The sequence below is a fragment of the Streptococcus sp. 1004_SSPC genome, assembly GCF_001069025.1.
Taxonomy (GTDB): domain Bacteria; phylum Bacillota; class Bacilli; order Lactobacillales; family Streptococcaceae; genus Streptococcus; species Streptococcus vestibularis.
This window is the reverse complement of sequence record NZ_JWGQ01000102.1, coordinates 1-57671: the sequence shown is the minus strand read 5'-3', so window position 1 is coordinate 57671 and position 57671 is coordinate 1. Positions and strand designations below refer to the sequence as shown.

At 38.9% G+C, this 57671-nt stretch carries 59 protein-coding genes and 5 pseudogenes (1 of these 64 running past the window's edge); 51 read left to right on the top strand and 13 right to left on the bottom strand.

Annotated elements, in window-relative coordinates:
- Positions 1-238 carry the 3' portion of a YtxH domain-containing protein gene (locus tag ADF62_RS07875; RefSeq protein WP_003094247.1) on the top strand. It extends 203 nt beyond the left edge of the window, so the window shows 238 of its 441 coding nt (coding positions 204-441); the start codon falls outside the window, past its left edge; it ends in the stop codon at positions 236-238.
- Between the two features lie 57 nt (positions 239-295).
- Here the strand turns inward: ADF62_RS07875 and ADF62_RS07870 are convergent, their stop codons facing one another.
- The gene (locus tag ADF62_RS07870; protein ID WP_003093665.1) at positions 296-592 is read right to left on the bottom strand and encodes a DUF3270 domain-containing protein; all 297 of its coding nucleotides are present in this window, start codon (positions 590-592) and stop codon (positions 296-298) included.
- Between the two features lie 238 nt (positions 593-830).
- Between ADF62_RS07870 and ADF62_RS07865 the strand changes: the two genes are divergently transcribed.
- From ADF62_RS07865 to ADF62_RS10460, 3 genes are all read left to right on the top strand, one after another.
- Positions 831-1760, top strand: a complete 930-nt coding sequence (locus ADF62_RS07865; protein WP_048788546.1) for a peptidase U32 family protein — start codon at positions 831-833, stop codon at positions 1758-1760.
- Between the two features lie 95 nt (positions 1761-1855).
- Complete coding sequence (locus tag ADF62_RS07860) at positions 1856-3142, top strand: peptidase U32 family protein (RefSeq protein ID WP_003094356.1); 1287 nt, start codon at positions 1856-1858, stop codon at positions 3140-3142.
- Positions 3142-3459, top strand: coding sequence for a CHY zinc finger protein (locus ADF62_RS10460; RefSeq protein ID WP_081448737.1), 318 nt, complete (start codon positions 3142-3144; stop codon positions 3457-3459). Before ADF62_RS07860 ends, ADF62_RS10460 begins: the two co-directional genes overlap by 1 nt.
- Positions 3460-3504: 45 nt before the next feature.
- Here the strand turns inward: ADF62_RS10460 and ADF62_RS07855 are convergent, their stop codons facing one another.
- Entirely contained in the window at positions 3505-4044 is a 540-nt protein-coding gene (locus ADF62_RS07855) for a biotin transporter BioY (RefSeq protein WP_048788545.1), read from the bottom strand.
- Between the two features lie 95 nt (positions 4045-4139).
- A complete protein-coding gene (locus ADF62_RS07850; protein ID WP_003094807.1) occupies positions 4140-4424 on the bottom strand; it encodes a hypothetical protein in 285 nt (94 codons plus the stop codon).
- Positions 4425-4548: 124 nt separating this feature from the next.
- On the opposite strand from ADF62_RS07850, the gene ADF62_RS07845 reads away from it, so the two are divergent.
- Positions 4549-4761: a YdbC family protein gene (locus ADF62_RS07845; RefSeq protein ID WP_002886106.1), complete on the top strand. Its 213-nt coding sequence runs from the start codon at positions 4549-4551 to the stop codon at positions 4759-4761.
- A 33-nt stretch (positions 4762-4794) separates the two neighbouring features.
- Here ADF62_RS07845 and ADF62_RS07840 read toward each other — a convergent pair whose 3' ends face one another.
- Entirely contained in the window at positions 4795-6129 is a 1335-nt protein-coding gene (locus ADF62_RS07840; RefSeq protein WP_048788544.1) for an Nramp family divalent metal transporter, read from the bottom strand.
- A gap of 194 nt (positions 6130-6323) precedes the next feature.
- Here ADF62_RS07840 and ADF62_RS07835 point away from each other — a divergent pair, with 194 nt between their 5' ends.
- Positions 6324-6632, top strand: a complete 309-nt coding sequence (locus ADF62_RS07835) for a hypothetical protein (RefSeq protein WP_048788543.1) — start codon at positions 6324-6326, stop codon at positions 6630-6632.
- 36 nt (positions 6633-6668) lie between these two features.
- Here the strand turns inward: ADF62_RS07835 and ADF62_RS11695 are convergent, their stop codons facing one another.
- The 3 genes from ADF62_RS11695 to lysS all read right to left on the bottom strand — a co-directional run bounded on the left by ADF62_RS11695 (position 6669) and on the right by lysS (position 8759).
- Entirely contained in the window at positions 6669-6797 is a 129-nt protein-coding gene (locus tag ADF62_RS11695; protein WP_275043075.1) for a hypothetical protein, read from the bottom strand.
- 123 nt (positions 6798-6920) lie between these two features.
- Positions 6921-7175 (bottom strand): hypothetical protein, encoded by a 255-nt coding sequence (locus tag ADF62_RS11565; protein WP_048788542.1) that lies wholly within the window; start codon positions 7173-7175, stop codon positions 6921-6923.
- A gap of 93 nt (positions 7176-7268) precedes the next feature.
- Entirely contained in the window at positions 7269-8759 is a 1491-nt protein-coding gene (lysS, locus tag ADF62_RS07825; RefSeq protein ID WP_003094420.1) for a lysine--tRNA ligase, read from the bottom strand.
- Positions 8760-8986: 227 nt separating this feature from the next.
- Here lysS and ADF62_RS07820 point away from each other — a divergent pair, with 227 nt between their 5' ends.
- The 5 genes from ADF62_RS07820 (at position 8987) to ADF62_RS11000 (ending at position 12481) form a co-directional block, all read left to right on the top strand.
- Entirely contained in the window at positions 8987-10285 is a 1299-nt protein-coding gene (locus ADF62_RS07820; protein WP_048788541.1) for a LysM peptidoglycan-binding domain-containing protein, read from the top strand.
- Between the two features lie 13 nt (positions 10286-10298).
- The gene (locus ADF62_RS07815; protein WP_048788540.1) at positions 10299-10778 is read left to right on the top strand and encodes a hypothetical protein; all 480 of its coding nucleotides are present in this window, start codon (positions 10299-10301) and stop codon (positions 10776-10778) included.
- Between the two features lie 322 nt (positions 10779-11100).
- Positions 11101-12003, top strand: a complete 903-nt coding sequence (locus tag ADF62_RS07810) for an HAD family hydrolase (RefSeq protein ID WP_048788539.1) — start codon at positions 11101-11103, stop codon at positions 12001-12003.
- 58 nt (positions 12004-12061) lie between these two features.
- On the top strand, positions 12062-12211 hold the full coding sequence (locus ADF62_RS11215) for a hypothetical protein (protein WP_179944340.1): 150 nt from the start codon (positions 12062-12064) through the stop codon (positions 12209-12211).
- Positions 12212-12313: 102 nt separating this feature from the next.
- Positions 12314-12481, top strand: a complete 168-nt coding sequence (locus ADF62_RS11000; protein WP_003097474.1) for a hypothetical protein — start codon at positions 12314-12316, stop codon at positions 12479-12481.
- A 98-nt stretch (positions 12482-12579) separates the two neighbouring features.
- Here ADF62_RS11000 and ADF62_RS07805 read toward each other — a convergent pair whose 3' ends face one another.
- The 4 genes from ADF62_RS07805 to ADF62_RS07790 form a co-directional block, all read right to left on the bottom strand.
- The gene (locus ADF62_RS07805) at positions 12580-13218 is read right to left on the bottom strand and encodes a histidine phosphatase family protein (RefSeq protein ID WP_003093702.1); all 639 of its coding nucleotides are present in this window, start codon (positions 13216-13218) and stop codon (positions 12580-12582) included.
- Between the two features lie 2 nt (positions 13219-13220).
- On the bottom strand, positions 13221-13694 hold the full coding sequence (locus ADF62_RS07800; RefSeq protein ID WP_048788538.1) for an aminoacyl-tRNA deacylase: 474 nt from the start codon (positions 13692-13694) through the stop codon (positions 13221-13223).
- A gap of 114 nt (positions 13695-13808) precedes the next feature.
- A complete protein-coding gene (locus ADF62_RS07795; RefSeq protein WP_003094122.1) occupies positions 13809-14711 on the bottom strand; it encodes a glycoside hydrolase family 25 protein in 903 nt (300 codons plus the stop codon).
- Positions 14712-14902: 191 nt separating this feature from the next.
- Positions 14903-15292: a hypothetical protein gene (locus ADF62_RS07790; RefSeq protein ID WP_003094281.1), complete on the bottom strand. Its 390-nt coding sequence runs from the start codon at positions 15290-15292 to the stop codon at positions 14903-14905.
- A 146-nt stretch (positions 15293-15438) separates the two neighbouring features.
- Here ADF62_RS07790 and ADF62_RS07785 point away from each other — a divergent pair.
- Positions 15439-16288 (top strand): annotated as a pseudogene (locus ADF62_RS07785) (HAD family hydrolase).
- Positions 16289-16325: 37 nt separating this feature from the next.
- Here ADF62_RS07785 and ADF62_RS07780 read toward each other — a convergent pair.
- A complete protein-coding gene (locus ADF62_RS07780) occupies positions 16326-16952 on the bottom strand; it encodes a Pr6Pr family membrane protein (protein ID WP_048788537.1) in 627 nt (208 codons plus the stop codon).
- 110 nt (positions 16953-17062) lie between these two features.
- Between ADF62_RS07780 and ADF62_RS07775 the strand changes: the two genes are divergently transcribed.
- The 20 genes and pseudogenes from ADF62_RS07775 to ADF62_RS07685 all read left to right on the top strand — a co-directional run bounded on the left by ADF62_RS07775 (position 17063) and on the right by ADF62_RS07685 (position 39208).
- Positions 17063-18220, top strand: coding sequence for an Mbeg1-like protein (locus ADF62_RS07775; protein WP_048788536.1), 1158 nt, complete (start codon positions 17063-17065; stop codon positions 18218-18220).
- A 31-nt stretch (positions 18221-18251) separates the two neighbouring features.
- Positions 18252-19016: an SDR family NAD(P)-dependent oxidoreductase gene (locus ADF62_RS07770; protein WP_048788535.1), complete on the top strand. Its 765-nt coding sequence runs from the start codon at positions 18252-18254 to the stop codon at positions 19014-19016.
- A 120-nt stretch (positions 19017-19136) separates the two neighbouring features.
- On the top strand, positions 19137-22127 hold the full coding sequence (locus tag ADF62_RS07765) for a type I restriction endonuclease subunit R (RefSeq protein WP_048788534.1): 2991 nt from the start codon (positions 19137-19139) through the stop codon (positions 22125-22127).
- A gap of 12 nt (positions 22128-22139) precedes the next feature.
- On the top strand, positions 22140-22931 hold the full coding sequence (locus ADF62_RS07760; protein ID WP_048788533.1) for a hypothetical protein: 792 nt from the start codon (positions 22140-22142) through the stop codon (positions 22929-22931).
- A gap of 20 nt (positions 22932-22951) precedes the next feature.
- Positions 22952-24166, top strand: a complete 1215-nt coding sequence (locus tag ADF62_RS07755) for a helix-turn-helix domain-containing protein (protein WP_048788532.1) — start codon at positions 22952-22954, stop codon at positions 24164-24166.
- Entirely contained in the window at positions 24150-25394 is a 1245-nt protein-coding gene (locus tag ADF62_RS07750; protein WP_048788531.1) for a restriction endonuclease subunit S, read from the top strand. Before ADF62_RS07755 ends, ADF62_RS07750 begins: the two co-directional genes overlap by 17 nt.
- 11 nt (positions 25395-25405) lie before the next feature.
- Positions 25406-25993, top strand: a complete 588-nt coding sequence (locus ADF62_RS07745) for a hypothetical protein (protein WP_048788530.1) — start codon at positions 25406-25408, stop codon at positions 25991-25993.
- A gap of 27 nt (positions 25994-26020) precedes the next feature.
- Positions 26021-26773 (top strand): annotated as a pseudogene (locus tag ADF62_RS07740) (hypothetical protein).
- 42 nt (positions 26774-26815) lie between these two features.
- Positions 26816-28420 carry a type I restriction-modification system subunit M gene (locus ADF62_RS07735; RefSeq protein ID WP_048788529.1) on the top strand — a complete coding sequence of 535 codons (1605 nt, stop codon included), beginning with the start codon at positions 26816-26818 and terminating at the stop codon, positions 28418-28420.
- Positions 28421-28497: 77 nt separating this feature from the next.
- Positions 28498-29379, top strand: a complete 882-nt coding sequence (locus tag ADF62_RS07730) for an Rpn family recombination-promoting nuclease/putative transposase (protein ID WP_048788528.1) — start codon at positions 28498-28500, stop codon at positions 29377-29379.
- Between the two features lie 490 nt (positions 29380-29869).
- Entirely contained in the window at positions 29870-30211 is a 342-nt protein-coding gene (locus tag ADF62_RS07725) for a hypothetical protein (protein WP_048788527.1), read from the top strand.
- 37 nt (positions 30212-30248) lie between these two features.
- Positions 30249-30338 (top strand): annotated as a pseudogene (locus ADF62_RS11560) (deoxyribonuclease); the annotation flags it as partial.
- 149 nt (positions 30339-30487) lie between these two features.
- Positions 30488-31048: a LemA family protein gene (locus ADF62_RS07720; RefSeq protein WP_003097456.1), complete on the top strand. Its 561-nt coding sequence runs from the start codon at positions 30488-30490 to the stop codon at positions 31046-31048.
- Position 31049: 1 nt separating this feature from the next.
- Positions 31050-31949 (top strand): zinc metalloprotease HtpX, encoded by a 900-nt coding sequence (htpX, locus tag ADF62_RS07715; RefSeq protein ID WP_002890638.1) that lies wholly within the window; start codon positions 31050-31052, stop codon positions 31947-31949.
- Between the two features lie 117 nt (positions 31950-32066).
- Positions 32067-32540: a membrane protein gene (locus ADF62_RS07710; RefSeq protein ID WP_048788526.1), complete on the top strand. Its 474-nt coding sequence runs from the start codon at positions 32067-32069 to the stop codon at positions 32538-32540.
- The gene (locus ADF62_RS07705) at positions 32537-32932 is read left to right on the top strand and encodes a DUF4430 domain-containing protein (protein WP_003093538.1); all 396 of its coding nucleotides are present in this window, start codon (positions 32537-32539) and stop codon (positions 32930-32932) included. The genes ADF62_RS07710 and ADF62_RS07705 overlap by 4 nt, the downstream gene beginning before the upstream one ends.
- Positions 32933-33106: 174 nt before the next feature.
- On the top strand, positions 33107-35929 hold the full coding sequence (gene ppc / locus ADF62_RS07700; RefSeq protein WP_048788525.1) for a phosphoenolpyruvate carboxylase: 2823 nt from the start codon (positions 33107-33109) through the stop codon (positions 35927-35929).
- A gap of 67 nt (positions 35930-35996) precedes the next feature.
- Positions 35997-37031 (top strand): DNA polymerase III subunit delta, encoded by a 1035-nt coding sequence (gene holA / locus ADF62_RS07695; protein ID WP_048788524.1) that lies wholly within the window; start codon positions 35997-35999, stop codon positions 37029-37031.
- A gap of 95 nt (positions 37032-37126) precedes the next feature.
- Positions 37127-37732 carry a superoxide dismutase SodA gene (gene sodA, locus ADF62_RS07690; protein WP_048788523.1) on the top strand — a complete coding sequence of 202 codons (606 nt, stop codon included), beginning with the start codon at positions 37127-37129 and terminating at the stop codon, positions 37730-37732.
- A gap of 96 nt (positions 37733-37828) precedes the next feature.
- Complete coding sequence (locus ADF62_RS07685; RefSeq protein ID WP_082162595.1) at positions 37829-39208, top strand: serine hydrolase; 1380 nt, start codon at positions 37829-37831, stop codon at positions 39206-39208.
- 40 nt (positions 39209-39248) lie between these two features.
- Here the strand turns inward: ADF62_RS07685 and ADF62_RS07680 are convergent, their stop codons facing one another.
- Positions 39249-39896 carry a prepilin peptidase gene (locus tag ADF62_RS07680; RefSeq protein WP_048788522.1) on the bottom strand — a complete coding sequence of 216 codons (648 nt, stop codon included), beginning with the start codon at positions 39894-39896 and terminating at the stop codon, positions 39249-39251.
- 108 nt (positions 39897-40004) lie between these two features.
- On the opposite strand from ADF62_RS07680, the gene ADF62_RS07675 reads away from it, so the two are divergent.
- From ADF62_RS07675 to ileS, 19 genes and pseudogenes are all read left to right on the top strand, one after another.
- Entirely contained in the window at positions 40005-40526 is a 522-nt protein-coding gene (locus tag ADF62_RS07675) for a Dps family protein (RefSeq protein ID WP_003093383.1), read from the top strand.
- 88 nt (positions 40527-40614) lie between these two features.
- A complete protein-coding gene (locus ADF62_RS07670) occupies positions 40615-41052 on the top strand; it encodes a Fur family transcriptional regulator (RefSeq protein ID WP_048788521.1) in 438 nt (145 codons plus the stop codon).
- Positions 41053-41162: 110 nt separating this feature from the next.
- Complete coding sequence (locus ADF62_RS07665; protein WP_039976413.1) at positions 41163-41369, top strand: YqgQ family protein; 207 nt, start codon at positions 41163-41165, stop codon at positions 41367-41369.
- Positions 41362-42330 (top strand): ROK family glucokinase, encoded by a 969-nt coding sequence (locus ADF62_RS07660; protein ID WP_048788520.1) that lies wholly within the window; start codon positions 41362-41364, stop codon positions 42328-42330. The genes ADF62_RS07665 and ADF62_RS07660 overlap by 8 nt, the downstream gene beginning before the upstream one ends.
- 138 nt (positions 42331-42468) lie before the next feature.
- Positions 42469-44319 (top strand): translational GTPase TypA, encoded by a 1851-nt coding sequence (gene typA / locus ADF62_RS07655; protein ID WP_003094855.1) that lies wholly within the window; start codon positions 42469-42471, stop codon positions 44317-44319.
- 19 nt (positions 44320-44338) lie between these two features.
- A complete protein-coding gene (locus ADF62_RS07650; protein WP_003093713.1) occupies positions 44339-44611 on the top strand; it encodes a DUF3165 family protein in 273 nt (90 codons plus the stop codon).
- 123 nt (positions 44612-44734) lie between these two features.
- A complete protein-coding gene (gene murD, locus ADF62_RS07645) occupies positions 44735-46087 on the top strand; it encodes a UDP-N-acetylmuramoyl-L-alanine--D-glutamate ligase (protein ID WP_003097447.1) in 1353 nt (450 codons plus the stop codon).
- 3 nt (positions 46088-46090) lie between these two features.
- Positions 46091-47161 carry a UDP-N-acetylglucosamine--N-acetylmuramyl-(pentapeptide) pyrophosphoryl-undecaprenol N-acetylglucosamine transferase gene (locus ADF62_RS07640; protein WP_048788519.1) on the top strand — a complete coding sequence of 357 codons (1071 nt, stop codon included), beginning with the start codon at positions 46091-46093 and terminating at the stop codon, positions 47159-47161.
- 9 nt (positions 47162-47170) lie between these two features.
- A complete protein-coding gene (locus tag ADF62_RS07635) occupies positions 47171-48295 on the top strand; it encodes a cell division protein FtsQ/DivIB (RefSeq protein WP_003094410.1) in 1125 nt (374 codons plus the stop codon).
- Between the two features lie 125 nt (positions 48296-48420).
- Positions 48421-49797, top strand: a complete 1377-nt coding sequence (ftsA, locus tag ADF62_RS07630; RefSeq protein WP_003097444.1) for a cell division protein FtsA — start codon at positions 48421-48423, stop codon at positions 49795-49797.
- A gap of 28 nt (positions 49798-49825) precedes the next feature.
- Positions 49826-50813: pseudogene (gene ftsZ / locus ADF62_RS07625) on the top strand (cell division protein FtsZ); the annotation flags it as partial.
- Positions 50814-50992: 179 nt separating this feature from the next.
- Positions 50993-51148, top strand: a pseudogene (locus ADF62_RS11915) (cell division protein FtsZ); the annotation flags it as partial.
- Between the two features lie 2 nt (positions 51149-51150).
- Positions 51151-51834: a YggS family pyridoxal phosphate-dependent enzyme gene (locus ADF62_RS07620; protein ID WP_037621717.1), complete on the top strand. Its 684-nt coding sequence runs from the start codon at positions 51151-51153 to the stop codon at positions 51832-51834.
- A gap of 4 nt (positions 51835-51838) precedes the next feature.
- Positions 51839-52423: a cell division protein SepF gene (locus ADF62_RS07615; RefSeq protein ID WP_003094206.1), complete on the top strand. Its 585-nt coding sequence runs from the start codon at positions 51839-51841 to the stop codon at positions 52421-52423.
- Positions 52424-52426: 3 nt separating this feature from the next.
- On the top strand, positions 52427-52684 hold the full coding sequence (locus tag ADF62_RS07610) for a YggT family protein (RefSeq protein ID WP_003094075.1): 258 nt from the start codon (positions 52427-52429) through the stop codon (positions 52682-52684).
- A complete protein-coding gene (locus ADF62_RS07605) occupies positions 52684-53484 on the top strand; it encodes an RNA-binding protein (RefSeq protein WP_048788518.1) in 801 nt (266 codons plus the stop codon). Before ADF62_RS07610 ends, ADF62_RS07605 begins: the two co-directional genes overlap by 1 nt.
- 30 nt (positions 53485-53514) lie before the next feature.
- Positions 53515-53655 (top strand): DivIVA domain-containing protein, encoded by a 141-nt coding sequence (locus ADF62_RS07600; RefSeq protein WP_003094392.1) that lies wholly within the window; start codon positions 53515-53517, stop codon positions 53653-53655.
- A gap of 12 nt (positions 53656-53667) precedes the next feature.
- Complete coding sequence (locus tag ADF62_RS07595) at positions 53668-54543, top strand: DivIVA domain-containing protein (RefSeq protein WP_003097437.1); 876 nt, start codon at positions 53668-53670, stop codon at positions 54541-54543.
- A gap of 248 nt (positions 54544-54791) precedes the next feature.
- On the top strand, positions 54792-57590 hold the full coding sequence (gene ileS / locus ADF62_RS07590) for an isoleucine--tRNA ligase (protein WP_048788517.1): 2799 nt from the start codon (positions 54792-54794) through the stop codon (positions 57588-57590).
- Positions 57591-57671 lie beyond the last annotated feature (81 nt).

Here is a 57671-nt window from a genome sequence, read left to right as displayed (position 1 = left end):
AGATTATAAAACAAAATTTGAAAATGGCGACATCACTGTAGATGATTTGACAAAAGCCGTTCAAGAAAAAACAGCTCAAGTTGCTGACTTTGCAAAAGAGAGCTTTGAACTTATCAAAGAGAAAACAGCTCAAGTAACTCCTGAACAAGCGGATGTTGAAGCAGAAACAAAAGCTATCGTAGATGATATTGTCATTGATATTAAAGATATCTCTGAAGAAGTAGCAGAAGTAAAATAATAAAGAAAGCACATGAGGCTTTCTTTTTTTAATACGAAAAAAACGTTGACCAAGCATTCAACGTTTTTGTGCTTTATAATATTCGATTAGGACATAAATGCCTATCTGACCAATGACGCTAATGGTAATTGCCCAAAAGAAGGCCCAGAAGGAAGCCACCTGTGCTACCAAGAAAAGGAAGGCAACTAGGACTGTTGAAACACAGAAGCTTGAGATACGTCCAAAGAAAATCATATCTTGTAGCTTAATACTATTATTATTTAAACCTTGATAATCTTGATAATTCGTCGTTTGAGGACGCTCAGTCTCGAAATCTTCGATGTGATCAAATTGACGGTGTAAGTTGTCAGCCATGTCTGCCTCCTTTCTATATAAAATACCTAAACCACTTTTCCATGTAGGTTAAAAAATTTAGTCAGTATTTCACTATTTAGAATCTCATTAATAATACCATAAAAATTTTATATTGCAAAGTTTTTTTTGATTTTTGTGAAAATTATGGTATTTAAAAACTAATATAAAATATTCAGATACAGAACTTTGAACCTAAAAATTCTAAAAAAATCTAATCATTTGTGCTATAATGTGAGTTATGGAAAAAATAGTGATTACAGCGACTGCTGAGAGCTACGAGCAGGCATGTGAGCTCCTAGAACTTGGCGTAGATCGTATTTACATCGGCGAAAAAGCTTTTGGCCTTCGTTTGCCTAAGCCTTTTTCATTCGCAGAGATGCGAAAGATTGCAGAGCTGGTACATGAGTCTGGCAAGGAATTGACTGTTGCCGTTAACGCCCTCATGCACCAAGGTATGATGGATGCTCTTCCAGACTACCTTGATTTTCTTGAAGAAATCAAGGCAGATTATATCACGGTTGGTGATGCAGGAGTTTTCTACATCTGTAACCGTGATAAACGTCCCTTCAAAATGATTTATGATGCTTCAACCATGGTAACCTCTAGCCGTCAGATTAATTTCTGGGGCAAACAAGCTGGAGCTTCTGAAGCTGTTTTGGCTCGTGAAATTCCGTCTGCGGAACTTTTCGTCATGGCTGAAAATCTTCAAATTCCAGCCGAGGTTTTGGTTTATGGTGCAAGTATCATTCACCATTCAAAACGACCACTTCTTCAAAACTACTACAACTTTATCAAAACGGATGAAGCTGTTACCAAAGAACGTGACCTCTTCCTTTCTGAGCCTGGTGACCCAGATTCGCACTACTCAGTGTATGAGGATATGCACGGGACACATATCTTTGCCAATAATGACCTGGATATGATGACTAAACTTTCAGAGCTCGTTGAACATGGTTTTGACCACTGGAAGTTAGATGGTGTTTATTGCCCAGGTGAAAACTTCGTAAAAATCACTGAGTATTTTGTGAAGGCTCGTGACCTCATCGAGGCTGGCGAATTTTCACAAGATCAAGCCTTCCTCTTTGATGAGGCTATTCATAAATTACACCCAGCCAACCGTGGTTTGGACACAGGTTTCTATGATTATGAACCTGACCGTGTAAAATAAAAATATGTCCTCCTTCGTTTGAGAGTTTTCCATTTTCAGGGAACGAAGGAGACTTCTAAAAACAAAAATCGACAATCTTGCAAATTGGAGAAATTATGACTACAACTAAAAAACGCCCAGAGGTTCTGGTACCTGCTGGGACTTTGGAAAAATTGAAAGTCGCTGTAAATTACGGCGCAGATGCTGTTTTCGTTGGTGGACAAGCCTATGGTTTGCGTAGCCGTGCCGGAAACTTTACCATGGACGAACTTCGTGAAGGTATCGAATACGCTCACGCTCGTGGTGTCGATGTGCACGTTGCTTCGAACATGGTTACCCACGAAGGAAATGAAAAAGGTGCAGGTGAGTGGTTCCGTGAATTGCGTGATATGGGACTCGATGCCGTTATCGTATCTGACCCAGCTTTGATTGAAATCTGTTCAACTTATGCTCCAGGCCTTAACATCCACTTGTCAACGCAAGCATCTGCGACAAACGTTGAAACCTTCCATTTTTGGAAACAGTATGGCTTGACTCGTGTTGTTTTAGCACGTGAGGTTACTATGGAAGAATTGGCTGAAATCCGTAAACGTACGGACCTTGAAATTGAAGCATTTGTCCATGGTGCTATGTGTATCTCATACTCAGGTCGCTGTACCCTTTCTAACCACATGTCAGACCGTGATGCCAACCGTGGTGGTTGTTCACAGTCATGCCGCTGGAAATATGACCTTTACGACATGCCATTCGGCCAAGAGCGAAAGAGTATCCACGGTGAAGTTCCTGAAGAGTACTCAATGTCAGCCGTTGACATGTGTATGATTGAAAATATTCCAGACCTTATCGATAATGGTGTTGATAGCCTGAAAATCGAAGGTCGTATGAAATCTGTCCACTACGTATCAACAGTTGCCAACTGTTACAAGGCTGCCTGTGACGCTTACATGGAAAGTGCAGAAGCCTTTTATGCCATCAAAGATGATTTGATTAACGAACTCTGGAAAGTTGCCCAACGTGAATTGGCAACAGGTTTCTACTACAAGACTCCAACAGAAAACGAACAACTCTTTGGTGCCCGTCGTAAGATTCCACAATACAAATTCGTTGGTGAAGTCGTAGACTTTGATCCAGCAACTATGACAGCTACAATCCGTCAACGTAACGTTATCCTCGAAGGTGACCACGTTGAATTTTACGGACCAGGCTTTCGTCATTTCGAGTGTGAGATCAAAGATCTTCACGATGCTAATGGTAATAAGATTGACCGTGCACCAAACCCAATGGAACTTCTTACTATTACCGTGCCACAAGAAGTTAAACCTGGTGACATGATTCGTTCAACTAAAGAAGGTTTGATTAACCTCTACCAAAAAGACGGTTCAAGTAAGACTGTTCGTGCCTAATGACGAGAAAAATATATGGTCTCTTGGTAGATAATGAGAGCAGGTGCCAGCATTATCACACAGAATTAGATATTGTTGCCCTAAAATGCTTCGATTGTCTGAAGTATTATGCCTGTTATCAGTGTCATGATAGCTTGGAGGAACATAGATTTCGAGCTTATCCTTGTCAGATCAAGCAGGACAAGGTCCTTATCTGTGGTGTTTGTAGGTACGAAATGACGATCGAGGAATATCAAGAGGTAGTAGCCTGTCCCAATTGTCACAGTGCCTTTAATCCAGCTTGTTCAAAGCACTATGACATTTATTTTGAAAAATAAAAAGATTGAAGATTCTGTTTACACGAACAAAGTCTTCAATCTTTTTTAGTTAAAGTAACTATGATTTTTAAGAGCTTTTAAGACTGGCTTAGTCACCAAAGCGACGATGAGACCTTTAATGAGGTCAGGAATGATAAAGGGTGTTAAACCAACAGCTACAGCTGCAGACCAACCCATCTTTCCAAGAAAGTGCAGGCTGAGGATACCACCGACAAAGACAAGTGAATCTCCCAAAACAAAAGCCAAAAAGCTTTTCCAGATAGGAGTATTAGCATGAGTCAGTACTGATGTGACAAGAGCAAAAAAAGGATAGGCAAGCAGATAGCCAGCTGAAGGACCAAAGAAGGTTTGAAGCCCACCGCCACCTCCTGCAAAAACCGGTAGACCAATGGCACCTAGGATAAGGTAGAGGGTAGCGGCAAGAGTTGCCTCTCTTGGCTTAAGGACGGCAGCAACAAGTCCGACAGCAAAGGTCTGTAGAGTAATGGGAACTGCCCCAATCGGAATGATGATTTGAGCCAGTGCAGCAATGATAGCAGCACCGAAGGCGGGAAGTATGAGTGACAGTGTACGATTTTGTGTCATTTTTAGTTAACCTTTCGTAAATCAATAGTTAACTTATTATAACAAGCACTTCTGAAATAGTCAATCTCATAATAAAACGAGGTTAACAGATAAACTTAACCTCGTTGTGATATGATTTTTAGACGTTTGATTCCTTTTAGTTCAATCATGCTGATAACTTTGTCCTGCTCGATAAAGATAGCCTGACGCTGGCTGTCATAACGATTGATGTAGCCTTTATAGATCTTCTGATTAGAAGTCAGCATGACCATTTGGTTATTATCAATAGCACGATAGATATCGTTAATAAGATGATTTTGCATTAGGTGGATAGGTTTGCTGTGACCTGTTTCCACAAACTGATGAAGCTGATGCTTTACCGCTTCTAAAAAGTTTATCATGGTCATTTCCTTCATTTCTTGATAAAATAATTATAGCATGAAAGGTGAAATTTTGTGGATAACTTCTTTCTAAAACACACAATTTTCACAGAGAAAAACGAATAAAGCTAGTGGAGGTAAGCAAATGGCAGAATTTTCATTTGAAATTGAAGAAAAACTCTTGGTCTTGTCTGAGAATGATAAGGGGTGGACTAAGGAGCTTAATCGTGTGAGCTTTAACGGAGCACCAGCCAAGTACGATATCCGCACTTGGAGTCCAGACCATACCAAGATGGGCAAGGGAATTACTCTTAGCAACGAAGAATTCCAAGTTCTCGTTGACGCCTTCAAAAACTAAAACAAGGTCAGCATGGCGCTGGCCTTATTTTGTTTAAAACGTATCAATGATAAGTTTGAGATTGAGAATGGTTAGGACAAGAGCGATGGCGTAACCAAGGAAGGTATTCCACTTGGCATTGACGTGTTTTCCCATAAGTGATTTCTTAGAAGTATAGTAAATCAAAGGGAAAATAGAGAACGGCAAGGCAAGTGAGAGGAAAACTTGTGAATAAACCAAGAGTTGATCCAGAGTCTTTTCTTGATCACCGTAGAGAATAGCTACAACGATAACAGGTAGCAAGGCGAAGAGACGTGTGAATAAACGAATTACCCACTGCGGTAACCTCATGTGGAGGAAGCCCTCCATAACAATCTGACCAGTCAAGGTCCCTGTAATTGTAGAATTTTGTCCACTAGCTAAGAGAGCCAAGGCAAAGAGAGTTGAAAGTGTCGAACTAGCTATCGCACCGGCAATCTTGGAGTCCTGAAGAGCATTGTACATTTGCGAGAAAGCTGAAATATCAGAAGCGTGACCAAAGAAGAGAGCAGCCCCCAAAATCAAGAGGAGGGAGTTTACCACAAAGGCCAAAGTCAGCTGGATGTTTGAATCCCAGGTCATGAAACGTACAGCCTTTGTTACATCATCACCATCAGAATGGTTAACCTTACGCGTTTGAGACAAGGACGAGTGCAAATAGAGATTATGTGGCATAACGGTCGCCCCCACAATCCCAAGTGCCAAAGTTAACTGGTTGGTATGTCCAGCGGCATGAGTCTCGAAGAGAGTTGGTGTAGGGAGATATCCTTCGAGAATCCCCGTAATACTCGGTTCAGACAAAACTACCAGATAGACAAAGATAACCAATATTGTCAAAATTAAGGTTGAAACGATAGCTTCGATTTTTTTGAACCCTAGCTTCATGATGAGTAGGAGTAAAAAGACGTCTAGGACCGTTACTAGGATGGCTACCATGATTGGAATACCAAAGAGTAGGTTTAGTGCGATGGCAGAACCAAGCACTTCAGCCAAGTCCGTGGCCATTAAGGCTAGCTCTAGGACTACCCAAAGCGTGTATCGCAACCATTTAGGCGAGTGATAGGCAGTCGCTTGAGCTAGGTCCATTTGGGTCACAATCCCTAATTTCCCAGCCATTTGTTGCAACTGCATAGCGATTAATGATGAAATTAAGATGACAAAGAGTAGGCTGTATTTGTAGGTCGCCCCACCGACGACACTAGTAATCCAGTTTCCTGGATCCATGTATCCCACGGCCACAAGTGCCCCAGGTCCCAAGAAAGCCTTAAGGTTTTGCCAAAAACGATTATTATTTGGTGTATCAATTGATTGGTTTACCTCCGAAAGGGAAACCTTTTTTAAAGATGTCATAAACACCTCTTTCTAAGTCACATCTGCACAGAAATAGCTTTATCTCTGAGCAGATTGACAGTTTTATTATAGCACTATGAAGAAGATGTGCAAGGTTTCGAAAGGTATTGACTTTTTAGTCATTAATGTTGTATCCCTACTTTTTATACTAAAGTATAGGAGTACATATATTACTATATGGGGGATAAAAATAATTGAAAGCCTCTCAACTAACAGTGAAGAAAAAGATTACCCTGGCACTCGTAGTTGTCATCGTGGTTGCTTTGCTTATCTTTATCATTAACGTGCAGATGAATCAGCCTGATAACCTACCTGCCAATTACATGGAGCGCCTTAAAAATCCTGGAATGACCGGAGATTACATCGGCCTCTGGAAGTCTCGCTGGCATGAAGAAAACAAAGCATGGATTTATCCTGCGAAACAATACGCTATCTATGCCGTAGTAGCCCTTGCTTGTTTGTCAGCTTGGGTCGGCATATCAAAAGCAAAATTTTGGAAATAAGAAAATGCTTCTCTCGTTTTGAGAAAAGCGTTTTTCTTATTGTCTGATGTGAGTCTGATATTGACTAAACATCTCATCAATATCATCTTCAACCAAGTGATAGATCTTCCAGTCAAATTCAGTTCTAGCAACATCATCAACCAAGACAGTATAGTAAAAATCCATAAAATCTTCATAAAAATCAGAGATGAAGGGAAGGAGTATGTCACTGATATCAGTTGAATAGAGTTTTTTATCAAGATGTTTAAAGAGATAGTCTGTACCTGTAATCGTTTCATTCTTGAGTTTTTATATACCCTTAAGATTAAATCCATCAATTTGGGGATTCAGAAAATCATGTTTTGCTAGCCAGGCGACGAAGATACTGAGATGAAAAGCAGCTCTTTTACTAATCTGTAGCATATCTGATTTGCTGAGTTTTTCTGAAGGAATATCATTTTCTTCAGAAAAAAATACAAGTGCTTGGTAGAAAAAATAATCTGTGCGATCTATGGAAAAGTCGAATTGACTTTCTTCTTTCTTCGTCTCAGAATGTTCAACCACAGTTTATTCTTTCTTAAAAAGGGACTTCAGTTTTTGAACACGTTTATACCTCATATAAAAATATCCCATTAGTCAAATAATGGGATATTTTTATTATTTCATCGTTGGGAACAACAAGACATCACGGATGGTTGTTGTATCAGTGAGAAGCATGCAGAGACGGTCGATACCGATTCCGAGTCCACCTGTTGGTGGCATACCGTATTCGAGGGCTTCAACGTAGTCGTAGTCGATACCTGTTGCTTCGTCATCACCGAGTTCTTTAGCAGCAGCCTGTGCTTCGAAACGTGACAATTGATCGATTGGGTCGTTCAATTCGGTGAAGGCATTTCCGTACTCTTTAGTCATGATGAAGAGTTCGAAACGGTCAGTGAAGCGTGGGTCTTCTGGGTTTTTCTTAGCGAGTGGTGATACAGCAACTGGGTGACCGTAAACGAATGTTGGTTGAATCAAGGTTTCTTCAACGAATTCTTCGAAGAAGGCGTTGATGATGTGACCAACTTCAGTGTAGTGTTTTTCAACTGGAACATTCTTTTCAGCAGCGATAGCTTTAGCTTCGTCCAAAGTCATATCTTGCCAGAAGTCAACGCCAGTAATCTCCTTGATTGCATCAACCATGTGGATGCGTTTGAATGGTTCGTTAATCTTGATTTCAGTTCCTTGATAGTTGATAGGTCCGTCACCTTTAACGACTTTAGCAGCGTGTTGGATGATACCTTCAGTCAAGTTCATGATATCGTGGAAGTCAGCGTAAGCTTGGTAAACTTCGATAGATGTGAATTCAGGGTTGTGAGTGGCATCCATACCTTCGTTACGGAAGATACGTCCGATTTCGTAAACACGTTCCATACCACCAACGATGAGGCGTTTGAGGTGGAGCTCAGTCGCGATACGAAGCACCATGTCAATGTTTTGTGCATTGTGGTGTGTAATAAATGGTTTGGCAGCCGCACCCCCAGCTTCATTGTGAAGAACAGGTGTTTCGACTTCAAGAAAACCTTGAGCATCGAGGTAGCGACGGATTTCAGAAATGATTTTTGAACGTGTGACAAAGCGGTCAAAGCTTTCACGGTTAGAAATCAAATCGAGGTAACGTTTACGGTAGATGGTTTCAACGTCTGAAAGTCCGTGGAATTTTTCAGGCAATGGACGAAGAGCTTTAGATAAGTGTGTAATATGAGTAGCCTTGATAGAAAGTTCTCCCATATCTGTACGCATAACTTCACCTTCGACACCGAGGAAGTCACCAAGGTCAGCTTTCTTGAAGATTTCGTAGTTTTCTTCACCGACAGCATCTTTACGTACATAGATTTGGATTTGACCATCGCGATCTTGGATGTGGGCAAAGCCAACTTTACCTTTACCACGCTTAGTCATCAAACGACCTGCTATAGTAGCAGTTTCATTGATTTCGTGCAATTCTTCTTTTGTTTTATCAGCGTATTTTTCTTTTAATTGACCAGATGTAGCTGTGCGTTCGAATCGCTTACCAAAAGGATCGACTCCTTGTTCAGCCAAGGCCGCCATTTTTTCACGACGGACAATCTGTTGATCGTTCAATTCTTCCATGTGTTGATTTGACATGTTAGTCCTCCATAAAATAGTCGTAAATATTGTATCATAAATCACCTTCTAAAGATAGGACAAATGACTAAATGTCAGATAAATAAAGGGGAAAGCCCTTTATTTTTAAGAAAAATAGCTAACTTGAATTAATGATTGATTAGGAAGTTATATAATTTATTGACAAATATAATAAAAAAGTGTATAATAGCAGGGTAGGATTCGTATGAAATTAAGGAGAATATACAATGAAAAAGAAAAATTATGTTGGTAAAGCTGTGATGCTTGGCGCTTTACTAGCGCCTATTGGGCTACCTACGGTATCTGTGTTAGCAGATGGCTTTTATCAAAATCAAACAAGTGCTCACGCTGCAGATATTACAAACTGGATTGCCAGCACACCGCAACAAATTACAAATAATTTGACAACTCAGAACATCAATCCACAACAGTTAGATGGTCAAAAATATGTAATTCAATGGGGTGATACCTTGTGGGGAATCTCTCAAGCGACGGGAATCTCTATTGAAAAATTAGCCTACGATAACAATATTCAGAATATTGATCTTATCTTTGCTGGTGATGTCCTTATTTTAAAACGTGATGGTGATGTACCAGCAGGTTATCATGTGACTGGTAATGGTCACCGTTGTGCACATTCTAAGATTGTTATCAACAACTATTATGGCGATAATAACCGAGTGATTATCAATAATAGTACTTTTGTATCTGATGACCACTCTAAGAATACAATGATTTACGCTCCAGATAATTCTGATAACAGCATTTCATTCTCCAATAACAATAATAGCGATAAAGATAAAGATTCTAAAGAAAGTAAGGAGTCATCTTCTTCATCATCAGAATCTAAAGACGCTTCATCAAGTTCAACAAGTTCTTCTTCATCATCAGAATCTAAAGATGCTTCATCAAGCTCAACAAGCTCTTCTGCATCAAGCTCAACAGCAAGTGGCAGTGAAAGTAAAGCAAGTACAGATACTTCTAAAGAGAAAGAATTGACTGAGGATGCTTTCCAAGACAAGGTTCAAGAAGAAGTTTCAAATATTTATCAACAAAAACGCTCAGGTAGACCTACATGGAAATTCTTCTCACATGTAGATGATAAGAATGATCTGAATGCTGATGCTAAGAAGGACACTGAAAGAACAGCGCTTTACCGTCAAGGCGAAACTGCTAAAGATGAAGACATTGCTAATGGTCCTAAAGATGGTGCCAGAACTGAAGCCAATGCCAAAGCACTCGCTGAGAAGATTTACGACACCCTTAACAAGGGTGGCAAAATGTCAGAGCTTATCAAGGCAAAATATGCCCAAATTAAGGTAACTTACAAGGGTGATAAGTGGACCTTCAACGTTGATGTTTATAAAGAAAAAGAAAGTTCATCATCAAGCACTGAAACATCATCTGAATCAAAAGCTTCATCAAGTGATGATTCTCAAACAGAAACACGCATGAGTTCAAGTTCATCAAGTCGTACTGAAACAGACTCAGAGGCAAATTCCTCTGACCTAACTGGTGACGAATAGAGAGAGGTCAAGCATGTCAAAGAGAAATATCATTATTAGTGTTGTACTTGCTTGCCTCTTGGTTACGGGAGCTGGTTTTAGTGTCTTCTATTACTGGGGGTCACACCATTTGGATAGTGTTGTACCTGGTAAGGTTTACCAATATTCAAGTTCTTTAAATGGTGAGGTTAATAATCGTGTCATGTATGTAGCCTTCCAAGAGGGTGGTAACAAGGCACTAGTGAGTCAGGACCGTACGACAGTGGTTAATGCCGCTAAGAGCCAGACTGATTTTGACAAAGCCTATAGTGACCAAACAGCTAAATGGGAATATAACGTGACAAAAACAACTTTGACTCTCGGTAAAAAAGAGGATAATCAATTGTCACAATGGCAGTACAATAAGGTCTTTGCTTATGGCAACCATTTCACATCAAAGGATTTCTATTACCAGATTGCCAAAGGTGGTCAGGGTGAAGTGAAACAAAAAATGACCTTTAAAGAAATTAAATAATCATCTGATGATAAAAAGATACCTAAGGTTTGGAATATCATGTTTCAAACCTTTTTTCTATCTGAAATACTGGAAATCACGAATAATATTTTCCTAATTTTGCTCAAAAATTGAAATAAGAGGGCAAAAACGGTATAATAAGACTGTTTGGGCAATTTCATGCTAGTCAAAAAAAGATATGCATGATTGCTTATAGACAGTTGACTTAAAGCAACTTTTGCAAGACTTAGTCTTAGGGGCTGACTGCTTCATCAGTTTAGTTATCGGACCTTCTAGTTTGCTAAGTCTCTGGCAAGAGAATGATATAAGAAAGAACGGACAGATGATTACTTCTATTGTTTTTGACGTTGACGATACTATTTATGACCAACAGGCACCTTATCGTATTGCCATGGAAAAATGTTTCCCTGACTTTGATATAACCCATATGAATCAGGCCTACATTCGTTTCCGCCACTATTCTGACATCGGTTTTCCACGTGTAATGGCCGGTGAGTGGACAACTGAGTATTTCCGTTTTTGGCGCTGTAAAGAGACCCTTTTGGAGTTTGGCTACCGTGAAATTGATGAAGAAACGGGTAACCATTTCCAAGAGGTTTACGAGCATGAGTTGGAAAACATTACTATGCTTGATGAAATGCGCATGACTCTTGATTTCCTCAAGGAAAAAAATGTTCCTATGGGTATTATTACCAATGGACCAACAGAGCATCAACTTAAGAAAGTCAAGAAGTTGGGATTATACGATTACGTGGATCCCAAACGTGTCATCGTCAGTCAGGCGACAGGATTCCAAAAGCCTGAAAAGGAAATCTTCAATCTTGCGGCTGAACAATTTGATATGAATCCATCGACGACTCTCTACGTCGGAGATTCATACGACAATGACGTTATGGGTGCCTTTAACGGCGGCTGGCATTCTATGTGGTTCAACCACCGTGGACGTAGCCTTAAACCAGGTACGAAACCAGTCTTTGACTTGGAAATCGATAGTTTTGAGCAACTCTTTGGAGCTGTGAAAGTCCTTTTCGATCTTCCAAATAATAAATATATCTTTGATATTAACGATAAAGAAAATCCAGTGCTTCAACTGGGTATTAACAATGGTCTTATGATGGCAGCTGAACGTCTTCTTGAGAGCAATATTAGTATTGATAAGGTGGTTATTCTCCTTCGTTTGGATGCGAACCAGGAAAAGATTCTTCGTATGAAATATGGCAGATAAATAAAACGGCCTAACGAGGCCGTTTTATTGTCTAGAATGTGATAAAGGGAGAAGTGAAATGGTGGAAACGGATAACTTAAAATATGATATTGAAGCACTAAGTACTGAGCGTGATGCTTTGACAAAAGAGGTAGAAGCGTTCAACGCCAAACGAGATGATCTATTTGAGGGTGTTAGAGATGCGGAGCAGATGAAGCGAGTTGCCTGAGATTCCTATTATGCCTTAGAGGACCATCTTAATGCTGAAGAAAAGCAAAGAGGGTTTGCTAATAACTATCGGGAACATGTTCATAGAACTGTCAAAATAGACGTGGAATTTATTTTGAGTCGAGGTCTTCGTTTTAAGCGTTTATTGTCTGAAGGACAGTATGATCTTGTCTCACAGGAATTAGACGATTTTGAAAATGAACTAGAGGACTTGGCCCGAGACTTTGGTGTCGAATTAGATTGTTTGCCAGATGAACCGAAGTGGAAATAATGGAAGTGAAGCTCTTAAAGTAATAGATTTAAGGGCTTTTTGACTGCTAAAAAGCGACCCTGTTAAGGACCGCTTGTCTTATGAAGTCAGTCAATGATTTAGTTAATCTTGTTTTGTTCATCCATATAAGATGTATCATTCCAACATTTAAGAGTGAAGTGCTCGAAATCATTGGTTTCGAGAATAGTGACAGAAGCATTGTCAAGACCTCCTGCCTTACGAAGAAGACCAGGTTTAAAACCAAGGAGTGTACGGATAGAAGCCGTTAAGTTAGCTCCGTGACCGACGATGAGGACATTTTTAGCCTCACTATCTTTAAGTGTTTTGACAAATTCGGCTACACGTTTGGTTGTCTGGTAGACAGACTCAGCTTGGAAGTCATTAGCACGGAAGTTGGCTAGGTTATGACGGAAGGCATCCATTTCTTTGGGATAGATAGCCTGAACGAGTGCAATTTTTTGCCCTTCCAGTTTGCCAAGTTGCCATTCACGCAAAGCTTTAGTGTAGGTAACCTTAGATTTAGGTTTTTGAGACTCCATGATGAGCTCTGTAGTCTTTTTAGCACGTGGTAAGTCACTTGAGAAGACCAAGTCAAAATGTGTGTCACTGAGATAGTGACCTAACTCACGTACTTGTTCGATAGATTCTTTAAGCAAAGGCGAGTCTCCCTTGGAACCTTGAAGGCGGCCTTCCAAGTTCCACTCGGTTTTACCGTGGCGTACAAAATACAGTTTCATGATTACTCCTTAATATCAGCAAATTCAGCATTAACAAAATCAGCAAGTTCTTGACTATTGATACGGATAGAACGCCCAATCTCTCCAGCTGAGACAATAAGAAAACCTGCTTCTTGGGCAGAGTGATCGATATAAATGGGAAAATTGTGTTTTTGACGAATTCCCACTGGGTTGTTAGCCCCGTGAACATAGCCAGTTGTTTTTTGGAGATCCTTTTGTGGAATCATTTGAACTTTCTTGTTCCCTGAAATTTTAGCTAATTTCTTTTCGGACAGGTGTTCGGTGATAGGGACGATGCCGATGACTGGTCCTGTCTTATCTCCCTTAAGGGCTAGGGTTTTATAAATGCTCTCACGCGCCACATCTTCTGGAAGCTCCCCTTCTAAACCATTGAAGAATAAGCTATCATGGTCAATTTTAGCTTTATCAAGAATTTGGTCAACCAAGGTCTTCTTGACTTTGCCTTTCTTAGCCATTATGTTATCTCCTTTTCGAAGTTTTAAATTTCTACTTTCCATTATAACACATTCGTCCAAACACGCCTAAGTCAATTTGGGCAAGAATAAAACCAATGTCTGAAACACTGGTTTTTAATCACTACTTGATGAATTTGTCGAAGTAGTCTTCTTATTTTTAGTTGTTTTTTTCTTAATCTTTCCAAAGAGTTTTTCAAAGGTTTTACGTTTGTTTTTCTCAGGATTGATTTGATTAAGATCTAGGATATTGTTGAAACCAGGGAGGTTTCCTTGTGACGTATACTGGTGAAGGTCATAGTCGATTTCAGTATTTGGCAAAGCCTCATAGTAGCCCGAGTCGGCACCATAGGCTGGAATCCAAACGGCATCGAAGTTTTTGGTTGAAACTTCTTGCTCAAGCATGAAATAGGCACCAATATAGAGGCCAATCTTCTCAGCTCCCAGACGTTTGAGTTCAGCACGAAAGGCTTGGACACCTTCCTCCATGTTAGACATGGTTTCCTCTTCAACGTCAATCCAGTAATAGGTAGGTTTGTATGGAGAAGCATTTTTGTAGAAAATACGAGCTTCTTCCTTCATCTCTTTGACGGAAGTACCTTGGGCGTAGGAATAGACGGCAACTGGAACGTCACGTTTTTTGAGTTCTTTGATATGTGTTTTAAAAGATTTGTCAACCCCATTTGAGCTGGCGGCATTGCTATCCTTACTAATCTGTGATCCACCGAAGACGCGGATAATAGCACCAGAAATATGATTTGACAAGACATCGTAATCGATATCCTGAGGAAGTTGCCAACCCGAGAGGTCAATAATGGGATTAAGTATCAGCTCCTCATCGGAACTGTCAGACGTACTACTGGTTGTTGTTTTTGGTGTAGTAGCAGAAGGAATAGCAGATTTCACATTCTCGAGATGCGCCTGCTGTTTAGACGTATTGTGAATGTTTGCAATAACTAATGCTAATCCTAAAAGAGCTAGAACCACGTAAACAACGATCGGTTTAATTCTTTTTCTCATCACTTCTCATTCTACATTAAATAGCGTAAAAATGCAAAATAGAGTGTTTGTAAATTCTGTGAGAGATATTAAAGTGACTTATTTTTTAAAAGCTTAGTAATACTAGCTCAAACTGATTTAATGAAGGTATTACTAGGTGATTAGTTGTGAATTAAGTGAATATTTCATTTATTTAAGACGGATTTTTAGCCTTATTTGTCGGCTTTTTCCTTAAAACTAGCACCACTAGTGGTATCAGACCAGGCGGCAAGAGCTTGAGCAGAGTTATCCAGATAGGTCTTGAGAGGTTGCTTCAAATCATAAATAGTTTCCCAAAATCCTAGGACCTTTCCTTCGTTGTCGATAGCAGCTTGGTAGGTCTGGATGAGTATTTGATCAAAACTGTCAGTTGGAATCTGATAACTTCTTTCTTTGGTAGGAGACGCTAGAACTTCAGACATGATCCAATCAGGCAGATTTTCAGGCTCACGGGGGAAGAAACTACCGTCAGCGCCATCATTGTCGTAGAGAAAGGTTCCTGTGACATCATAGGCTGCTAGTTTATAGGGCAAATGGTTCAGTAATGTTTTTAAATCGTTCATATTTTCATGATAGCTTCTTTCATGCGAAATAGCAATGCATTGGATTGAGAAGCATACTATCGTAGAATAGTATCAGTTTGTTCAAGGACAATAGTATCTCTTAAATCAATATAAGGCTATAATAAGGGAAAAGAATACTTGAGGTAATATCATGTCAAAACTTATTTTTTTTGGATGTTGACGGGACATTGGTAGATTATCATAATCACATTCCAGAATCAGCCGTAAAGGCTATTCGTCAGGCCCGTGAAAACGGTCATCTGATCTATGTTTGTACTGGTCGTAGCAAGGCAGAAATGCAACCAGAATTATGGGACATTGGCTTGGATGGGATGATGGGTGGCAATGGCTCTTATGTGGAGCATCATGGCCAGATTCCTTATGCATGAGCTGATTTCCAAGGAAGACGCTGCTAAGGTTGTGGATTGGTTGACCGAACGTTATCTAGCCTTTTATCTTGAGAGCAATAATGGTCTCTTTGCTAGTTCTGATTTTCAGGAGCGGGCGCGTGAGACACTTAAGACTTACGCCATTCAAAAGGGGCAGTCAGAAGAGTCTGTCGCTGGTAAGAAACCAGAAGATTTTCTTCATGGACTTCAGTATAGTGGGGAGCTCTATCGTGACGAGCTAAACAAGGTCAGTTTCGTTTTGGAATTCTATCAGGACCATCTAGATTCGAAAGAAGCTTTTCCACAGCTTGAAGCCCATACTTGGGGAGGTCGAGGTGAAACAGCCTTGTTTGGTGATTTAGGTGTTAAGGATAATAGCAAGGCTCATGCTATTGATGTCATTTTGGAGCATTTGGGAGCCAAGCAATCGGACACTATTGCTTTTGGTGATGCCAAGATTGATATCCCTATGTTGAAATACTGTGAGATTGGTGTTGCCATGGGAAATGGTGGTCCAGAAATCTTAGCTATGGCAGACTTTGTAACAGACGATGTTGAATCTGATGGCCTCTATAAGACTTTTGATAAATTAGGCTTGTTGAAATAGAAAAAACTGAGTTCCGTTTGGGAGCTCAGTTTGTATTTTATGCCGGTTTGCGTCCGATAAATTTTTTCAAGAAGAATAAGAGATAGCCAACAGCAATGTATCCAGCACTGATGACCAGGACGTTTATCATGACCTTGTTCCAACCAAATTTATTGACATTGATAAAGAAGTAGGCAAAAGGACTATCTTTGGCACCTGGGATTGGGAGTTTTAGCTCCAAGCCATTTAGAAGGGCAAAGGCGAAGTAAGACAGTGGGAATAGGGACCAGTAAAGTGGTTCGCGCAGACGATAGGCTTTCTTAGCATCGAAAGTGAGAGTATCAAGTACCAACCCCCAAGGTACAATATAGTGAACCAAGAAATTCCTTACTGTCCAGTATTTTTCAGGTTCTGTAATAGGTGCTAGCAGGATGTGGTAAATAACTCCTGTGATGAGGATGGCCATGGTTACGCCACCCTTGTAGCGGAGGAGTTTGGTGTTAGTTGTAGCATCTCCTTTTTTGAAGTCATAGAAGATAAAGAAAATCAAACTAGAGAAGACCAGAATATTGGACAAAACAGTGTAGTAGAGCAGCATACCCCAACCATCGTCATGGATTTGGATAGAGACTCCCATAAACCCACAAAGAGCTAGTAAGATACGGTAAAATCGTGAAATAGTCATAAGTTTCCTTTTCTTAATAAATAATCTCTCTTATCATATCACATTTTTCACTAACAATTTTGTGAAAATTCTAGTAAAATCAAAGTAAGAAAGACTTCAAGGAGATTACTATGCCCAATCTAATCGATTATCTTGAAAAGGTCAAGGAGCTTACCTTTGATCAAGAGCCTCTCAATATCTTGGATAAGGTTTGCATCAATGAGATTGGATACCTGACTTATGAAAAATGGCTCTCAGCAAGTGATTTAAAGAAGACCATCAATTTACATGATTATGCTGAAGGGAAGGACTTAACTCCAGACTACAGCTTCATGGTGACTAAGGAACGGGTAGATTTGGCTGAAGCCATGGTCAGGTCTAGGCGTTTCGCTGGACTTAATCTAAGTGACTACTGTAGTGTCTTGGACAAGGAAGTCGAAAAGCAATTTGCAGCCATGATTTTCAGCTTGCCTGAATTGGACTACCAGCAGCTTGTCTTTCGTGGGACAGATGATAGTGTCATTGGCTGGAAGGAGGATTTTCAGCTGACCTACAGTCGAGAAATTCCAGCCCATCGCTCAGCTATTGCCTTTCTGTCTGAGCACTTGCCAAACCTCAGTGGCCATGTCACTGTTTCTGGACATTCCAAGGGTGGCAATCTTGCCCTCTATTCGGCTGTTCAAAGCTCGACTGCTCTACGGGAGCAAATAGCAGAGCTCTTGCTTCTGGATTCTCCGGGCTTGATGAAGTCTCTCTTAGTGAAGCCTTCTTACCAAGAGTTAAAACCCAAGATGACTCTTATCAGACCTCAGGATTCTGTTGTAGGAGTCATGCTTTATTGGGACAAGGTCGCAAAGCTTGTAGCAGCAGATGGTATAGGCATTGCTCAACACAATGTTTTGCTTTGGCAGGTTGACCTGGAAGGAAGCGATTTTGTTTATGTGGACCAGCCCACAGACCTGAGTCAACGCTTAAAAGAGACCTTCCAAGAGTGGATTGAGACCTTGCCAAATCAACAACTCAAGCTAGTCTGTGACTTATTCTTTGATACCATTCTTGATTCTGGAATTGAAAGTCTAGACGATATTGGGGTAAAAACTCTCCCTAAACTAGGTCAACTGTTGCAAGAATTTGGCAATCTTACTGACCAACAAAAAAAGATTCTTCAAGATGGTTTCAACCAATTACTCTGGATATTTTGGAAGTCAGGGAACAAGAAATCTAGCCTGCCCAAGCTTGAACTTCCTGATTTTATCAAGAAGTTGGGGGAATTGACAAATAACGATTAGGGTCAGCTGAACTATAGGAGTGGAGGATATCATGCCTAAAAACGTACTTATTACAGGAGCAACATCAGGAATTGGCGAAGCAACGGCGCGTGCCTTTGCTAAAGAGGGGGGGAATGTCATCCTAACAGGTCGCCGTGTGGAGCGTCTTCAAGCCTTGAAAGAAGAGCTCCAAGCAACCTATCCCAATCAAAAAGTTTGGACTTTTGCACTGGATGTTACCGATATGGACATGGTCAAGGATGTTTGCCAAGCCATTCTCAAAAGTGTGGGGCAAGTCCATGTCTTGGTCAATAATGCAGGCCTGGCACTAGGCCTAACAGCCTATCAAGATTATGAAGAGTGGGATCTACTGACCATGCTCGACACCAATGTCAAGGGCTTGATGATGGTGACACGTCAGATTTTGCCAAGTATGGTAGCTGCCAATGAGGGCCATATCATCAATATGGGCTCTACAGCAGGCATCTATGCCTACGCGGGCGCCGCCGTTTACTCAGCTACCAAGGCCGCAGTGAAAACTTTCAGCGATGGTTTGCGTATTGATACCATTGCGACAGACATCAAGGTGACAACCATTCAGCCCGGTATCGTTGAGACGGATTTTTCTCAAGTTCGCTTTCACGGTGACAAGGACAAGGCAGCCAAGGTCTATCAAGGTTTGGAAGCCCTCCAAGCCCAAGATATTGCGGAAGCAGTCCTCTACGTCACCAAACAACCACGACGTGTCCAGATTTCAGACATGACCATCATGGCTAACCAGCAAGCCACAGGGTTTACGATTCATCGGGGAGAATAAATAGATGATAAAAACATGGCACCAAGCTGTGTTTTTTTATTCAAAATTTTCCAAAACTATGAAAGAACCCGTGAAAATGCTATAATGTAAGGGATTACGACAATATTGAAAGGATAAGTCATGCCAGCAGTTACTCCAGAACTTGAGATAGAACGTCAATTAATCGAGCAATTAACCTCTGGTGAGAGCCAGTGGACCTACCGCCCAGACTTAAAAAATGAAGATCAATTATGGGACAATTTTTTTGATAAGTTAGCGCAAAATAACGTTGCCCTACTCGCTGACCATCCCTTGACTAAGCAGGAGAAGCGCCAAATCAAGAACCAGCTTAGCTTCATTAACTATTATGAAGCTGCTAAGTGGTTGGCAGGTGAAAATGGTATTGCTAAAGTCGAGGTACAGCGTGAAGATGCTAGCCTTGGGACTATCCGACTTTCTGTCATCTGGCGTGATAATATTGCTGCTGGAAAATCCAGTTACGAAGTGGTCAATCAAGTTGAACGTGACAAGGCTTATCCACAAGATCAGGACCGTCGATTAGATACGACGCTGATGATCAATGGCCTTCCTCTTATCCATATCGAGCTCAAGAGTCCTCGTGTGGCCTTTTTGGATGCCTTTCATCAAATCAAAAAGTATGACCGTGAAGGAAAGTTCCGGGGCATTTATTCCAGTTTGCAGATGTTTGTTGTGACGAATAAAGTAGATACACGTTATATCGCAGCTGCACGAGAGGATAAGCTTAATAAACAATTCTTAACATCTTGGGTGGATAAAGATAATAAACCCATGACCAGTCTCATGGACTTTGCCCACGAAGTCTTGTCTATTCCACGTGCCCATCAGATGGTGATGCAGTACTCCGTTATTGATGATAGTAAAAAAGCCCTCATCCTCTTACGTCCCTATCAAATCCATGCCATCGAGTCTGTTCAAGATGCCTCTCGTCGTCAGGAATCAGGCTATATCTGGCATACCACAGGTTCTGGTAAGACCCTAACCTCTTACAAGGTGGCTCGCAACCTCTTGCAGATCCCAGCTATCCAAAAGACCATCTTTGTCGTCGACCGTAGGGACCTTGACCAGCAGACGACCTCGTCCTTTCTCTCTTATGCGGCCAATGATGTCATTGACATCGACGAAACAGACAATACCCATGATTTGGTCAAGCGTTTGGCAGGAAATGATAAGCGAGTGATTGTGACGACTATCCAGAAAATCACAACCATGATGCGTAAGTTTGGAGAGGGTAAATACCAAAAGGATTCGGGAAAAATCAAGGACCTCCGTGTAGCTTTCGTTGTGGATGAGTGTCACCGAGCGGTCACGCCTCAGACGCAAAAAGACATCAAGGGATTTTTCCACAATTCGCTCTGGTATGGCTTTACTGGTACACCGATTTTCAAGGAAAATAAACGCAAGCAATTAGGCGATTTGGCACAAACCACCCACCAACAATATGGCGAACGCCTACACGAGTATACGGTCAAAGAAGCCATCCATGACGGAGCAGTTCTGGGATTCAAGGTGGACTATCGGAATACTATTATTTCGCCTATTCCTGAAAAAAATCTTCCTGACTCTGTCTATGAAGATAAAGAGCACATGCTAGAAGTCTTGGATGCTATCCTAAACAAAAGTTATCAACAGTTGGGCTTTCCAAATGGTGTGGGCAAGACCTACGAGGCTATCTTAACGGTTAAGTCCATTCCACAAGCCCAGGCCTATTACAATCTGCTCAAGAGTATCAAGGCAGGACAGGAACGTGTCAAAGTGTCAGAGCGAGCTAAGCGCGTGCTACCCGACTTTCCAAAGGTGACGGTCACCTACTCTGTGTCGGAAAATGAAGAAGAATCTATCGACTACCAAGACCACATGAAACAGGTCATGGGCGACTACAATCAGGAGTTCGGTACCCATTTTACTATGGCTGATTTGCGTGGCTTTAACACGGATATCAATAATCGTTTAGCCAGAAAGTTAGACAAATACATTCCTCGCAATGAGCAGTTGGATTTGGTCATCGTCGTTGACCGTCTTTTGACAGGTTTTGATGCCCCATGTCTATCCACTCTCTTCATTGACCGTAAGCCCATGCGTCCACAGGATTTGATTCAAGCCTTTAGCCGTACCAACCGCATCTTTTACAGTAAAAAGCGTTATGGCCATATCATCACCTTCCAAAGACCAGAGGCCTTTAAAGAGGCTGTGGATAATGCCCTTAAGCTCTACTCAAACGGTGGTGAAAATGACGTTACTGCCCCAGACTGGGCAGAAGAAAAAGCTAACTTCATCCAAGCCTGGATAGACTTTCAAGTAAAAGTGGAAGATGTGGAAAACTATGTCATCACGATTGAGCAGGCCACTAGCCCACAACTCCGTCGCATTGCCAAGGCTTACCAAACCTTTGACAAGTATCTGGCATCTATCCGTGTCTATAGCGAATACGATGAAGTGGCTATCTATGCGGAGACAGGCCTATCAGATGAAAAGCTCGAAACCTATCTGGGAATCTATCAAAATATCCTAGCAGAGCTCAAAAGCCGAGCAGAAGACGATGGTGATGATAATCTCTTTGACATCCACTACGAACTGGAATCAGTCCAAGTCGACGAGATTAACTATGCCTACATCCTGACCCTGATTCAAAGTATGATTCAGCAGGAAGAGGATAGTCCACAGGCCCTCAGTGACAAAGATATCGAAACGGTTGATAACTACATCCAGAGTCTGGAACGCACCAATCCAAAATTAGCCGAAATCATACGAAACCTGTGGAAAGAAGTCCAAGCCAATCCTAAAGATTACCAAGGACAATCTATCACTGGCGTCTTGGACAGTATGATTGAAGCCATTATCGACGACCATCTCAAACGATTTGCCAGAGAATGGTATGTTGGACTCGATGAACTTCGTTACTATGTCCAACACTATCGTAAGGGTGCTAAGAAGCAATCTGGCGAAAGCCAGCTTACTAAGAGCCAACGCTATAAAGACTACAAAGCAGAAACAGCTGATGCCCTCAACCCGCTCAGCTACAAAAGACACATCAAAGAAGCCTACACCAAGCTCATTGAAGAGGTTATTGAACCGCTGAGAGTAGGGAGGTAAGAGAGAGTTACAATGAAAGAAACGGAAGTTCTTAAAAGACTTGGAATAAGAGGTAAAAATGAATTAATTTCTTTGCAACAGTTTTCAGATATTTTAGGGTGTATCTGGTTAAAAGGAAACTATTATGAATTAACACCTAAAATTCCTCATCTAATCGATAAAATTGAATTTCTAAATAGTTCAGATGGCTTTCACCCTATTGATATTAATAAAAAAATAACACTAAATTACAATCGTAAAGATATAGGTAATTTGCAAAGAAAAAATAGATATGTAGGTTGGAAGGTGAAATTTCCAAGGCAGGCTTTATTAAAAGAAGATTTATCAGATTACTATACGACAAATGATGGTATTCCTCATAACAATATTGTCCATAGAGGTCACCTTTTAGGAAAACAATTTAAGAAATTTCTTTTTGATAGTACTTCTTTAAAGAACGATACAATTCATTTTTTTGATAAAAATAACATTGACAATATATATCAACAATTTAGTCGAGCAAATTGCAATGATAAGTCTAATAATGGTCAGTTATATTTTGAAAAAATTGTTAGTGGAATTATCGAAGACTATATTAGTATCGGGATTTACGAGAGCTGCTATTATGAAGTTGAAGCAATCTTTTTAAAAATAACTGATGAAATGCCAATAGGAAATAGGATTTTATTTTTTGATAAGGAAAATTTTGAAAATAGTTTTCATGTGTTTATTCCAAATGTCAGTGAAGAATATGTGCTCAAAAATTCTTGTTATCTAAAGTATAGGAAACTTTATAAATCAGGATTTTCAAAAAAGGAATTATAGTTTATAGGGAGTAATTATAATTGTTAACAAATGATCAATTAGATGAAATTGTAAGAGAGTTTTATTATCAAGAGACAGAAGGGGAATATTGGGATTTTAAAGAAAAACCATATTTCTATGAAGGTCAAAGCGAAAAGGATAAAAACAAGAAAAAGGGAGACCTTCTCCATGATATAATTTGCATGGCAAATAATTTAAGTAACCGTGATGCCTACATTATCATGGGTATTCAAGATAAACCCGTTAAGATAACAGGAGTTAAGCAATTCTCGAATAAGTGGACACAAGAAAATTATCAGGATTTTTTACAAAATTTAACTTGGGCTGGAGATATGATTCCTACAGTTGAATTTCGAACTATTAATAATGGAGATTTAGATGTTTTAATTATAAAAAAATCAAATAGGGTTCCATTTTACATAACTAAAAAGTATAGTAAAGTTAGAGAAAATCGAATTTATGTTCGAAAAGGTTCTAAGAACACTGCAATTGATAGTCAGGCAGAAATAGGTGATATTGAAAAGTTATTCGAATTTAGATTTGGGTTAACACCCTATCCTAAAGAACGTGTGATTAATTATATATGTGATCATGATCATTGGGTTGAGATGAAGGGAAATTATGAAACTCGTTCTTGGTACTATGAGAAATTTCCTGAATATACAATGGAATTAGTTGATGATCCACAGAACGATGAACTCAGAGCCCCAGTTTATGCACTTATCCATCCCAACGCAAGAACAACATGGCAGATTTTACGCATAAAATATCACCAAACAATCTTGTTGGAGTTTAGTTCACATTATGTTGACGAATATAGGGGGCTTTCTGTTCAACCAAAGTATAATTTTTTAAAATTATTCAATGGAATGGACGATGTAAAGTTTTCATCTATGTATTATTATTACTTATCTGATTCCGTTGAAATAAACTTGATGTATTTGTTAAAAGAATTACTTCAACAAGACGGTGAAGCATGGAGAAGGCATTTAGGCCTAATTCCTGTTTTTTATGACGATGAAGAAAGAAATGCTATTGAAGAATATATTGAAGAAAATAAATCTGCTATTCTTGTGGAAATAAAAAAGGAAAGTGAAAACATTTGCCTGGGGTATAATTATGATGGGGATGAGAAACGAAGTAAATGGGATCAAGAAGAAATAGCAGTAACCAAAGTTGTAAAAAATATCTTAAATGAGTATAGGGAAAAGAAGGTATATGAAAAAACAAAGTAATACCCCACAAATTAGATTTCACAATTATAAAGAATTATGGGAATGCGATAGATTAAAAAATATCTTCAGGACTATTAGAAATGCTTTTGTAGGGACCGCAACTCCTTATTATGTTGAAGAGGGTCATTTTTATCTAGAATCGAATAACGTTAAAAATGGTAAAATTAATTACAATTCTCAAATTTTTATAAATGATGAATTTTATGAAAAACAAAGAGATAAGTGGTTGAAAACGAATGACATCGTAATGGTCCAATCTGGACATGTAGGTCACACAGCTGTTATTCCAAAAGAATTAAATAATACAGCAGCCCACGCATTGATAGTTTTTACTGATTACAAAAAAGAAGTAAATCCGCATTTTTTAAATTATCAATTTCAATCTAGTAGTAAGAGAAAAGAGATTAATTTAATTTCTACTGGTAATACTATCAAGCATATTTTAGCTTCAGAGATGAAAAGCTTTAAGATGGATTTTCCTACAGTTGAAGAACAATCTGCCATAGGCTCTCTTTTCCGTACTCTCGACGACCTTCTGACTAGCTACAAGGATAATCTTGCTAACTACCAATCACTCAAGGCGGCCATGCTCTCGAAGATGTTTCCCAAAGCTGGACAAACAATTCCTGAGATTCGTTTAGATGGTTTTAAAGGTGAGTGGGAAATAAATAAACTAAATAAATATTTGACTGTTTCTAAGCAGAAAAATACTCAGCTGAAATTTGATAAAGACGACGTTTTATCTGTATCTGGGGAGTTTGGAATTATCAATCAAATACAATTTCAAGGACGATCTTTTGCAGGTGCATCTGTAGAGATGTATTCGATTGTTGATACGGGAAATATTGTGTATACAAAAAGTCCTTTAAAAGCTAATCCGTATGGAATCATAAAAACAAATTATGGAATTCCAGGGATAGTTTCGACTTTGTATGCTGTTTATTTACCTAACGAAAATGTATTTCCGGGATTTGTTGAGAGATATTTTGAAAATGATTTAAGATTGAACTCATATTTAAAACCATTAGTTAATAAAGGTGCTAAGAATGATATGAAGGTTTCTGACGAAAATGCATTGTTAGGAGCTGTCATTTTTCCTCAATTAGAGGAACAAGTAGCAATTTCAGACTATTTTACAAATCTTGATAAATTTATTCAATCACACAAGGATAAAATTTCTCAGCTTGAAACGCTCAAAAAGAAACTTTTGCAGGATATGTTTATTTAGAAGGAATAAAGATGACAAGTTTATTTGAAAATTTTCAAGTTACTTTGGTGATGTACTCGGCTCTTTTTTCATTAGTTGGTTCATTTATTGGCTTCTTACTTCAAACAGCTGTTCAATACTACATATCTAGTAGGGGAAGTGTCAATGTTTATGTTAAATCTGTATTTAATAAGGTGACTCAGAAGCCTTGGGGATTTCATCATTCAGCAATTGGATTGACGTTCGATGTCCCACTATGGGTTGAAATTCATAATACAAAATCAAAAAGACAAACTATTAGAAATATGAATTTGGTTCTTTATAGTAAGGGAGCTCCTGTTACAAAAATGATTCAGTATAGTGGATTTGAACAAAATGAAAAAAGTTATCAATATGGAGAAAATGGTGCTTATTCGTTTTTATTAGATTCTCATGAGCTAAAAAGATATGATTTAGATTTTGGAATATCTTACGATGCGGTTGGTTGTGAATTTGATGAAGTATGGATTTCTTATTATGATTTTAAAGACAGGTATCATAAAAGTAAGCTATTTGACGTTAAGGATCCATGGACTATCACGAAGAATGAAATTGATGATGATTGGAGAAAGATTAGTTAAATTACTATTATGACCTAGGAGACCAACATGGTATCAGTGACGCAACGTATTAAACAGATTAAGCAGCCTCGTGGTGGTTATCTACCTGTTAAGACTTTTACAGTGACGACGCTTGATGATGGCCAGGTTCTTAATCCTGAGGAGTCTATTGCGGCTAGTTTGGTTGGAACTGCTGTTGACTATCTCAGTCGTTTCATGGATGGAACAGCTGTTGAGGAGGCTTTTGAGATTTCCTTGCTTGGTGCTCGTGCCATGAGGATGGAGGCTAAGGTTTTTGGTCTTCTGGATGATGTTAAGGGGCTGGACGATTTGTCGATTATTAAGGCTTGTCAGTTGGCAGGATTTGATAGTGCCTTTCGTGCTGGTCCTCTGGCTTATCGTCCAGTGGAGGGGATTGTTCCAGATCAGGCGACTATTGCTAATATTCGTATCATGGTTGAGCGTAGTTTGAGATTTTTCAAGGCCTTTGGTCCTGTGACTGCGGATGGTTTTACCATGGAAGGGGCTTATACGGTTACCATAACGACTGGTGATGGGGATTTCCTAACCAAAGATACCCTTTGGGACTTTAAAGTCACCACCACTAAGCCTAATAAGGACCATACCTTGTAGCTACTGATTTACTATCTCATGGGTAGGGGTTCGATTCATCCAGAGTTTCAAACCATTGAACATCTAGGCATTTTTAACCCACGTCAAAACACTATTTACCAACTTCCTATTTCCGAGATTTCAGATCAAGTCATCAAGGAAGTTGAGACAGACGTGATTGGCTATTAGAACGAATAGGATAACATTCAAAAATACAAAGAAAGAAACATTATGTCAGAAACAACACAAACCTCCCAGTCGCTTTATCAAGCCTTGTGGAACTCAGCGGATGTGCTCCGCTCTAAGATGGATGCCAATGACTACAAGTCTTATCTCTTGGGCATGGTCTTTTACAAGTATTTGTCGGATAAGATGCTCTTTTTCGTGGTAGAGACCATGGAGGAGGAGACAGAGAGCTTGGAAGAGGCACTGGCAGTCTATCGCAAATACTACGAGGATGAGGAGACTCACGAGGACCTCTTGGCAGTCATCACTGATGAGATGAGTTATGCCATTCATCCTGACTTGACCTTTACGGCCTTGGTAGAGCGAGTGAATGATGGAAGCTTCCAGCTAGAGGACTTGGCTCAGGGCTTCCGTGATATTGAGCAGAGTGACGAGCTTTATGAAAACCTTTTTGAAGACATCGACCTCTACTCTAAGAAACTTGGGGCGACTCCTCAAAAGCAAAACCAGACGGTTGCGGCTGTGATGAAAGAGTTGGCTGTCTTAGATGTGGCAGGTCATGCTGGTGACATGCTTGGTGATGCTTACGAGTACTTGATTGGTCAGTTTGCGACGGATTCGGGTAAAAAAGCTGGTGAGTTCTATACACCGCAACCTGTTGCCAAGCTCATGACTCAGGTTGCCTTTTTAGGTCGTGAGGACAAGCAAGGCTTTACCCTTTACGATGCGACTATGGGGTCAGGCTCACTCTTGCTTAATGCCAAACGTTATTCACGTCAACCACAGACAGTGGTTTACTTTGGGCAAGAGTTGAATACCTCAACCTATAACCTGGCACGTATGAACATGATTCTGCATGGTGTGCCGATTGAAAACCAGTTTTTACATAACGCTGATACCTTGGATGAGGATTGGCCAACTCAAGAGCCGACTAACTTTGATGGTGTTCTCATGAACCCACCTTATTCAGCCAAGTGGTCTGCTAGCTCAGGTTTCATGGATGACCCTCGTTTCTCACCATTTGGGAAACTAGCACCTAAGTCTAAGGCTGATTTTGCCTTCCTCTTGCATGGTTACTATCACTTGAAGCAAGACAATGGTGTTATGGCCATCGTCCTACCTCATGGGGTGCTTTTCCGTGGTAATGCTGAAGGGACCATTCGTAAGGCTTTGTTGGAAGAAGGTGCTATTGATACGGTTATCGGTCTGCCTGCTAATATTTTCTTTAACACCAGTATTCCGACGACGGTTATCATTCTCAAAAAGAACCGCACCAATCGTGATGTTTACTTTATCGATGCCTCTAAGGAGTTTGATAAGGGGAAAAATCAGAACATCATGACGGATGCCCATATTGAAAAGATTCTTGATGCTTATAAGAGCCGTGAGGATATGGACAAGTTCGCTCATCTGGCAAGCTTTGAAGAGATTGTGGAAAATGACTATAACCTTAATATTCCTCGCTATGTGGATACCTTTGAGGAAGAAGAAGTGGAGCCTTTGACTGAGATTGTGGCTAAGATTAATCAGACCAATGCGACAATTGAAAGTCAGACAGCCTCACTTCTTGACATGCTTGGCCAGCTTCATGGAACGACCAAAGAAGCAGACGAAGAACTCAAGGCTTTTGTGGAAGCATTTAAGGGCTAGTTGCAAGCTTTCATTTACTTTTTCCGAATAATAGAAGTAGAGGGGCCAACCCTCTATTTTTTCTTAAGGAGAAGTAGATGGAAAAAAGACACAATCATGTCTCACCAACCTTGGATATCATGGCTAAGAAGATTTTTAGCCTGCCTGAGGTGACGGTGGCATTTATTCGAGACATTTTGGATTTGGATGTTGTGGATGCTCAGATTTTGGAGGGGACACAGCTTCATAAAAAGGACTTTGATGAGGATGAGCTCTTTTCAACCTCGGTGGATGTTCGGGCTAAGTTGAATGATGGAACCGAGGTTATCATTGAGATTCAGGTGCGTAAGCAGCATTATTTTCTCAATCGTTTTCATTATTATTTGGCCAACCAGCTGGTGGAAAATGTGCAACAATTACGTCAACAAGGGCAGACGCATAAGATGTATGAGCAGATGGAGCCGGTCTATGGCATAGCTATCTTGGAGAAGACCTTGTTGCCAGATGAGGAGTCCCCGATTAATACTTATTGGATGGTCAATAGTCGGACGGGCAAGCCTTTGAATGCCTACTATAAGGATGGGAAACGGCAAAAACTTCTTCAGATTGCCTTTTTAGAGTTGGATAAGTATAATAAAGGTAAACATATTACGGATGAAGGGCGGCAGTGGCTAGAGTTTTTTGGAAATCTCCCATTTTCTAAGGAACCTAGTCAAGCGGTCACGCATGCCGATTCATTACTGGATTCATCCAGCTGGACACAGGAGGAAAAGGCGATGATTGATGAACGCATACGTATTCAAGAAAATTATGACATGACTATGGAAACAGCAATTGATGAAGCGCGTGAAGAAGGCTTGGAACGAGGCCGTCATGAGGAACGCTTAGAGTTGATTCGTAAGATGCTCTCAAAAGGTCTACCGTTAGAAGTGGTGTCAGATGTGACTGGTCTATCACTTGAAGAACTAGAGGTATTGTGATCGTAAGATCTAGCCGATTAAATCATTTTTTTGAACAGAAAGAGGTATTTTTGCCTCTTTCTTATTTTTTGCTGTTTAACATTTGTAATACTAAAACATTCGAAAAATAATACTTTGAATCGTAAAATTAAAAAAGACTATCAAACGTTTGACAGAAATCTGAGAAAAAGGATTTCAGGTATTTCTCAAATTTTATTTGATAGTTCTTACTAAATAGGGCTTTTTAAGGACTTGTTAAAATGGATTACTTAGCCTTTTATTTTGTTTTGTTTTGAATTTTAAAAAAGCATCATTAAATATATTGAATATTTGAGATTATCTGTTTCTAGTTTCAAGAATAGCTTGGGACTAAAATGGAGAGATTGTGAAAGTTGTCAGTCTTTTGCCAAATACTCAGGTCGCCTAGAACAACGACCTAAAAACCACTGTAACAAGCAGTCAGTTTGCCTCAGAAGATATTCGCTTTAATTTTCTTTTGAATGAGAAATCTGTGGATGTAATCTCAAGTAAAGTCATGGCGGTTATGGCATCTGAAACATTAGCTTCAGAAGCAACTTCGATTGCAAGCTCTGAAGATGTTGTCAAAGAGATTGGCAGTGATTTGTCAGAATTGGCGGAAGGCAAGAAGGATGACACACCTAAAAATATCGCCCGTATTTATAAAGCAACCGAGGCTAATCAGGTAGTTAAGTCTTCTGAAAGTCAGGGTGATTCTTCCAAAGAAAAAGGAAAATCTCAGACTTCAATGGTTCTCTTTCTTGTCGGAGTTGCTGTTACACTAAGTATATCTACAATTTATTTTACTAAACAAGGTAAGAAAGCAGGGAAATAATAGGGAAGAAGTATCCAGTTAGATAGGTTTTTTACGTATGCCTAGCAATACCAACAAAGCAAATGTCGTTACAATGACAGAAGCAGATGCACTAGCCCAAGGAAAACGACACACGTCTAAAGAGTAATACAAAAGCTGGACATCTTGTCCAGTTTTTTTTGTAAAACGACTCACATTTTACCACTTTTATCTGAAAATTTGATATACTGAGACTATTAAAGATACTTGAAAGAGAGGTTAATTGACTCTTTTTCAGTACAAGAAAGGAATAAAAATATGATTTGGATTATTATTGCCATTATTGTTGTTCTTGTGATTTTTGTTATTGCAAGTTATAACGGCTTGGTTAAAAGCCGTATGCAAACCAAGGAGGCGTGGAGTCAAATTGATGTTCAATTGAAACGTCGTAATGACCTCCTTCCTAACTTGATTGAAACGGTTAAAGGTTACGCTAAATATGAAGGTTCAACGCTTGAAAAAGTAGCAGAACTTCGTAATCAGGTAGCAGCTGCGACTTCTCCTGCACAAGCTATGCGTGCCAGTGATGAATTGACTCGTCAGGTTTCTGGAATCTTTGCGGTAGCTGAAAGTTACCCTGATCTTAAGGCTAGTGCCAACTTCAGCCAGCTTCAAGAAGAGTTGACGAACACTGAAAATAAAATTGCCTATTCGCGTCAACTTTATAACAGTGTGACAAGTAACTACAATGTGAAATTGGAAACATTCCCAAGCAATGTTATTGCCAAGATGTTTAGCTTTAAGGCTGCTGAATTCCTTGAAACACCAGAAGAAGAAAAAGCTGTGCCTAAAGTTGATTTCAGTGGACTAGGTAACTAATATGTTATTTGATCAGATTGCTCGAAATAAGAGAAAGACTTGGCTTTTGCTTCTGGTCTTTTTCCTCTTGTTGGGCCTTGTTGGCTACGGTGTCGGCTATCTTTGGTTAGGTTCAGGATTTGGTGGTCTGATTCTTGCCTTAGTTATTGGTTTTATCTATGCCGTTACCATGATTTTCCAATCAACTAATGTCGTTATGGCTATGAACGGTGCACGAGAGGTTGATGAACAAACAGCTCCAAACCTTTATCATGTGGTCGAGGACATGGCTATGGTGGCCCAAATCCCAATGCCACGTGTCTTTATTGTCGATGATCCTTCAATGAATGCTTTTGCGACCGGATCAAGCCCTAAGAACGCTGCAGTAGCTGCTACGACAGGTCTTCTTGCGGTTATGAATCGTGAGGAACTTGAAGGAGTTATCGGACATGAAGTAAGTCATATTCGCAACTACGATATCCGCATCTCTACCATAGCAGTTGCCTTAGCATCTGCCATTACCATGCTAGCTGGGATGGCTCGTAATATGATGTTCTGGGGTGGAGGTCGTCGTAGAAATGATGATGACCGTAATGGAAGTAGCGGTTTGGAAATTATTCTTCTCATTATTTCTTTGATTGCCATTATTCTGGCGCCTTTGGCAGCTACTTTGGTTCAGTTGGCTATTTCACGCCAGCGTGAATTTTTAGCTGATGCTTCTAGCGTCGAATTGACACGTAACCCACAAGGTATGATTAACGCTCTGCTCAAACTTGATAATAGTGCGCCAATGCAACATCACGTGGATGATGCTAGCGCAGCCCTCTTTATCAATGACCCTAAAAAGGAATCTGGTTTGCAGAAGCTCTTTTATACCCACCCACCAATTTCAGAACGGGTGGAACGTTTGAAACAAATGTAATATGGGAGAGGCTAATCGTGTGATTGGTCTCTTTCTTTTAGCAGTTATTTTCTTTTTTAATTAAATAAGTAAGTATTATACCTAGCCAAGTCAACATATTTCTGGCATAATAGATATATGAAACTAACGATTCAACGAATGGCTCGGATAGCTATTCTGTCAGCTCTGGCAGTAGGATTGCGGTCAGCATTTATAGGATTGCCAAATATTCAGCCTATTACAGCTATGTTTTTTGTGGCTGTTCTTTATTTGGGTTTACTAGATGGTCTCTTGATTATGGCTTTGACCATGTCAATCTCAGGATTCATCTTTGGCTTTGGTCCCTGGGTTTTTAATCAAATCTTGGCCTTCGGCATTTTGATGGCTCTTTGGAGCTTGATTGCACCTAGGTTATCACTTGTTTGGCAGATTGCTTTGGTAACTATTTTGTCCTTTCTCTACGGAGTTCTCCTGGATTATAGTTATGGCCTCCTATTTAAGAGCGGTCTTACCTTTGTTGTTTCTGGCCTTCTTTATGATACCTATCATGCAGTATCGACGCTTCTATTCTATCCATTTATTCAGTCTATTTTTAGGAGATTTTTGAAATGAAAAAATTATTGATATATTTAGCTCTTGCCTTTTCTCTTGTTACTTTAGCTGCTTGTGGAAAAAATGAGGCTGCTAAACCTACTAGTAGCACAAACAATCATCAGTCTAAGGTTCAAGGTCAGGTTACTTTGATTTTAAAAACTGAAAAGGAAAGTAAGAAAAAATCTGTAGAATTCAAAAAAGGTGATACGGTCCTTGATGTTTTAAAAGAAATATATCCTGTTCAAGAAAATGATGGTTTTATTACTGAAATTGATGGAATTTCTCAAGACAAGGAGAAGGGGATTTATTGGATGTTTGATGTCAATGGAAAAATCGGTGAGAAAGCCGCTAATCAACTTAAAGTTCAAGATGGTGATGAAATTAAATTCTATCAAGAAAAGTATAATTAAGATTTTAGACTCTAATTCAGAGTCTTTTTTTATAAAGTTCGGAAATAGGTCTAATAATTTTTTCAAAAAAGTCGGAAAATTGCAAAATAACTGACGATTTACAGAAAAATAGTTTACTTTTGTTTTAAAAGTGATATCATAAAAGGGTACTACATAAAGTAAGGAGAATACGGTTTGGCTTTTAACAAATTGGAAAGCAGTAACAACCAGGAAATCATCTCTGAAGAAGTTGGTATCTTGAAAGAATTGTTGGATGATGCAACACTAGGAATGGCTGGAGAGCAAGGCCTCACAACTATCCAACATTTGGTTGAACTTTATGATGAAGGTGACTATGTGGCCCTTACACAAGCCATTTCAGAAATGACAAATGACGATATGGTCGTTGCATCACGTTATTTCTCTTTGTTACCTCTCTTGATTAATATCTCTGAGGACGTGGATTTGGCTTATGAAGTCAACCACAAAAATAATATTGATGAATCTTATTTAGGTAAGTTGTCTGAAACCTTTGATGTTGTCGCTGAAAGCGACAATGCGCGTGACATTCTTGAAAATGTTAATGTCGTGCCGGTATTGACAGCTCACCCAACTCAGGTTCAACGTAAAACCATGCTTGAATTGACTAACCACATTCACGAACTTCTCCGTAAACATCGTGATGTTAAGGCTGGTCTTATTAACAAGGATAAATGGTATGCGGATTTGCGTCGTTATGTAGAAATTATGATGCAAACGGATATCATTCGTGAGAAGAAACTTAAGGTTAAAAACGAAATCACTAACGTTATGGAGTATTACAACTCCTCATTGATTAAGGCGATTACCAACTTATCGCATGAATTCAAACGTTTAGCGGTTGAAAAAGGTATCAAACTTGATAATCCAACACCTATTACAATGGGAATGTGGATTGGTGGTGACCGTGACGGGAACCCATTTGTAACGGCAGAAACTCTTAAACTTTCTGCGACAGTACAAAGTGAAGTTATCCTCAATTACTATATTGAAAAAGTTGATAATCTTTACCGCTCATTCTCACTCTCATCACGTTTGACTGAAGTTTCAGAAACAGTAGCAGAAATGGCGAAACTTTCTCCAGATACATCTGTTTACCGTGAAAATGAACCATACCGTCGTGCTTTTAGTTACATTCAATCTAAATTGATTCAGACGTTTCTTTTCTTCAAAGAAGGTAACTTTAGCAAGGAAAGAGTTGCTAAGCGTCTTTCTGAAAATGTTCGTCTTGGCTCAGTCTCAACAGGCGAAGTAGTAGCTGATTTTGTGCAAGAACGTCTCAGCCAAAGTCTTCAAGCTGTCTCACAACAAACTACCGAGTTTTATGAAACAGCTGAAGCTTTCCATGATGATCTTTTGGCAATTAAAAATTCACTTCTCGAAAATGATGATTCTGTCTTGATTTCCGGTGATTTCGAAGAGCTTCTTCAAGCCGTTGAAGTTTTTGGATTCTACCTTGCAACAATTGATATGCGTCAGGATTCAAGCGTTCATGAAGCTTGTGTGGCAGAGTTGCTTAAATCTGCAAACATTGTTGACAACTATAGTGAATTGACAGAGGTTGAAAAGGTTGCTGTTCTTCTCAAAGAATTGCAAGAAGATCCACGTACCTTATCATCAACAAATGTATCTAAGTCTGAAACACTTGAAAAAGAATTGGCTATCTTCCGCACTGCTCGTCTTTTGAAGGACTATATTGGTGAAGAAGTCATCAAACAACATATCATCTCTCACACTGAGAGCGTCTCAGATATGTTTGAGTTAGCCATCCTTCTTAAAGAAGTTGGTTTAGTTGATACTGAGCGTGCGCGTGTCCAAATCGTTCCACTGTTTGAAACCATCGAAGACTTGGAAAATTCTAATGAAATCATGAAACAATACCTTGGCTATGATATTGTTAAACGATGGATTAAGAACAGTAATAACTACCAAGAAATCATGTTGGGTTACTCAGATTCAAACAAAGATGGTGGTTACCTGTCTTCAGGTTGGACGCTTTACAAGGCTCAAAACGAATTGACCAAGATTGGTGAAGAGCGTGGCATTAAAATTACTTTCTTCCATGGCCGTGGTGGTACAGTTGGTCGTGGTGGTGGCCCATCTTACGATGCTATTACTTCTCAACCATTTGGTACTATTAAAGACCGTATCCGTTTGACGGAGCAAGGTGAGGTTATCGGTAATAAATATGGTAATAAGGATGCAGCATACTACAATCTTGAAATGCTTGTTTCAGCTGCTCTTGACCGTATGGTGACACGTCAAATTGCCGATCCAGAAGAATTGGTTGATTTCCGTGAAATTATGGACGGAATCGTTCACGATTCAAATGTTATTTATCGTGACCTTGTCTTTGGAAATGAACATTTCTACGATTACTTCTTTGAAGCAAGTCCAATTAAAGAAGTATCAAGTTTAAATATCGGTTCTCGTCCAGCAGCTCGTAAGACTATTACTGAGATTTCAGGGCTTCGTGCCATTCCTTGGGTATTCTCATGGTCGCAAAACCGTATCATGTTCCCAGGTTGGTATGGTGTGGGTTCTGCCTTTAATCACTATATTAAAGCTGAAGAAGGAAACCTTGAAAAACTTCAACACATGTTTGAAACATGGCCATTCTTCCGTTCACTTTTGTCTAACGTGGATATGGTGCTTTCAAAATCAGATATGAATATTGCCTTCCACTATGCACAGTTGGCAGAGAGTGAAGAAGTTCGTAGTGTCTTTAACATCATTTTGGATGAGTGGCAGCTAACTAAGAATGTCATTCTTGCGATTGAAAAACATGATGACTTCCTTGACGAAAGCCCATCTCTTAAAGCAAGTTTAGATTTCCGCTTGCCATACTTCAACGTCTTGAACTACATCCAAATTGAATTGATTAAACGTCTTCGTAATAATAATCTGACTGATGACGAAATTAGTCTTATTCATATTACTATCAACGGTATTGCAACAGGACTTCGTAACTCTGGTTAATAAAGTGAAGTTCATCGCTTCGGTGGTGAGCTTTTTGTTATAATGAAAATTCTGATATAATATAACCATGATTGCTATGGAAACGATTGAAAAGCTGACCAGAGAAAAACTCCCCACGATAACTGTCTTGGTTGGTGAGGATTTAGGGCAGTATAGTCAGGCTAAAGAAAAATTTTTAAAACAAATTGGATTTGATCCAAGTGACTTGACCTATTCCTATTTTGATATGTCCGAGACTGATTATCAAGATGCTGAGCTCGATTTGGAAAGTATGCCTTTTTTTGCAGATGAAAAGGTAGTTATTTTTGATCATTTCGAAGATATGACTACTGCTAAAAAGTCTTATCTAGATGAAAAAGCATTGAAACGTCTTGAAAATTATCTTCAATCACCTGTAGAAACAACACGTCTTGTCTTAATGGCTTCTGGAAAGCTCGATGGGAAGCGTCGGTTGGTTAAACTCCTAAAACGTGATGCTTTGGTACTTGAAGCTAACCCTTTAAAGGATGCAGAGCTTAGAACTTATTTTCAAAAACAGGCACATCAAGAGGGACTCATTTTTGAAAAAGGGGTTTTTGAGGAGCTCTTAATCAAGTCAAGTTTTGATTTTTCAGATGTTCAGAAAAATCTGGCGTTTTTAAAAGGCTATAAAACTGAAGGGAATATCTCATCGCAAGACATTGCAGAGGCTATTCCTAAAAGTTTGCAAGATAACATTTTTGATATGACTCAACTTCTTTTGAGAGGACAGATTCAGGGGGTTCGTGAATTGGTTCATGATTTACGATTGCAAGGAGAAGATGAGATTAAGTTGATTGCTGTTATGTTGGGCCAATTCCGTACCTATCTACAAGTCAAATTGTTATCTGCTCAAGGCAAAAGCGAGCAACAAATTGTTTCAAGTCTTTCAGACTATCTAAGTCGGAAAGTTAATCCATTTCAGGTTCGCTATGCTATAAGAGATAGCCGTCATTTATCAGTTGCATTTTTAAAGACAACGATTAAGATTCTGGTTGAGACAGACTACCAGATAAAAACAGGAACTTTAGATAAAGATTATTTATTTGATTTAGCACTTTTAAAAATAGCGTCAAACCGCTAAAAAAATGGAGCTTTCCAAGATTTTGTAAGCAAAATTTTTGAAAGCTCTATCATTTTACGGTAAAATAAAGAAAAAATGAAAAGAGGACCCTTACTATGGCTATTATCCTTCCTGATCTTCCTTACGCTTACGATGCTTTGGAACCATACATTGATGCTGAAACAATGACTCTGCACCACGACAAACACCATGCAACTTACGTGGCAAATGCTAATGCTGCGCTTGAAAAATATCCTGAAATTGGTGAGGACCTTGAAGCGCTTTTGGCTGATGTAGAAAAAATTCCAGCAGACATCCGTCAAGCACTTATTAACAATGGTGGTGGACATCTTAATCACGCACTATTCTGGGAACTTTTGTCACCAGAAAAACAAGAACCAACTGCAGAAGTAGCAGCCGCTATTAACGAAGCATTCGGTTCATTTGAAGCTTTCCAAGAAGTTTTCACTGCGGCAGCGACAACTCGTTTTGGTTCAGGTTGGGCATGGCTTGTGGTTAATGCAGAAGGTAAACTTGAAGTTGTTTCAACTGCCAACCAAGATACACCTATCTCAGACGGTAAAAAACCAATCTTGGCACTTGATGTTTGGGAACATGCTTACTATCTAAACTACCGTAACGTACGTCCAAACTACATCAAAGCTTTCTTTGAAATCATCAATTGGAATAAAGTTGCTGAGCTTTACGCAGCAGCTAAATAAGTCTAGAATCATCCTCAGTCTTGAGGGTGTTTTTTTGTAATATGGTTGTAAAATCTCCTTGCTTTTTAGGTTATTATAGCTTAAACTATTACTATTATGAAAAAAAAGAAAAAATATTCAAGTGAAAAGTATGGTGGAAGCCGCCGAAAAACTAAATACAAGAAGAAAGATTCGGTAAAACAAGACCTTCAAAAAGACGTTAAGAGAGATAGCAAAGATAGTAAAAAAGATGTCGAAAGAAGCGACGAGAAGAATAACAAAAAAGATAAGAAAAAGGTTTCTAAAAAATCAGTAGAAAAGAAACCAGTTGAGGAAACATCGGTACCAGTAGGACACAAGGGAAAAGAAGAAAAAACTGAAACCTTATCACTTAGAAGCAAACGCTCTAAAAAATCTAGATCAAAATTATCCCGTGATGATAAAAAACCTTATCTTATCTTATCTCTTCTGGGTGCAGTGGTTATTCTTGTATTTGTTGCTATGATTGCCTTAGCAGGACGAGGAAAACAGGCTGGTCACACTGGGAACCTTGGGAACATTTTTGGTTCTAACTCTAAGATAACTAAAAAAGAGGATAAGAAAAAAGAGGAAAAGGTAACTCCAACCAACAAGTCATCTGAAGCTAAAAAAGCAGTCATGGAAGCAGATGCAGATACGATGTATTCTAATGGTTTGTATTATGATTATGCTAACATGACATTGAACCAAGTAGTTGAAGCTTTTATGGCTGATCAGGGGATCGAGTCTAGCCAAATCGCTTTCTCATATAAAAATACCAAGACAAATGAGCAATTCTCTATGAATGATACTCAGCCAATGACTGCAGGATCGACCTACAAATTGCCACTAAACATGCTTGTCATGGATCAGGTTAATAAAGGAAAACTTTCTTTAACTGAACGTTTTGATATTACTAATACTGAGTATGAGTATCAAGGCGAACACGATAATTATGTTGCTGCTTTCGGTGGTTCAATGACTATTCCAGAAATGCAAGAGTATTCTCTTGTTTACTCTGAAAATACTCCAGCCTATGCTTTGGCGGAACGCCTTGGTGGTATGGAAAAATTCTATGGCATGCTTGATAAATATGGTAAATCAAAAGGTGAAGTGAAAACTATCCAAATGCATGGTAATAAGACAACGACGGATTATTACATCCAAGTTTTGGATTACCTTTGGAAACACCAAGATAATTACAAGGATATTCTCCACTACATTGGTGAGTCATTCCCTAATGAGTACTACAAGACATATCTTCCTAATCTGACAATTTATCAAAAACCAGGTTATGTCCGTGAAGCACTCAACGTTGATGCTATCGTTATGGAAGATACACCTTATATGGTTGCAATCTATACCCGTTACCTCGGTGGTTCAACTGAGGAATCAGATGAAATTAGTGGTTGGGGTCTTCAACAATTGGGAATGCTCTCTTATGTTATTAATGAGTGGCACCGTGTTAATATGAATTAATACTGAAAAAGCCGAAATAATCGGCTTTTTTTCTATGCTATTACATGAAGGTAAGAATTAGAACACTCACAAAGAGAAAAGGGACAAAAGCTACTGTTTCATTAGGGTTTCTACGTACTATGAAGTACATAAGCCCAAATAGGCAAGCTAGTTCAATAGCTAATAGTATTTTGGAAAATGGGAAAATGAGGGAGACACTGGCCAAATAGAGAAAATCACCTTCACCAATATTTAAACGTTTGAAATACGACAGGGCGGCTAAACTTATTCCTAAGGTAAAAGTGAGGTAGTGGTTTCCCAAACAAAGGAGAGCTAGTGTTCCAAGAACCCAAATTAGAAGGGGATATGATTTATTTTTTAAATCAAAAATAGTTACACAAAGACTGAAAAGAAGCAAATAGGTTCTTCCGAAATCTAGGTAGTCATAGAAATAAAGAAGAAGTATTCCTCCACAAAACAATTCCAAGAAGAGGTAACGGTATGGGATAGAGCTTTGGCATAACCGACATCTGAATCTTAAGAAAAGTTGCGATAGGATAGGAATCATTTCGAAAAAACGTAACGGATGCCCACACTGATTGCAATGGCTTCTGGGAAAAATAATCGACTTCTCAGGAAAACGATCACAAATCAATCCAATAAACGAGCCTAAAGAGGCACCAAGAAAAAAATATAAAATACTAAGCATACCTAACTATTCGAAAAAAGACAGAAAAAGCATTTCACTTGCATCTTATTTAGAAATATTCTAAAATATAGATATAAACGATAATAATTCTAAATAAGGAGAAAGAATATGGCACATTCAATTAAAGAAACAATCAATGAAACAGTTAATCATCAAGCAGAGACACCAACAAATACAAAAACCAAAGCAGTATTAAATCAAGCAGTTGCCGATTTGTCTGTAGCAGCTTCTATTGTGCATCAAGTTCATTGGTATATGCGTGGTCCTGGTTTCCTTTATCTTCACCCAAAAATGGATGAATTGATGGATAGTTTGAATGCCCATCTTGATGAGATCAGTGAACGTTTGATTACTATTGGTGGTGAACCTTACTCAACTTTGGTAGAGTTTTCATCTAATTCAGGTTTGACTGAAACTACTGGTACATTTGATAAATCAATGTCTGATCAAATTCAGTTATTGGTTGATACATATAAATACTTGTCTGTCTTGTTCCAAGTTGGTTTGGATATCACAGATGAAGAAGGAGATGCTCCTTCAAATGATATCTTTACAGCCGCAAAATCAGAAATTGATAAGACTATCTGGATGTTGACTGCTGAACTTGGACAAGCACCAGGCTTGAAATAATCAAATTTTGAGTTAAGATGATTGTCAAGAGTTCCTCTAAAAGTGTATAATAGACACAAAATACTTTTAGAAGAAGGGAGGCGGCGATATGTCTGAGCATCGACATAGTCTAGGTGTTTATGAAGATGTCCTGAATCAGTTAAAAGCTAAAGGGATTCGATTGACCGAATCTCGTAAAGCTGTTATCCGCTATTTAATGATGTCTGATCAACATCCTAGTGCTGATGTGATATATTATGACCTTCTCCCCGATAATCCGGGTATGAGTTTGGCGACGATCTATAACAACTTGAAAGTGTTGGTTGAAGAGGGAATTGTCTCTGAAATTAAGGTTAATAATGATAATACAACATATTATGATTTTATGGGGCATGACCACTTAAACATTGTTTGTGAAAAATGTGGTCAAATTACTGATTTAGATTTACCGATTCCGTCTTTCAAAGAAGAGGTAGAATCGCAAACAGGATTTCGTATTACTCGTGAGCAGATGATTTTGCATGGCATTTGTCCGAATTGTCAATAGATAAGAGCCTAAGTTAAATAGACTTAGGCTTTTTGTCTAGTTACATAATAATCTGTAAAGGTTTTCAAAATTATCTTGTCATGCCTTAAGCTTTTTGCTAAAATATTTCTATGAAAACATTATATGACGTTCAACAGTTGTTGAAGCAGTTTGGGATAGTAGTTTACTTGGGTAAAAGGCTCTATGATATCGAGATGATGAAGATTGAATTGGAAGCTCTTTATCAGAATGCTTTGATAGACAAGGAAAACTATCTTATTGCTGAAATGATTTTACGACGTGAACATCGCATTGAAATGGAGAAAGAAAATGAGTAAGAAACTCTTAGGTATTGACCTTGGTGGAACAACTGTTAAGTTTGGTATTTTGACTGCAGATGGTGAAGTTCAAGAAAAATGGGCTATTGAAACAAATACGCTTGAAAATGGTAGCCACATTGTTCCTAACATTGTAGAGTCTTTGAAACACCGTTTGGAAATGTATGGACTTACTGCTGAAGATTTTATTGGAATTGGTATGGGATCTCCAGGTGCAGTTGACCGAAAAAATAAAACAGTAACGGGTGCTTTTAACTTGAACTGGGCAGAAACTCAAGAAGTTGGCTCTGTCATTGAAAAAGAACTTGGTATTCCATTCGCTATTGATAATGATGCTAATGTGGCTGCACTGGGTGAACGTTGGGTTGGTGCTGGTGCTAACAATCCGGATGTTGTCTTTGTAACATTGGGAACAGGTGTTGGTGGCGGTGTTATCGCTGATGGTAACTTAATTCATGGTGTTGCCGGTGCTGGTGGAGAAATTGGTCACATTATTGTTGAACCTGAAACAGGATTTGACTGTACTTGCGGAAACAAGGGGTGTCTGGAAACTGTAGCTTCAGCAACAGGTGTTGTACGTTTAGCACATCATTTGGCAGAAGGATACGAAGGAAACTCTTCTATTAAAGCTGCTGTAGACAATGGTGAGCAAGTGACAAGTAAAGATATCTTCGTAGCTGCTGCTGAAGGTGATAAGTTTGCTAATAGCATTGTTGATAAAGTCTCTGAATACCTCGGACTTGCAACAGCAAACATCTCAAACATTCTTAACCCAGATTCTGTTGTTATCGGTGGAGGTGTTTCTGCCGCAGGAGAGTTTTTGCGTAGTCGTGTTGAAGGATACTTTAAACGTTATGCATTCCCACAAGTTCGCCGTACAACAAAAGTGAAATTAGCGGAGCTTGGAAATGATGCGGGAATCATTGGAGCTGCTAGTCTTGCTTGTAGTATTGACAAATAATGAGATAAAGTGCGCCTAACCGGATAAGGGAAGGTAGCACTTTTTTTGTTGAAAAACGTTTACAATTATCTGATCTCTGCCATTTTATTGAAAATGTGGTATACTTGAAAAGTTGAAATAAATAATAAAGAGGAAAAAATGACTAAACTTAGAGAAGATATCCGTAACGTTGCCATTATTGCCCACGTTGACCACGGAAAAACAACACTTGTAGATGAATTGTTGAAACAATCACACACCCTTGATGAACGTAAGGAACTTGATGAGCGTGCAATGGACTCTAACGATCTTGAAAAAGAGCGTGGTATTACCATCCTTGCTAAGAATACAGCCGTTGCTTACAAAGGTACTCGTATCAATATCATGGACACACCAGGGCACGCGGACTTTGGTGGAGAAGTTGAACGTATCATGAAAATGGTTGACGGTGTTGTTCTTGTCGTCGATGCTTATGAAGGGACAATGCCTCAAACACGTTTTGTATTGAAAAAAGCTCTTGAGCAAAATTTGACACCAATTGTTGTTGTCAACAAGATTGATAAACCCTCAGCTCGTCCTGAAGAAGTTGTTGATGAAGTCCTAGAACTATTCATTGAACTCGGTGCAGATGATGATCAATTGGAATTCCCAGTTGTTTATGCATCAGCTATTAATGGAACATCATCATTGTCAGATAACCCTGCTGATCAAGAGCACACTATGGCTCCAATCTTTGACACTATTATTGAACACATCCCAGCTCCTGTAGATAACTCAGATGAGCCTCTTCAATTCCAAGTGTCGCTTCTTGACTACAATGATTTCGTTGGTCGTATCGGTATTGGACGTATCTTCCGTGGAACTGTAAAAGTTGGTGACCAAGTTACCCTTTCGAAACTTGACGGAACAACAAAGAACTTCCGTGTTACTAAACTTTTCGGTTTCTTTGGTTTGGAGCGTCGTGAAATTGAAGAAGCCAAAGCTGGTGACTTGATTGCTATCTCAGGTATGGAAGATATCTTTGTCGGTGAAACAATCACACCAACTGATGCTGTTGAACCATTGCCAGTTCTTCGTATTGACGAACCAACACTTCAAATGACTTTCTTGGCAAATAACTCACCATTTGCTGGTCGCGAAGGTAAACACGTGACATCACGTAAAGTCGAAGAGCGTCTTTTGGCTGAGTTGCAAACAGACGTTTCACTACGTGTTGATCCAACTGATTCACCAGATAAATGGACTGTCTCAGGTCGTGGTGAATTGCACTTATCAATCCTTATCGAAACAATGCGTCGTGAAGGATATGAACTTCAAGTGTCACGTCCAGAAGTTATCATCAAGGAAATTGACGGAGTGAAATGCGAACCATTTGAACGTGTTCAAATTGATACTCCAGAAGAGTACCAAGGTTCTATCATCCAAGCCCTTTCAGAACGTAAAGGTGACATGCTTGATATGCAAATGGTTGGTAATGGTCAAACTCGCCTTATCTTCCTTGTACCAGCTCGTGGACTTATCGGATTCTCTACTGAATTCTTGTCTATGACACGTGGTTACGGTATCATGAACCATACCTTCGACCAATACTTGCCAGTTGTTGCTGGTGAAATTGGTGGCCGTCACCGTGGTGCCCTCGTTTCTATCGATACAGGTAAAGCGACAACTTACTCAATTATGCGTATCGAAGAACGTGGTACTATCTTTGTTAACCCAGGTACTGAAGTTTATGAAGGTATGATTGTCGGTGAGAATGCTCGTGAAAATGACCTTGGTGTTAACATTACTACAGCAAAACAAATGACAAACGTGCGTTCAGCTACTAAGGACCAGACGGCTGTTATTAAGACTCCACGTATCTTGACACTTGAAGAATCACTTGAATTCTTGGATGATGATGAATACATGGAAGTAACACCTGAATCTATTCGCTTGCGTAAACAAATTTTGAATAAAGCAGAGCGTGATAAAGCTAATAAACGTAAGAAAAAAGCGGCGGAAGCTGAATAATCTTTAGATAGGAGAAGAGATGTTTTATCTGATTGTTGCCATATTGATTGCTTCATTCTATTTCTTTATTGCACCAAAGTCGGTAAAAAACACTATGAATCTTCTCTTTGTCATGGCTACCTTAGCATTGCTCTTGCTTTTAGCAGTGTTATCAATCATTAAATTCTTCAGTTTACCTGGTGAGTTCTTTGTCACGGTAGGAATGCTTGCATTAAGCTATTTCACCTTGAAAGATTTTTTCGCCATGCCAGAGCTCAATCGTGATAAAGCTCAACAAGATGAAAATAAGTAGCATGATATTAAAGCCAATCTAACAGATTGGCTTTTTTTCTGTATCTAGAAAAGACTACTCCTTGAAATAGCTTGTGATAAAGGGTAAAATGGTTATGATACAATTTGAGAGAGTGGATGAATTATGAAATTAATAACACAATTTGAAAATAAAAAAGTTTTAGTCCTTGGTTTGGCTAAATCTGGTGAAGCAGCGGCTCGTCTTTTGGCTAAGTTGGGTGCTATTGTCACAGTAAATGACGGTAAACCATTTGAAGAAAACCCATCAGCACAGGCGCTTCTTGAAGAAGGAATTAAGGTTGTCTGTGGTGGACATCCTCTTGAACTTTTGGATGAAAATTTTGAATTAATGGTCAAGAATCCTGGAATTCGGTATGATAATCCAATGGTAGCTCGTGCGCTTGAAAAAGAAATTCCAGTTTGGACTGAAGTTGAGTTGGCTTACCTAGTCTCTGAAGCACCAATTATCGGTATTACAGGTTCAAACGGTAAGACAACCACAACAACTATGATTGCTGATGTTTTAAATTATGGTGGCAAGTCAGGTGTCTTGTCTGGGAATATTGGTTTCCCTGCATCAGAAGTAGCGCAATCAGTGACAAATCAGGATACTTTGGTTATGGAGTTGTCTTCCTTCCAATTGATGGGAATTGAGAGCTTCCATCCACATATTGCTGTGATTACGAACTTGATGCCGACGCATATTGACTACCATGGTAGCTTTGAAGGATACGTGGCTGCCAAATGGAATATTCAAAACAAAATGACATCAGACGATTTTGTTATTTTAAACTTTAATCAAGATTTGGCTAAAGAGTTAGCTACGCAAACAAATGCACAAGTCGTTCCCTTCTCAACTGTGGAAAAAGTAGATGGTGCTTATCTGGAAAATGGTGGCCTCTACTTCAAAGGTGAATTGGTAATGCATGCTGATGAACTTGGAGTTCCAGGAAGTCACAATGTTGAAAATGCTTTAGCGACAATTGCTGTAGCAAAATTGTCAAGTGTTTCCAACCAGGCAATTAAAGAAACTCTCTCAAGCTTTGGTGGGGTTAAACACCGTCTTCAATTTGTTGATACGATTGATAATGTAAAATTCTATAATGATAGTAAGTCAACAAATATTTTAGCGACACAAAAAGCACTTTCTGGCTTTGATAATAGTAAAGTCATTTTGATTGCCGGTGGGTTGGACCGTGGTAATGAATTCGATGAACTCATTCCTGATATTATTGGTCTTAAGAAAATGGTAATTTTGGGAGAATCAGCTCCTCGTGTCAAACGTGCTGCAGATAGAGCTGGTGTGACCCATCTGGATGCCAAAGACGTGGCCGATGCGACACGTATTGCCTTTGAACAAGCTAGTGCAGGAGATGTTGTCCTGTTGAGTCCCGCTAACGCAAGTTGGGATATGTACAAGAATTTCGAAGTGCGTGGTGATGAATTTATCACAACTGTTGAGCGATTGAAGGGATAGGCTATGGCAAAATCGAAAAAGATTGTTTTTACTGGTGGAGGGACAGTTGGACATGTGACCTTAAATCTTATCTTAATTCCAAAGTTTCTAAAAGATGGATGGGAAGTGCACTATATCGGTGATAAACATGGTATCGAACACGAACAAATTGATAAGTCTGGTTTAGATGTAACCTTCCATAGTATCGCTACAGGTAAACTACGTCGTTATTTTTCATGGCAAAACATGTTGGATGTCTTTAAAGTTGGTTGGGGGATTCTACAGTCAATTGCAATCATTGCTAAGATTCGTCCCCAAGCACTCTTTTCAAAAGGTGGATTTGTATCTGTGCCACCAGTTATCGCATCTAAATTATTAAGAGTTCCTGTATATGTTCACGAGTCTGACTTGTCTATGGGCTTAGCCAATAAAATCGCATACAAGTTTGCAACTACTATGTTTACGACTTTTGAACAATCAAAAGCTTTGGTGAAGACAAAGCATGTCGGTGCTATTACTAAGGTGGGTATGACAAGGTCTGATAATTCAGATCAACTAGATGAGGTTAAAGAACAGTTTGATGAGAAACTAAAAACAGTCCTTTTTATTGGGGGATCAGCTGGTGCAAAGGTGTTTAATGATTTTATTAGCAAAACTCCAGAACTGATTGAGCACTATAATATCATCAATATATCTGGGGATTCTTCATTAAATACCCTGAAGCGTCATCTTTATAGAGTTGATTATGTGACAGATTTGTACCAACCTCTTATGGATTTGGCGGATTTAGTTGTAACTCGTGGTGGTTCAAATACTATTTTTGAATTGTTGGCTATGAAAAAACTTCATTTAATCGTTCCTCTAGGAAAAGAAGCTAGCCGTGGGGACCAACTTGAAAATGCTGACTATTTTGAAAGAAAGGGTTACGCTCGTCAATTGCAGGAACCGGAATTAAGTTGGGAGACATTAAATCACGAGCTTGAACAACTTGTTGAACATGCAGAGACTTACAAAGAAGCTATGGCTAAATCTGAGGAAATCACTTCTCCTGATGATTTTTACAACCTATTAGTGACTAGTATTTCAAATAAATAAAGGAATTTCATGGCAAAAAAGGATCAAAAATCACAAGAAAAAAAAGTTCTGACGGAGTGGCAGAAGCGAAATCTAGAATTTTTGAGAAAAAAAGAAACCAAAGATTCAGAAGAGATGACTAACAAAACAGGCGTTTATCCAGAAAAAGCCACATCTCAGGAGAACAAAATACCAGTAAAAAAAAAGGTCAAGAAGAAAAAAAGAAAAAAAGTCAATACGACTAGCAATATTCCAATTGCACAACAAAATCTTGCAGGACTTGTTATTTTTATAGCTGCGATTTTAATCGTATTTTCACTCTTCTTTATTTCGCCTTGGTCTAAGCAAAAGATTCTTACAGTATCAGGAACAAAAAATGCTCTACCAGAAGATGTGAAAGTTGCAAGTGGTATTCTTGATACAGATTATATTACTCACGTCTTTTTCAACCAAGAAGAGGTTGCATCAACTGTTGAAAAGACCAACGTTTGGGTCAAAAAGGCTACAGTAACTTATAGTTTTCCAAATCAATTTAATATTGCAGTGAAAGAATATCCAATCGTGGCTTATCGTCAAACATCAAATGGATATGTTTCTATTCTTGAAAATGGTAAGACTGGAGGGACTGTTTCGACAGGAAATCTACCAGATAAATTCATCACTTTAAAGATGGATGATGAAAAGAAAATTGAAGATTTAGTAAAAGAGTTGAATAAACTTGATAGTAAAATCAAGACTAATATTCAAATTATTAATTTAACGCCTACAAAAGCTACTACAGATTTGTTGACAATTGAGTTATATGATGGAAATTCTATTCGCGTTCCCCTTTCTCAATTAACGACTAAGTTACCTTATTACGAGAAAATTAAGAGTAAGCTTTCAGATGGAAGTATTGTAGATATGGAGGTTGGCCTCTATACAACAACTCCTGAAGTAGAATCATCAAAAACTGATAAGGATAAAAAGAAAGATAAAAACAAGACAGATAAGAAGGAAGATAAAGAAATTTCCGACGAGGGTCAAGGAACAACGACACTAAGTGAACAAAATACTGAGGAAGAAGCTAATGCTGAAAATTCAGATATTCAAGGAGTAGGAAATCCGACTGTTAATCAAGATAGAACTCTTCAAACTTCCCCTATTCAAGGCTAATATTGAATAATAAAAACGTAAAATGCTGACATTTTACGTTTTTTTATGGTACAATAGTATCCGAATAATTCTGTATTTATACAGTTTACAAAGATATTGAATGGAAAGATTGAGAGGTCGAGTGAATGGCTAGAGATGGCTTTTTTACAGGATTAGATATAGGAACTAGCTCGATTAAGGTTCTTGTTGCTGAGTTTATTGATGGATCAATGAATGTCATCGGAGTAAGTAATGTTAAGAGTTCTGGTGTGAAAGATGGCATCATTGTTGATATTGACGCTGCAGCAAAATCAATCAAAACAGCTATTGAGCAAGCAGAAGAAAAAGCTGGTATTGTGATTGAGCAAGTGAATGTTGGGCTTCCAGCCAATCTTCTTCAAATTGAGCCTACACAAGGTATGATTCCTGTAACAAGTGAATCAAAAGAAATCAAAGATGAAGACGTTGAAAGTGTTGTTCGCTCAGCCTTGACTAAGAGTATTACACCTGAGCGTGAGGTTATCTCACTAGTTCCTGAAGAGTTTATCGTTGATGGTTTTCAAGGGATTCGTGATCCTCGTGGAATGATGGGGATTCGTCTTGAAATGAGAGGCCTCATTTACACAGGACCAACAACAATTCTTCACAATCTTCGTAAGACAGTTGAGCGTGCAGGTATTCAGGTTGAGAATATCATCATCTCTCCTCTTGCAATGACTCGTGCTGTCTTAAATGAAGGTGAGCGTGAATTTGGTGCTACTGTTATTGATATGGGTGGTGGCCAAACGACTGTTGCAAGCATGCGTGCTCAAGAACTTCAGTTTACTAATATTTACTCTGAGGGTGGCGAATATATCACCAAGGATATTTCAAAAGTCTTGAAAACATCTATGCAAATTGCAGAAGCGCTTAAGTTTAATTTTGGTAATGCTGACATTGGAGAAGCAAGTGAAACTGAAACTGTTCAGGTAGAGGTTGTAGGTGAAAATTCACCTGTTGAAATCACTGAGAAATATCTTGCTGAGATTATCTCAGCTCGTGTGAAGCATATCTTGGATAGAGTTAAACAAGACTTGACACGAGGTCGCCTACTTGATTTGCCTGGTGGTATTGTCCTTGTAGGTGGAACAGCCATCATGCCAGGTGTGGTTGAAGTTGCTCAGGAAATTTTTGAGACAAATGTGAAACTTTATATACCTAACCAAGTTGGTATCCGTAATCCAATGTTTGCAAATGTAATTAGTCTTGTTGAGTATGTTGGTCTCCTTACAGAAGTTGATATTATTGCTCAGCAAGCTGTGTGTGGTGAAGAGTATCTTCGTCGTAAACCTATCGACAATGAGGCGCCTACCTTGAGTTTTGATAGAACTACTACTTCAGCACCCCGAGTGACTCCACAACAAAATCGTATTCCAGTTGAGAATACCGTTGAGGTACCTCTACCGGTTGATGAAGAAAATCATGAACAAAAACAAAAACTCGGAGATCGTGTTCGTGGAATCTTCGGAAGTATGTTTGATTAATTGAATCTAGTAAAAGTGAGGAAATAAAATGAGTTTTTCATTTGATAGCGCATCAGTTCAGGGTGCGGTAATTAAAGTTATCGGTGTCGGTGGAGGTGGAGGAAATGCCATCAACCGAATGATTGAAGAAGGTCTTGCTGGTGTTGAATTTATTGCAGCTAACACGGATATTCAAGCACTCAGCTCTTCTAAAGCAGAAACAGTTATCCAATTAGGTCCTAAATTGACTCGTGGTCTTGGTGCTGGAGGTCAACCTGAAGTTGGTCGTAAAGCAGCTGAAGAAAGTGAAGAAACACTTACAGAGGCACTTACAGGAGCTGATATGGTATTTATTACTGCTGGTATGGGTGGTGGTTCTGGTACAGGGGCAGCACCAGTTATTGCACGTATTGCTAAAAGCTTGGGTGCATTGACAGTAGCAGTGGTTACACGTCCATTTGGATTTGAAGGTAATAAGCGCGGTTCCTTCGCTGTTGAAGGTATTCAAGAATTGCGTGAGCAAGTTGATACTCTTCTTATTATCTCTAACAACAACCTTCTTGAAATCGTTGATAAGAAAACTCCACTTCTTGAAGCCCTTAGTGAAGCAGATAATGTCCTACGCCAAGGGGTACAAGGGATTACAGACCTTATTACCAACCCAGGTTTAATCAACCTCGACTTTGCTGATGTGAAAACAGTTATGGCAAATAAAGGTAATGCGCTTATGGGGATTGGTATTGGTTCTGGTGAAGAACGTATTGTTGAAGCTGCACGCAAAGCAATCTATTCACCGCTTCTTGAAACAACTATCGATGGTGCAGAAGATGTTATTGTTAACGTAACTGGTGGACTTGATATGACTCTTACAGAGGCAGAAGAAGCATCTGAAATCGTTGGTCAAGCTGCTGGTAACGGTGTTAATATTTGGCTTGGTACATCAATCGATGATACTTTGAAAGATGAAATTCGTGTAACGGTTGTTGCAACAGGGGTTCGTCAAGATCGTGCTGAAAAGGTATCTGGTATGAAAGCCCGACCACGTAAAGTGACTACATCTCCTTCACAATCGTCAGTTCCTACTCAGCAAGTGGCTCAAGAACAACAACGTCCAGGTTCTCAACCTTCATTTGAACGTCAACTGAACTTAGACTACAATGAAACACCTTCAATGTCACAATCAGGAGTTCGTCCTGCTGTGGCAGCATCTCAACAAGAGCAGTCAGCTTTTGGACATTGGGATTTGAAACGTGATGATATTTCTCGTCCTGAAACAGGTGAACTTGATAGTCAATTAACGATGTCTACATTCTCAAGTGATGTTGAAGATGACGATGAATTGGAGACACCACCATTTTTTAAAAACCGTTAATGATGACTATAGAAGATAATAAAAATGGTATTTATCAAGCGGTAAAAAAAGCATGTGAAAAAGCTAATCGCTCTAGCGAAGAAGTCAATATAATTGCCGTAACTAAGTATGTTTCAAGTGAAATCGCTGAAGAATTGGTTGAAACGGGAATTAAACACATTGCTGAAAACCGTGTTGATAAATTTTTAGATAAGTATCAGGCATTAAAAAAATATGATTTGACATGGCACCTTATTGGTAGTTTACAACGTCGAAAAGTAAAGGATGTTATTAATTTAGTTGATTATTTTCATGCTTTGGATTCTGTTAAATTGGCAGAGGAAATTCAAAAGCGTGCGGATCATACCATTAATTGCTTCCTACAAGTTAATGTTTCAGGTGAGGAGTCGAAACATGGTTTTCCACCTGAAGAACTTGATACAGTTCTAAATCACATTGAAAATCTTGATAAAATTTGTATAGTAGGGCTAATGACTATGGCTCCAATTGATGCGAATGCTCAAGAACTTGATAAGATTTTTGCTGAGACAAATGAACTTAGACAATCAATTCAAGATAAAAAAATAAAGAATGTTCCTTGTGATCAACTAAGCATGGGGATGAGTCGAGACTATGACATGGCTATTCAGAATGGATCAACCTTTGTTAGAATAGGCAGTGCATTCTTTAAAGAGAACGGAGAATAACCTTATGGCAATAAAAGATGCAATTGATAAAATTGTTTCATATTTTGATACCGACGAAGTAACAGATTATGAAGATGTTGCTAAAGAAGAGGCTAAAGAACGTCCAGTTAAAGTACAGAAAACTGGGCATACACCACCCCCTCGACAGCAACGTAAACCTGAGCGTCCTCAGGCAACAGTCCCTCCTCGTCGCCAACATATCAATTCAGACGTACAGGAAACTCAAGTCCTTCGTAGTTTACCTTTGAGTCGATCACAAGCTAGTCAGGGATCCCAACAAATGAATATAACTAAAACTACAATTGCAATTAAATATCCTAAAAAATATGAAGATGCTCAAGAAATTGTAGAACTTTTGATTGAAAATGAATGTGTTTTAATTGATTTTCAATATATGTTAGAAGCACAAGCTCGTCGTTGTTTAGACTTTATTGATGGTGCTAGCAAGGTACTTACAGGAAACTTACAAAAAGTTGGTTCTTCCATGTACTTGCTCACACCAATCAACGTTGTTGTTGACATCGAAGAGATTGGTTTGACTCATGGAAATCAAGAAGCTACTTTCGACTTCGACATGAAGAGACGTTAAGCCATGTCTGTATTACTATATGTTATTTGGGCACGTATTGTTAACTTAGTAGAGATACTCCTTGTAATCTATGCTTTGTTATCTTGGTTTCCAGGAGCTTATGATACAGCTCTTGGAAAGACTATTAGACAAATTGTTCAGCCAATTCTTGCGCCATTTCGTAGGCTGAATTTGGTTTTTGCTGGTATTGATTTTTCAATTATCGCAATTATACTTTTGTTAAATTTCTCTCTTAGTATTCTTAAGGTTGTCCTATTTTGATGTTTGAACAAAAAAATATTGAACAGCATTACTCGTTAGAAGAACGTCTTTTTTTAGAAAAGGTTAAGGGATTTTGTCAATTAGTTGAAGATCGGTATAGCCCCTATTTGACTGATTTCTTAAATCCTCGTGAAATCCAGATTGTCAAAGATTTAGCAAATTACTATAATTTAAAATTTTTTGTAAGTTCAACTTTTGATAACGAAGAGTATGGAAGAGTGATTCTTGCACCGGATTATTATGAGCTTGATGAAGATGACTTTGAAATTAAACGATTAGAGATTTCTTATGCTAGACAATTTAATAAATTGATACACCCCAAAATTTTGGGCGCACTGATCAATCAACTTGGTCTTGAACGTCAAGTATTTGGAGATGTCATTCTTGATGAAGAAGGCCGAGTTCAATTTAATATTGCTTCTCATCTAGCCAGCTATGCAATAATGACTATTACTAAAATCGGTAAGGTTTCGGTTACGCTTAGAGAAGCAAGTAAAGATGATTGGATTTCAAATCAAGAAAAATATTCTCAATTTTTTGTCTTGCTTTCTAGTATGCGTCTTGATAATGTGTTAGCTACAGTATTAAAAATATCACGTTCAAATGCTTTAAAGCTAATTGCTTCAGGAAAAGTCAAACTTAATTATAGGCAAATTGAGAAAGCTGATCAGACAATATCTATTGGTGATATGATTTCAGTTAGAGGTTTTGGCCGATTTCGTCTAGCTCAACAAGAAGGAATTTCTAAATCAGGAAAAGCTAAGGTCGTCATCGACAGTCTTCTAAGACGACAAAAGTAGGTATTTAATTTAAAAGCATCAGAGATGCTAATGAAACTTGAGGAGATCTGTAATGAACAAGAAGTAGATGATTTTCTTGATATTATCGTAGATAGTTATGAAGATTTAGTTCATGGAAATCGTGAACTTGTTGCTCATGTAAAAGAGTTTGAAGAAATGGTAAAAAAATAAAGGAGGCCTGTAATGGCAATCACAGCACTTGATATTAAAGATAAACAGTTTACCACTAAATTTCGTGGATACAATGAACAAGAAGTAGATGAATTTCTTGATATTATCGTAGATGATTATGAAGATTTAGTTCGTGACAATCGTGAACTTTCTACTCGTGTAAAAGAGCTTGAAGAAAAATTGGCTTATTTTGACGAAATGAAAGAATCATTGAGCCAGTCAGTTATCTTGGCTCAAGAAACAGCTGAAAAAGTTAAAGCTTCAGCAGCAGATGAATCAGCTAACTTGATTAACAAGGCCAACTTTAATGCGACACACTTGATTGAAGAAGCTAAATCTAAGGCATCTGAAATTCTTCGTGATGCTACAGATGAAGCAAAACGTGTTGCCATTGAAACTGAAGAACTTAAACGTCAAAGTCGTGTTTTCCACCAACGTCTTTTGGCTGCAGTTGAAGGTCAACTTAGCTTGGCAAATGCTCCAGAGTGGGGGGAATTGTTGCAACCAACAGCTATTTATCTTCAAAACTCAGATGCTGCCTTTAAAGAAGTTGTTGAAAAAGTGCTGGATGAACATGTTCCAGATTCAAATGATGCTGCTTCGTTCGATGCAACTCGTCAATTCACTCCTGACGAAATGGCTGAACTTCAACGTCGCGTTGCTGAAAGCAATAAACAAGTTGAAGATTTCTCTAATCCAGATATTGACGAAACAAATGATATTACTTCAATTCCAGTAGATTTTGGTATTGCAGATTCATTCGAAAGTGAAGTAGCTGATTTTCCAACTTCTACACTTGTAGACGAGGAGATTGATTTGCAACCAGAAGCAAGTGTTGAAATCAACCTTAATGAAACACAAACTTTTAAATTAAATATTGGCGAATAAGAAAAATACAACTTACCAAGTATATTAACAGCGAGTGGGAGATGGTGTGAGTCCCACATTCCCTATTTGGATAGTTATCATTTTCAAGCATTCTAACTGAAATAAGTAAGCTAGAAGGGAGGTCCTCCTTACGGACATTTGAGGGAGCAATTTTACGTGCTCTAAACTAAGGTGGTACCACGAGCTTTCGTCCTTTTTTTGATGAAGGCTCTTTTTATTTAGTAGAATTAAATTAAAGAGGAGATATAATGAAACTTAAAGAAACTTTAAATCTAGGTAAGACAGCTTTTCCAATGCGTGCTGGACTTCCTAATAAAGAACCACTCTGGCAAAAAGAGTGGGAAGATGCTAAGATGTATCAACGTCGTCAAGAGTTGAACCAAGGTAAACCTCACTTCACTCTTCATGATGGTCCTCCATATGCCAATGGTAATATTCACGTTGGACATGCGATGAATAAGATTTCTAAGGATATCATTGTTCGTTCAAAATCAATGTCTGGTTTCTATGCTCCTTACGTTCCTGGTTGGGATACGCATGGTCTTCCAATTGAACAAGTGTTGGCAAAACAAGGTGTGAAACGTAAAGAACTTGATCGTACTGAATATCTTAAGATGTGTCGCGATTATGCACTTTCACAAGTTGACAAACAACGTGAAGATTTCAAACGTCTTGGTGTTTCGGCTGATTGGGATAACCCATATGTTACTTTGACACCAGATTATGAGGCTGCACAAATCCGTGTCTTTGGTGAAATGGCTAAAAAGGGCTATATCTATCAAGGTGCGAAACCTGTATACTGGTCATGGTCATCAGAATCAGCACTTGCTGAAGCAGAGATTGAATATCATGATTTGGTTTCAACATCTCTTTACTATGCCAATAAGGTTAAAGATGGTAAAGGTGTTTTAGATACTGATACTTATATTGTTGTTTGGACTACAACACCATTTACAGTGACAGCTTCACGTGGTTTGACTGTAGGTGCAGATATTGAGTATGTTCTTGTAAAACCTGCTGGAGAAACTCGTAAGTTTATTGTTGCTTCTGAATTACTAAATAGTCTTTCTGAGAAATTTGGTTGGGCTGAAGTAGAAGTTCTTAATACTTACCGTGGTGATGAATTAAATCAAATCGTTACAGAACACCCTTGGGATACAGAAGTTGATGAGCTTGTTATCCTTGGTGACCACGTTACTACAGATTCTGGTACAGGTATCGTCCATACGGCTCCTGGTTTTGGTGAGGATGACTATAATGTAGGTATCGCTAATGGCCTTGAAGTTGCGGTAACTGTTAATGAGCGTGGTATCATGATGGAAAATGCTGGTCCTGATTTTGAAGGTCAGTTCTACGATAAAGTGGCACCAATTGTTATGGAAAAACTCGGCGATTTGCTTCTTGCGAAAGAAGAAATCTCACACTCATACCCATTTGACTGGCGTACGAAGAAACCAATCATCTGGCGTGCTGTGCCACAATGGTTTGCATCTGTTTCTAAATTCCGTCAAGAGATTTTGGATGAGATTGAAAAAGTTAAATTCCATTCTGAGTGGGGGAAAGTTCGTCTCTACAACATGATTCGTGACCGTGGTGACTGGGTAATCTCTCGTCAACGTGCTTGGGGTGTACCACTCCCAATCTTCTATGCTGAAGATAAAACACCAATCATGACTGAAGAAACGATCGAACATGTGGCTAAACTTTTCGAAGAGCACGGTTCAGTTATCTGGTGGGAACGTGATGCCAAAGATCTTCTTCCAGAAGGTTTCACACATCCAGGTTCACCAAATGGTGAGTTCACTAAAGAAAATGATATTATGGATGTGTGGTTTGACTCAGGATCATCATGGAATGGTGTTGTTGTAAACCGTCCAGAGTTAACATATCCATCTGATCTCTATCTCGAAGGTTCAGACCAATACCGTGGTTGGTTCAACTCATCACTTATCACCTCAGTTGCCAATCATGGTGTTGCACCATATAAACAACTCTTGTCTCAAGGTTTTGCACTTGATGGTAAGGGTGAAAAGATGTCTAAATCTCTTGGAAATACCATTGCGCCTAGTGATGTTGAGAAACAATTTGGTGCTGAAATTCTTCGTCTTTGGGTAACAAGTGTAGATACTAGCAATGACGTTCGTATCTCAATGGATATCCTTAGCCAAGTATCAGAATCTTATCGTAAGATTCGTAACACACTTCGTTTCTTGCTTGCTAATACTTCTGACTTCAATCCAACAACTGATGCAGTAGCCTTCGAAGACTTGCGCTCTGTCGATCAATATATGACTATTCGTTTCAACCAATTGGTTAAGACTATTCGTGATGCCTATGCAAACTTTGAATTCTTGACTATTTACAAAGCTTTGGTTAACTTTATTAATGTTGAATTGTCAGCCTTCTATCTTGATTTTGCCAAAGATGTCGTTTACATTGAGAGCGCTGAATCACTTGAACGTCGTCAAATGCAAACAGTCTTCTACGATATTCTTGTTAAGATTACAAAACTCTTGACTCCAATCCTTCCTCATACGGCAGAAGAAATTTGGTCATATCTTGAATTTGAAAATGAAGACTATGTTCAATTGTCAGAGTTGCCAGAAGCAGAAGATTTTGCAAATCAAGATGCACTTCTTGAAAAATGGAATGCCTTTATGGACTTCCGTGGACAAGCTCAAAAAGCTTTGGAAGAAGCTCGTAATGAGAAAGTTATTGGTAAATCGCTTGAAGCTCATTTAACTATCTATCCAGGTGCTGAAGTTAAAGAACTTCTTGAAAGTTTGAATACTAACCTTGCTCAACTTTTGATTGTTTCAGCTCTAACAATTGCTGAAGAAGATGTTCCTGAATCTGCTGTAAGCTTCCAAGGTGTTTCATTCACAGTAGAACGTGCTGAAGGTGAAGTATGCGACCGTTGTCGTCGTATTGATCCAACTACTAAAGAACGTAGCTACAACGCGACTATCTGTGATCACTGTGCTAGCATTATCGAAGAAAACTTTGCTGAAGGTGTGGCAGAAGGTTTCGAAGTTAAAGCAAAATAAGCTAAAAAGAGTCGCTCCTTGTCAACTGTAGTGGGTGACGAAAAGCTAACATCTAGAGAGGACCTGATAGGTCTTCTCTTT

What these genes read in the sequence shown, in the direction of transcription:
- ADF62_RS07840 (WP_048788544.1), bottom strand. Translation starts at nt 6,129, where the DNA reads ATGACATCTTTAAAAAAGGTTTCCCTTTCGGAGGTAAACCAATCAATT.
- ADF62_RS07810 (WP_048788539.1), top strand. Translation starts at nt 11,101, where the DNA reads ATGATTACTTCTATTGTTTTTGACGTTGACGATACTATTTATGACCAA.
- ADF62_RS07790 (WP_003094281.1), bottom strand. Translation starts at nt 15,292, where the DNA reads ATGAACGATTTAAAAACATTACTGAACCATTTGCCCTATAAACTAGCA.
- ADF62_RS11215 (WP_179944340.1), top strand. Translation starts at nt 12,062, where the DNA reads ATGGTGGAAACGGATAACTTAAAATATGATATTGAAGCACTAAGTACT.
- murD (WP_003097447.1), top strand. Translation starts at nt 44,735, where the DNA reads ATGAAATTAATAACACAATTTGAAAATAAAAAAGTTTTAGTCCTTGGT.
- htpX (WP_002890638.1), top strand. Translation starts at nt 31,050, where the DNA reads ATGTTATTTGATCAGATTGCTCGAAATAAGAGAAAGACTTGGCTTTTG.
- ADF62_RS07735 (WP_048788529.1), top strand. Translation starts at nt 26,816, where the DNA reads ATGTCAGAAACAACACAAACCTCCCAGTCGCTTTATCAAGCCTTGTGG.
- ADF62_RS07865 (WP_048788546.1), top strand. Translation starts at nt 831, where the DNA reads ATGGAAAAAATAGTGATTACAGCGACTGCTGAGAGCTACGAGCAGGCA.
- ADF62_RS07710 (WP_048788526.1), top strand. Translation starts at nt 32,067, where the DNA reads ATGAAACTAACGATTCAACGAATGGCTCGGATAGCTATTCTGTCAGCT.
- ADF62_RS07750 (WP_048788531.1), top strand. Translation starts at nt 24,150, where the DNA reads ATGAAAAAACAAAGTAATACCCCACAAATTAGATTTCACAATTATAAA.
- ADF62_RS07860 (WP_003094356.1), top strand. Translation starts at nt 1,856, where the DNA reads ATGACTACAACTAAAAAACGCCCAGAGGTTCTGGTACCTGCTGGGACT.
- ADF62_RS07815 (WP_048788540.1), top strand. Translation starts at nt 10,299, where the DNA reads ATGTCAAAGAGAAATATCATTATTAGTGTTGTACTTGCTTGCCTCTTG.
- ADF62_RS07660 (WP_048788520.1), top strand. Translation starts at nt 41,362, where the DNA reads ATGAGTAAGAAACTCTTAGGTATTGACCTTGGTGGAACAACTGTTAAG.
- lysS (WP_003094420.1), bottom strand. Translation starts at nt 8,759, where the DNA reads ATGTCAAATCAACACATGGAAGAATTGAACGATCAACAGATTGTCCGT.
- ADF62_RS07760 (WP_048788533.1), top strand. Translation starts at nt 22,140, where the DNA reads ATGAAAGAAACGGAAGTTCTTAAAAGACTTGGAATAAGAGGTAAAAAT.
- ADF62_RS07765 (WP_048788534.1), top strand. Translation starts at nt 19,137, where the DNA reads ATGCCAGCAGTTACTCCAGAACTTGAGATAGAACGTCAATTAATCGAG.
- ADF62_RS07610 (WP_003094075.1), top strand. Translation starts at nt 52,427, where the DNA reads ATGTCTGTATTACTATATGTTATTTGGGCACGTATTGTTAACTTAGTA.
- ADF62_RS07845 (WP_002886106.1), top strand. Translation starts at nt 4,549, where the DNA reads ATGGCAGAATTTTCATTTGAAATTGAAGAAAAACTCTTGGTCTTGTCT.
- ADF62_RS11695 (WP_275043075.1), bottom strand. Translation starts at nt 6,797, where the DNA reads ATGGATTTTTACTATACTGTCTTGGTTGATGATGTTGCTAGAACTGAA.
- ADF62_RS07595 (WP_003097437.1), top strand. Translation starts at nt 53,668, where the DNA reads ATGGCAATCACAGCACTTGATATTAAAGATAAACAGTTTACCACTAAA.
- holA (WP_048788524.1), top strand. Translation starts at nt 35,997, where the DNA reads ATGATTGCTATGGAAACGATTGAAAAGCTGACCAGAGAAAAACTCCCC.
- ADF62_RS07720 (WP_003097456.1), top strand. Translation starts at nt 30,488, where the DNA reads ATGATTTGGATTATTATTGCCATTATTGTTGTTCTTGTGATTTTTGTT.
- ADF62_RS07620 (WP_037621717.1), top strand. Translation starts at nt 51,151, where the DNA reads ATGACTATAGAAGATAATAAAAATGGTATTTATCAAGCGGTAAAAAAA.
- ADF62_RS07675 (WP_003093383.1), top strand. Translation starts at nt 40,005, where the DNA reads ATGGCACATTCAATTAAAGAAACAATCAATGAAACAGTTAATCATCAA.
- ADF62_RS07805 (WP_003093702.1), bottom strand. Translation starts at nt 13,218, where the DNA reads ATGAAACTGTATTTTGTACGCCACGGTAAAACCGAGTGGAACTTGGAA.
- ADF62_RS07730 (WP_048788528.1), top strand. Translation starts at nt 28,498, where the DNA reads ATGGAAAAAAGACACAATCATGTCTCACCAACCTTGGATATCATGGCT.
- ADF62_RS07800 (WP_048788538.1), bottom strand. Translation starts at nt 13,694, where the DNA reads ATGGCTAAGAAAGGCAAAGTCAAGAAGACCTTGGTTGACCAAATTCTT.
- ADF62_RS07670 (WP_048788521.1), top strand. Translation starts at nt 40,615, where the DNA reads ATGTCTGAGCATCGACATAGTCTAGGTGTTTATGAAGATGTCCTGAAT.
- ADF62_RS07705 (WP_003093538.1), top strand. Translation starts at nt 32,537, where the DNA reads ATGAAAAAATTATTGATATATTTAGCTCTTGCCTTTTCTCTTGTTACT.
- ADF62_RS10460 (WP_081448737.1), top strand. Translation starts at nt 3,142, where the DNA reads ATGACGAGAAAAATATATGGTCTCTTGGTAGATAATGAGAGCAGGTGC.
- ftsA (WP_003097444.1), top strand. Translation starts at nt 48,421, where the DNA reads ATGGCTAGAGATGGCTTTTTTACAGGATTAGATATAGGAACTAGCTCG.
- ADF62_RS07850 (WP_003094807.1), bottom strand. Translation starts at nt 4,424, where the DNA reads ATGATAAACTTTTTAGAAGCGGTAAAGCATCAGCTTCATCAGTTTGTG.
- ADF62_RS07780 (WP_048788537.1), bottom strand. Translation starts at nt 16,952, where the DNA reads ATGACTATTTCACGATTTTACCGTATCTTACTAGCTCTTTGTGGGTTT.
- ADF62_RS07680 (WP_048788522.1), bottom strand. Translation starts at nt 39,896, where the DNA reads ATGCTTAGTATTTTATATTTTTTTCTTGGTGCCTCTTTAGGCTCGTTT.
- ADF62_RS07650 (WP_003093713.1), top strand. Translation starts at nt 44,339, where the DNA reads ATGTTTTATCTGATTGTTGCCATATTGATTGCTTCATTCTATTTCTTT.
- ADF62_RS07600 (WP_003094392.1), top strand. Translation starts at nt 53,515, where the DNA reads ATGAAACTTGAGGAGATCTGTAATGAACAAGAAGTAGATGATTTTCTT.
- ADF62_RS07770 (WP_048788535.1), top strand. Translation starts at nt 18,252, where the DNA reads ATGCCTAAAAACGTACTTATTACAGGAGCAACATCAGGAATTGGCGAA.
- sodA (WP_048788523.1), top strand. Translation starts at nt 37,127, where the DNA reads ATGGCTATTATCCTTCCTGATCTTCCTTACGCTTACGATGCTTTGGAA.
- ADF62_RS07605 (WP_048788518.1), top strand. Translation starts at nt 52,684, where the DNA reads ATGTTTGAACAAAAAAATATTGAACAGCATTACTCGTTAGAAGAACGT.
- ADF62_RS07745 (WP_048788530.1), top strand. Translation starts at nt 25,406, where the DNA reads ATGACAAGTTTATTTGAAAATTTTCAAGTTACTTTGGTGATGTACTCG.
- ADF62_RS07665 (WP_039976413.1), top strand. Translation starts at nt 41,163, where the DNA reads ATGAAAACATTATATGACGTTCAACAGTTGTTGAAGCAGTTTGGGATA.
- ADF62_RS07615 (WP_003094206.1), top strand. Translation starts at nt 51,839, where the DNA reads ATGGCAATAAAAGATGCAATTGATAAAATTGTTTCATATTTTGATACC.
- ADF62_RS07870 (WP_003093665.1), bottom strand. Translation starts at nt 592, where the DNA reads ATGGCTGACAACTTACACCGTCAATTTGATCACATCGAAGATTTCGAG.
- ADF62_RS07820 (WP_048788541.1), top strand. Translation starts at nt 8,987, where the DNA reads ATGAAAAAGAAAAATTATGTTGGTAAAGCTGTGATGCTTGGCGCTTTA.
- typA (WP_003094855.1), top strand. Translation starts at nt 42,469, where the DNA reads ATGACTAAACTTAGAGAAGATATCCGTAACGTTGCCATTATTGCCCAC.
- ileS (WP_048788517.1), top strand. Translation starts at nt 54,792, where the DNA reads ATGAAACTTAAAGAAACTTTAAATCTAGGTAAGACAGCTTTTCCAATG.
- ADF62_RS07640 (WP_048788519.1), top strand. Translation starts at nt 46,091, where the DNA reads ATGGCAAAATCGAAAAAGATTGTTTTTACTGGTGGAGGGACAGTTGGA.
- ADF62_RS07775 (WP_048788536.1), top strand. Translation starts at nt 17,063, where the DNA reads ATGCCCAATCTAATCGATTATCTTGAAAAGGTCAAGGAGCTTACCTTT.
- ADF62_RS07685 (WP_082162595.1), top strand. Translation starts at nt 37,829, where the DNA reads ATGAAAAAAAAGAAAAAATATTCAAGTGAAAAGTATGGTGGAAGCCGC.
- ADF62_RS07795 (WP_003094122.1), bottom strand. Translation starts at nt 14,711, where the DNA reads ATGAGAAAAAGAATTAAACCGATCGTTGTTTACGTGGTTCTAGCTCTT.
- ADF62_RS07635 (WP_003094410.1), top strand. Translation starts at nt 47,171, where the DNA reads ATGGCAAAAAAGGATCAAAAATCACAAGAAAAAAAAGTTCTGACGGAG.
- ADF62_RS07855 (WP_048788545.1), bottom strand. Translation starts at nt 4,044, where the DNA reads ATGACACAAAATCGTACACTGTCACTCATACTTCCCGCCTTCGGTGCT.